The 56,261-nt window shown below is 72.2% G+C and carries 50 protein-coding genes and 1 riboswitch (2 of these 51 only partly in view); of the genes, 25 read left to right on the top strand and 25 right to left on the bottom strand.

Annotated elements, in window-relative coordinates; translation table 11 throughout:
• The 6 genes from ACSHWO_RS24485 to ctaE form a co-directional block, all read right to left on the bottom strand.
• On the bottom strand, positions 1 to 744 hold the 5' portion of the coding sequence (locus ACSHWO_RS24485) for an aminotransferase class V-fold PLP-dependent enzyme (protein ID WP_438314906.1). Its footprint begins 693 nt before the window's first position; only the first 744 of its 1,437 coding nucleotides appear in the window; the start codon lies at positions 742 to 744; its stop codon lies beyond the left edge, outside the window.
• Positions 745 to 990: 246 nt separating this feature from the next.
• Positions 991 to 1,107, bottom strand: a riboswitch (SAM riboswitch).
• Positions 1,108 to 1,197: 90 nt separating this feature from the next.
• Positions 1,198 to 2,262, bottom strand: coding sequence for an anthranilate phosphoribosyltransferase (trpD, locus tag ACSHWO_RS24480; RefSeq protein ID WP_438314903.1), 1,065 nt, complete (start codon positions 2,260 to 2,262; stop codon positions 1,198 to 1,200).
• Positions 2,263 to 2,410: 148 nt separating this feature from the next.
• Positions 2,411 to 4,036 (bottom strand): cytochrome bc1 complex cytochrome b subunit, encoded by a 1,626-nt coding sequence (qcrB, locus tag ACSHWO_RS24475; RefSeq protein ID WP_361088383.1) that lies wholly within the window; start codon positions 4,034 to 4,036, stop codon positions 2,411 to 2,413.
• Positions 4,033 to 5,091 (bottom strand): cytochrome bc1 complex Rieske iron-sulfur subunit, encoded by a 1,059-nt coding sequence (gene qcrA / locus ACSHWO_RS24470; RefSeq protein ID WP_361088385.1) that lies wholly within the window; start codon positions 5,089 to 5,091, stop codon positions 4,033 to 4,035. The genes qcrB and qcrA overlap by 4 nt, the downstream gene beginning before the upstream one ends.
• A complete protein-coding gene (gene qcrC / locus ACSHWO_RS24465) occupies positions 5,088 to 5,897 on the bottom strand; it encodes a cytochrome bc1 complex diheme cytochrome c subunit (RefSeq protein WP_361088388.1) in 810 nt (269 codons plus the stop codon). The genes qcrA and qcrC overlap by 4 nt, the downstream gene beginning before the upstream one ends.
• Before the next feature lie 77 nt (positions 5,898 to 5,974).
• Complete coding sequence (ctaE, locus tag ACSHWO_RS24460) at positions 5,975 to 6,595, bottom strand: aa3-type cytochrome oxidase subunit III (protein WP_361088390.1); 621 nt, start codon at positions 6,593 to 6,595, stop codon at positions 5,975 to 5,977.
• 187 nt (positions 6,596 to 6,782) lie between these two features.
• Here ctaE and ACSHWO_RS24455 point away from each other — a divergent pair, with 187 nt between their 5' ends.
• Positions 6,783 to 7,184 (top strand): hypothetical protein, encoded by a 402-nt coding sequence (locus tag ACSHWO_RS24455; protein ID WP_361088393.1) that lies wholly within the window; start codon positions 6,783 to 6,785, stop codon positions 7,182 to 7,184.
• A 97-nt stretch (positions 7,185 to 7,281) separates the two neighbouring features.
• Here the strand turns inward: ACSHWO_RS24455 and ACSHWO_RS24450 are convergent, their stop codons facing one another.
• The 4 genes from ACSHWO_RS24450 to ctaC form a co-directional block, all read right to left on the bottom strand.
• On the bottom strand, positions 7,282 to 8,526 hold the full coding sequence (locus ACSHWO_RS24450; protein WP_438314897.1) for an Ig-like domain-containing protein: 1,245 nt from the start codon (positions 8,524 to 8,526) through the stop codon (positions 7,282 to 7,284).
• Positions 8,527 to 8,653: 127 nt separating this feature from the next.
• The gene (locus ACSHWO_RS24445) at positions 8,654 to 9,052 is read right to left on the bottom strand and encodes a cytochrome c oxidase subunit 4 (RefSeq protein ID WP_189808830.1); all 399 of its coding nucleotides are present in this window, start codon (positions 9,050 to 9,052) and stop codon (positions 8,654 to 8,656) included.
• Positions 9,049 to 10,773 (bottom strand): aa3-type cytochrome oxidase subunit I, encoded by a 1,725-nt coding sequence (ctaD, locus tag ACSHWO_RS24440; protein WP_438314894.1) that lies wholly within the window; start codon positions 10,771 to 10,773, stop codon positions 9,049 to 9,051. The genes ACSHWO_RS24445 and ctaD overlap by 4 nt, the downstream gene beginning before the upstream one ends.
• Complete coding sequence (gene ctaC / locus ACSHWO_RS24435) at positions 10,770 to 11,741, bottom strand: aa3-type cytochrome oxidase subunit II (protein WP_361088403.1); 972 nt, start codon at positions 11,739 to 11,741, stop codon at positions 10,770 to 10,772. The genes ctaD and ctaC overlap by 4 nt, the downstream gene beginning before the upstream one ends.
• A gap of 283 nt (positions 11,742 to 12,024) precedes the next feature.
• Here ctaC and ACSHWO_RS24430 point away from each other — a divergent pair, with 283 nt between their 5' ends.
• Positions 12,025 to 13,404, top strand: coding sequence for a cysteine desulfurase/sulfurtransferase TusA family protein (locus tag ACSHWO_RS24430; protein WP_438314891.1), 1,380 nt, complete (start codon positions 12,025 to 12,027; stop codon positions 13,402 to 13,404).
• A 73-nt stretch (positions 13,405 to 13,477) separates the two neighbouring features.
• Here the strand turns inward: ACSHWO_RS24430 and ACSHWO_RS24425 are convergent, their stop codons facing one another.
• Complete coding sequence (locus ACSHWO_RS24425; protein ID WP_361088409.1) at positions 13,478 to 14,455, bottom strand: carbohydrate kinase family protein; 978 nt, start codon at positions 14,453 to 14,455, stop codon at positions 13,478 to 13,480.
• 132 nt (positions 14,456 to 14,587) lie between these two features.
• On the opposite strand from ACSHWO_RS24425, the gene ACSHWO_RS24420 reads away from it, so the two are divergent.
• Complete coding sequence (locus tag ACSHWO_RS24420; RefSeq protein WP_361088412.1) at positions 14,588 to 14,803, top strand: hypothetical protein; 216 nt, start codon at positions 14,588 to 14,590, stop codon at positions 14,801 to 14,803.
• Positions 14,804 to 14,882: 79 nt separating this feature from the next.
• Positions 14,883 to 16,352: a hypothetical protein gene (locus tag ACSHWO_RS24415; RefSeq protein WP_438314888.1), complete on the top strand. Its 1,470-nt coding sequence runs from the start codon at positions 14,883 to 14,885 to the stop codon at positions 16,350 to 16,352.
• Positions 16,353 to 16,430: 78 nt separating this feature from the next.
• Here the strand turns inward: ACSHWO_RS24415 and ACSHWO_RS24410 are convergent, their stop codons facing one another.
• Positions 16,431 to 17,009 (bottom strand): HD domain-containing protein, encoded by a 579-nt coding sequence (locus tag ACSHWO_RS24410; protein ID WP_438314885.1) that lies wholly within the window; start codon positions 17,007 to 17,009, stop codon positions 16,431 to 16,433.
• Between the two features lie 180 nt (positions 17,010 to 17,189).
• Between ACSHWO_RS24410 and ACSHWO_RS24405 the strand changes: the two genes are divergently transcribed.
• From ACSHWO_RS24405 to ACSHWO_RS24390, 4 genes are all read left to right on the top strand, one after another.
• Complete coding sequence (locus ACSHWO_RS24405) at positions 17,190 to 18,434, top strand: helix-turn-helix domain-containing protein (RefSeq protein WP_438314882.1); 1,245 nt, start codon at positions 17,190 to 17,192, stop codon at positions 18,432 to 18,434.
• Positions 18,435 to 18,523: 89 nt separating this feature from the next.
• Positions 18,524 to 18,754: a hypothetical protein gene (locus ACSHWO_RS24400; protein WP_385824345.1), complete on the top strand. Its 231-nt coding sequence runs from the start codon at positions 18,524 to 18,526 to the stop codon at positions 18,752 to 18,754.
• Positions 18,751 to 18,960: a hypothetical protein gene (locus ACSHWO_RS24395; RefSeq protein WP_438314879.1), complete on the top strand. Its 210-nt coding sequence runs from the start codon at positions 18,751 to 18,753 to the stop codon at positions 18,958 to 18,960. The genes ACSHWO_RS24400 and ACSHWO_RS24395 overlap by 4 nt, the downstream gene beginning before the upstream one ends.
• Positions 18,961 to 19,271: 311 nt before the next feature.
• Entirely contained in the window at positions 19,272 to 19,490 is a 219-nt protein-coding gene (locus ACSHWO_RS24390) for a hypothetical protein (RefSeq protein ID WP_385824389.1), read from the top strand.
• A 153-nt stretch (positions 19,491 to 19,643) separates the two neighbouring features.
• Here ACSHWO_RS24390 and ACSHWO_RS24385 read toward each other — a convergent pair whose 3' ends face one another.
• The gene (locus tag ACSHWO_RS24385) at positions 19,644 to 20,000 is read right to left on the bottom strand and encodes a HesB/IscA family protein (protein ID WP_114058871.1); all 357 of its coding nucleotides are present in this window, start codon (positions 19,998 to 20,000) and stop codon (positions 19,644 to 19,646) included.
• 311 nt (positions 20,001 to 20,311) lie between these two features.
• On the opposite strand from ACSHWO_RS24385, the gene nadA reads away from it, so the two are divergent.
• Together nadA and ACSHWO_RS24375 are read left to right on the top strand one after the other, a co-directional pair.
• A complete protein-coding gene (nadA, locus tag ACSHWO_RS24380) occupies positions 20,312 to 21,499 on the top strand; it encodes a quinolinate synthase NadA (protein WP_361088432.1) in 1,188 nt (395 codons plus the stop codon).
• Positions 21,500 to 21,618: 119 nt separating this feature from the next.
• Positions 21,619 to 22,329 carry a hypothetical protein gene (locus ACSHWO_RS24375; protein ID WP_361088435.1) on the top strand — a complete coding sequence of 237 codons (711 nt, stop codon included), beginning with the start codon at positions 21,619 to 21,621 and terminating at the stop codon, positions 22,327 to 22,329.
• A gap of 125 nt (positions 22,330 to 22,454) precedes the next feature.
• Here ACSHWO_RS24375 and ACSHWO_RS24370 read toward each other — a convergent pair whose 3' ends face one another.
• The 3 genes from ACSHWO_RS24370 to ACSHWO_RS24360 all read right to left on the bottom strand — a co-directional run bounded on the left by ACSHWO_RS24370 (position 22,455) and on the right by ACSHWO_RS24360 (position 27,367).
• Positions 22,455 to 25,607 carry an efflux RND transporter permease subunit gene (locus tag ACSHWO_RS24370; protein ID WP_438314873.1) on the bottom strand — a complete coding sequence of 1,051 codons (3,153 nt, stop codon included), beginning with the start codon at positions 25,605 to 25,607 and terminating at the stop codon, positions 22,455 to 22,457.
• 182 nt (positions 25,608 to 25,789) lie between these two features.
• Positions 25,790 to 26,485, bottom strand: a complete 696-nt coding sequence (locus ACSHWO_RS24365; protein WP_361088439.1) for a response regulator transcription factor — start codon at positions 26,483 to 26,485, stop codon at positions 25,790 to 25,792.
• Positions 26,486 to 26,533: 48 nt separating this feature from the next.
• Positions 26,534 to 27,367 carry an adenosylcobinamide-GDP ribazoletransferase gene (locus ACSHWO_RS24360; RefSeq protein WP_385824624.1) on the bottom strand — a complete coding sequence of 278 codons (834 nt, stop codon included), beginning with the start codon at positions 27,365 to 27,367 and terminating at the stop codon, positions 26,534 to 26,536.
• An 87-nt stretch (positions 27,368 to 27,454) separates the two neighbouring features.
• Here ACSHWO_RS24360 and ACSHWO_RS24355 point away from each other — a divergent pair, with 87 nt between their 5' ends.
• Positions 27,455 to 28,228, top strand: a complete 774-nt coding sequence (locus ACSHWO_RS24355) for a hypothetical protein (protein ID WP_361088445.1) — start codon at positions 27,455 to 27,457, stop codon at positions 28,226 to 28,228.
• Positions 28,229 to 28,273: 45 nt separating this feature from the next.
• On the opposite strand, the gene pspAA is transcribed toward ACSHWO_RS24355, so the two are convergent.
• Together pspAA and ACSHWO_RS24345 are read right to left on the bottom strand one after the other, a co-directional pair.
• Positions 28,274 to 28,552: a PspA-associated protein PspAA gene (pspAA, locus tag ACSHWO_RS24350; RefSeq protein WP_361088448.1), complete on the bottom strand. Its 279-nt coding sequence runs from the start codon at positions 28,550 to 28,552 to the stop codon at positions 28,274 to 28,276.
• A 13-nt stretch (positions 28,553 to 28,565) separates the two neighbouring features.
• Positions 28,566 to 29,360 (bottom strand): PspA/IM30 family protein, encoded by a 795-nt coding sequence (locus ACSHWO_RS24345; RefSeq protein WP_385824700.1) that lies wholly within the window; start codon positions 29,358 to 29,360, stop codon positions 28,566 to 28,568.
• 258 nt (positions 29,361 to 29,618) lie between these two features.
• Between ACSHWO_RS24345 and ACSHWO_RS24340 the strand changes: the two genes are divergently transcribed.
• Entirely contained in the window at positions 29,619 to 30,227 is a 609-nt protein-coding gene (locus tag ACSHWO_RS24340) for a DUF3043 domain-containing protein (protein WP_361088454.1), read from the top strand.
• A gap of 50 nt (positions 30,228 to 30,277) precedes the next feature.
• The gene (locus tag ACSHWO_RS24335; RefSeq protein WP_385826544.1) at positions 30,278 to 31,036 is read left to right on the top strand and encodes a class I SAM-dependent methyltransferase; all 759 of its coding nucleotides are present in this window, start codon (positions 30,278 to 30,280) and stop codon (positions 31,034 to 31,036) included.
• A gap of 91 nt (positions 31,037 to 31,127) precedes the next feature.
• Here the strand turns inward: ACSHWO_RS24335 and ACSHWO_RS24330 are convergent, their stop codons facing one another.
• On the bottom strand, positions 31,128 to 31,340 hold the full coding sequence (locus ACSHWO_RS24330; RefSeq protein ID WP_179172899.1) for a hypothetical protein: 213 nt from the start codon (positions 31,338 to 31,340) through the stop codon (positions 31,128 to 31,130).
• A 93-nt stretch (positions 31,341 to 31,433) separates the two neighbouring features.
• On the opposite strand from ACSHWO_RS24330, the gene ACSHWO_RS24325 reads away from it, so the two are divergent.
• The 5 genes from ACSHWO_RS24325 to ACSHWO_RS24305 all read left to right on the top strand — a co-directional run bounded on the left by ACSHWO_RS24325 (position 31,434) and on the right by ACSHWO_RS24305 (position 37,954).
• Entirely contained in the window at positions 31,434 to 32,648 is a 1,215-nt protein-coding gene (locus tag ACSHWO_RS24325) for a bifunctional adenosylcobinamide kinase/adenosylcobinamide-phosphate guanylyltransferase (protein ID WP_438314866.1), read from the top strand.
• Positions 32,649 to 32,808: 160 nt separating this feature from the next.
• Positions 32,809 to 33,870 (top strand): nicotinate-nucleotide--dimethylbenzimidazole phosphoribosyltransferase, encoded by a 1,062-nt coding sequence (gene cobT / locus ACSHWO_RS24320; RefSeq protein WP_361088590.1) that lies wholly within the window; start codon positions 32,809 to 32,811, stop codon positions 33,868 to 33,870.
• An 85-nt stretch (positions 33,871 to 33,955) separates the two neighbouring features.
• On the top strand, positions 33,956 to 35,920 hold the full coding sequence (locus tag ACSHWO_RS24315) for a phosphatidylglycerol lysyltransferase domain-containing protein (protein ID WP_438314863.1): 1,965 nt from the start codon (positions 33,956 to 33,958) through the stop codon (positions 35,918 to 35,920).
• Positions 35,917 to 36,654, top strand: coding sequence for a hypothetical protein (locus ACSHWO_RS24310; RefSeq protein ID WP_385824942.1), 738 nt, complete (start codon positions 35,917 to 35,919; stop codon positions 36,652 to 36,654). Before ACSHWO_RS24315 ends, ACSHWO_RS24310 begins: the two co-directional genes overlap by 4 nt.
• A gap of 55 nt (positions 36,655 to 36,709) precedes the next feature.
• On the top strand, positions 36,710 to 37,954 hold the full coding sequence (locus ACSHWO_RS24305; RefSeq protein ID WP_361088470.1) for a sensor histidine kinase: 1,245 nt from the start codon (positions 36,710 to 36,712) through the stop codon (positions 37,952 to 37,954).
• 50 nt (positions 37,955 to 38,004) lie between these two features.
• Here ACSHWO_RS24305 and ACSHWO_RS24300 read toward each other — a convergent pair whose 3' ends face one another.
• The 5 genes from ACSHWO_RS24300 to ACSHWO_RS24280 all read right to left on the bottom strand — a co-directional run bounded on the left by ACSHWO_RS24300 (position 38,005) and on the right by ACSHWO_RS24280 (position 44,828).
• Complete coding sequence (locus tag ACSHWO_RS24300; protein WP_438319262.1) at positions 38,005 to 38,814, bottom strand: endo alpha-1,4 polygalactosaminidase; 810 nt, start codon at positions 38,812 to 38,814, stop codon at positions 38,005 to 38,007.
• 53 nt (positions 38,815 to 38,867) lie between these two features.
• Positions 38,868 to 39,515 carry a spherulation-specific family 4 protein gene (locus ACSHWO_RS24295; RefSeq protein ID WP_438314859.1) on the bottom strand — a complete coding sequence of 216 codons (648 nt, stop codon included), beginning with the start codon at positions 39,513 to 39,515 and terminating at the stop codon, positions 38,868 to 38,870.
• A 72-nt stretch (positions 39,516 to 39,587) separates the two neighbouring features.
• The gene (locus ACSHWO_RS24290) at positions 39,588 to 41,165 is read right to left on the bottom strand and encodes a hypothetical protein (RefSeq protein WP_438314856.1); all 1,578 of its coding nucleotides are present in this window, start codon (positions 41,163 to 41,165) and stop codon (positions 39,588 to 39,590) included.
• On the bottom strand, positions 41,162 to 42,715 hold the full coding sequence (pelF, locus tag ACSHWO_RS24285; RefSeq protein ID WP_438314853.1) for a GT4 family glycosyltransferase PelF: 1,554 nt from the start codon (positions 42,713 to 42,715) through the stop codon (positions 41,162 to 41,164). Before pelF ends, ACSHWO_RS24290 begins: the two co-directional genes overlap by 4 nt.
• Positions 42,716 to 42,815: 100 nt before the next feature.
• The gene (locus ACSHWO_RS24280; protein ID WP_438314850.1) at positions 42,816 to 44,828 is read right to left on the bottom strand and encodes a hypothetical protein; all 2,013 of its coding nucleotides are present in this window, start codon (positions 44,826 to 44,828) and stop codon (positions 42,816 to 42,818) included.
• 364 nt (positions 44,829 to 45,192) lie between these two features.
• Between ACSHWO_RS24280 and ACSHWO_RS24275 the strand changes: the two genes are divergently transcribed.
• The 6 genes from ACSHWO_RS24275 (at position 45,193) to ACSHWO_RS24250 (ending at position 54,766) form a co-directional block, all read left to right on the top strand.
• Positions 45,193 to 46,722, top strand: a complete 1,530-nt coding sequence (locus ACSHWO_RS24275; RefSeq protein WP_438314847.1) for a leucyl aminopeptidase — start codon at positions 45,193 to 45,195, stop codon at positions 46,720 to 46,722.
• A gap of 320 nt (positions 46,723 to 47,042) precedes the next feature.
• On the top strand, positions 47,043 to 48,431 hold the full coding sequence (gene lpdA / locus ACSHWO_RS24270; protein ID WP_361088487.1) for a dihydrolipoyl dehydrogenase: 1,389 nt from the start codon (positions 47,043 to 47,045) through the stop codon (positions 48,429 to 48,431).
• 55 nt (positions 48,432 to 48,486) lie between these two features.
• Positions 48,487 to 50,262: a 2-oxoglutarate dehydrogenase, E2 component, dihydrolipoamide succinyltransferase gene (sucB, locus tag ACSHWO_RS24265; RefSeq protein ID WP_438314844.1), complete on the top strand. Its 1,776-nt coding sequence runs from the start codon at positions 48,487 to 48,489 to the stop codon at positions 50,260 to 50,262.
• 268 nt (positions 50,263 to 50,530) lie between these two features.
• Positions 50,531 to 51,154, top strand: a complete 624-nt coding sequence (locus tag ACSHWO_RS24260; protein WP_361088594.1) for a GntR family transcriptional regulator — start codon at positions 50,531 to 50,533, stop codon at positions 51,152 to 51,154.
• A gap of 233 nt (positions 51,155 to 51,387) precedes the next feature.
• The gene (gene aceE / locus ACSHWO_RS24255) at positions 51,388 to 54,072 is read left to right on the top strand and encodes a pyruvate dehydrogenase (acetyl-transferring), homodimeric type (protein WP_385825344.1); all 2,685 of its coding nucleotides are present in this window, start codon (positions 51,388 to 51,390) and stop codon (positions 54,070 to 54,072) included.
• A gap of 175 nt (positions 54,073 to 54,247) precedes the next feature.
• Positions 54,248 to 54,766, top strand: a complete 519-nt coding sequence (locus ACSHWO_RS24250) for a DUF4240 domain-containing protein (RefSeq protein ID WP_361088596.1) — start codon at positions 54,248 to 54,250, stop codon at positions 54,764 to 54,766.
• Between the two features lie 46 nt (positions 54,767 to 54,812).
• Here ACSHWO_RS24250 and ACSHWO_RS24245 read toward each other — a convergent pair whose 3' ends face one another.
• Positions 54,813 to 55,583, bottom strand: a complete 771-nt coding sequence (locus ACSHWO_RS24245) for an SDR family NAD(P)-dependent oxidoreductase (RefSeq protein ID WP_361088496.1) — start codon at positions 55,581 to 55,583, stop codon at positions 54,813 to 54,815.
• Between the two features lie 85 nt (positions 55,584 to 55,668).
• On the opposite strand from ACSHWO_RS24245, the gene ACSHWO_RS24240 reads away from it, so the two are divergent.
• Positions 55,669 to 56,261: the 5' portion of a TetR/AcrR family transcriptional regulator gene (locus ACSHWO_RS24240; protein ID WP_385825499.1), read on the top strand. The gene runs 109 nt beyond the window's last position; 593 of the gene's 702 nt are visible here — the first part of the coding sequence; it begins with the start codon at positions 55,669 to 55,671; the stop codon falls past the right edge of the window.

The following is a 56,261-nucleotide window of genomic DNA, read 5'->3' as shown; positions in this document are numbered from 1 at the left end:
CACCCAGTCCACGTCGAGGTCCCGTACGGAAACGGGGTGGTGGGGGGCCAGCTGGGCGGCGTCGAGGACGATCCGGGCGCCGTGGGCGTGCGCGGCGGCGGCGAGCTCCCGCACCGGCCACAGCTCTCCGGTGACGTTGGAGGCGCCGGTGACGCAGACGAGGGCCGGGCCGTGGGGGTCGCGGTCGGCGAGGGCCCGCTCCAGGGTGGCGACGGCCTCGTCCGGGGTGCGCGGCGCGTCGAGGTAGGCGACCCGGGCGTCGTCCCACGGCAGCAGCGAGGCGTGGTGCTCGGTCTCGAAGACGAAGACCCGGCAGTCGGCGGGCAGGGCGGAGGCGAGCAGGTTGAGGGAGTCGGTGGTGGAGCGGGTGAAGACCACCTGGTCGGCCGGACGGCAGTCGAGGAACGCGGCGACCGCGGCCCGGCTCTGCTCGAACAGGTCGGTGGAGAGCTGCGAGAGGTAGCCCGCCCCGCGGTGCACGCTGCCGTAGTAGGGGGCGTACGCGGCGACGTCGTCCCAGACGCGCTGCAGGGCGGGGGCGCTGGCGGCGTAGTCGAGGGCCGCGTAGGTGACTTCGCCGCCGGTGACGAGCGGGACGGTGACGTCGCGGCCGAGGACCGGGAGCGGCCCGGCACAGGCGGCGCCGTCGGCGTCGGAGACCGCGGACGCGCTGGTGACGGGGGCGGCGGAAGCGGCGACGACGGTGGCGGCGGTGGCGGTGGCGGCGTTCAGGAATGCGGACATGGCGGAATCTCCCGGCGGGCAGGGCGGAACGGCTTCGGACGTCACCCGTCCGCGGGTACGGCGCAGCGGCCGGCCGGGGGACGGGGAGTGCCTCGGAGCACGGGTCGGGCCGGGGCGTACGCGGCTGCCCGGGTACGCGCGGGGAAGGGACCCTGTCCGAGGGGTGGAGAAGGGGCGGAGCCGCCCTATCGCATTCGCTTGCTCACGGAAAACGCTCCTCGAGGACCAGGACCCCTGGTGTCGAGGGATCCGCGCTTGCCGCGGACCTCGCTGCCCGCGGCCTGGTCATCACCCGGGGCACCCCGCCACGGAAGGAGGGTTGCCGGACAGCAAGCCGGGGCCAAAACGCTGTCACTCGTGACCTGGTCAGTCATCCTGCCACAGGATCCGGCACGCGCAAGACCCCGGTCCGCATGCCGGACCGGGGTCTTGGCTGAAAATGATCTGTCAGGTTCAGGCGTTGCTGGCGGCCACCCAGCGCTCCAGGGCGGCCTGGGCCGCGCCCGAGTCGATGGCCCCCGCGGCCCGCTCGATGCCCGCCCGGATCTGCTCCTCCAGGGACCCGCTGCCCGGGTCCAGGGCCACGAGGGCGGCGGCCGAGTTCAGCAGCACCGCGTCCCGTACGGGGCCGGTCTCGCCGGCCAGCAGCCGCCGGGCGACGTCCGCGTTGTACGAGGCGTCGGCGCCCCGCAGCTCCGCGACGTCCACCAGGCCGATCCCCACGTCGCGCGGGTCGAAGGCCTGCTCCTGCACCCGCCCGTCGCGCACCCACCAGACCCGGGAGGTGGCGGTGGTGGTCAGTTCGTCCAGGCCGTCGTCCCCGCGGAACACCAGGGCCGAGGAGCCCCGCTCCGCGAGCACGCCCGCGACGATGGGCGCCATCCGGGCGTCGGCGACGCCGGTGGCCTGCGCCCGGACCCGCGCCGGGTTCGTCAGCGGGCCGAGGAAGTTGAAGGTGGTGCGGATGCCCAGCTCGCGGCGGGCCGGGGCCACGTGCCGCAGCGCCGGGTGGAACTTCACGGCGAAGCAGAAGGTGATGCCGGCCTCCTCGGCGACCCGGGCCACCCGGGCCGGGGCCAGGTCCAGGTTGACGCCCAGCTTCTCCAGCACGTCGGAGGCCCCGCTCGCCGAGGACGCGGCCCGGTTGCCGTGCTTGACCACCTTGGCGCCGGCTCCGGCCACCACGATGGAGGACATGGTCGAGATGTTCACGGTCTTGGCGCCGTCGCCGCCGGTGCCGACGATGTCCACGGTCCGGCCGGGCACCTCGATCAGGTTGGCGTGCGCGTACATGGTCCGCACCAGGCCGTTGATCTCCTCGACCGTCTCCCCCTTGGCCCGCAGGGCGACCGCGAAGCCCGCGATCTGGGCGTCGGTGGCCTCCCCGCGCATGATCCGGTCCATGGCCCACGCCGTGTCGTCGGCGTGCAGGTCCCGGCCCGAGAGCAGCGCGTCCAGTACGGTCGGCCAGGCACGGGCCGCCACGCTGTCGCCGCCTGCCGGGGTCACAACGTTCATGGTCCGCTCCTGAGGGTCCACAGTCGAATGAGAAGAGGCCTTCAGCCTATCCAGGCCGGGAGACGGCGAAGAGCCCCGTCCGTTCGCTGGACGGGGCTCTTGCCGTGGGCGACACCGGGACTGACCGAAATCAGACCCTCACGCGGGATCAGTGGTGGCCGTGGCCGCTCTGGATCTCCTTGTACTCCTCCACCGTGGGCTTCGGAATCTGGTTGCCTTCGCCGTACATGCCCTGGCTGAGCTTGGCGCGGAGCTTCTCCGACGCCTTGGCCTTCCGCTCGACGCCGTTCTCGTCGACCGTCGGGCCAAGCTCCAGCGGCTTGTACTGCTCGTGCGCCGTGAGCGTGTGCAGCTTGGCCTGGTCCAGGGGCTCGTGGACCTCGATGAACTCACCGTGCGGCAGCCGCTTGATGACACCGGTCTCACGACCGTGCAGCACCTTGTCGTGGTCCCGGCGCTGCAGGCCGAGGCAGATCCGCTTGGTGGCGATGAACGCGACCACCGGGACGACGAAGAAGCCGATGCGGACGAACCAGGTGATGTTGTTGATCGAGAGGTGGAAGTACTGGGCGAACATGTCGTTGCCACCGCCGACCAGGAGCACGATGTACTCCGCGATCCAGGCGACACCGAACGCCGTACGGGTCGGAGCGTTGCGCGGGCGGTCCAGGATGTGGTGCTCGCGCTTGTCGCCGGTGACCCAGGACTCGATGAACGGCCACACCGCGATCGCGCCGAGGACCACCGGGAAGATCACCAGCGGGATGAACACGCCCAGGACGAGCGTGTGGCCCCACAGGTTGATCTCCCAACCGGGCATGGCACGGATCAGGCCTTCCGGCATACCCATGTACCAGTCGGGCTGCGCACCGGTGGACACGTGGTCCGGGCGGTACGGGCCGAGCGCCCAGATCGGGTTGATCGAGGCGATCGCCGCGATGGCCGCGATGACACCGAAGACCAGGAAGAAGAAGCCTCCGGCCTTGGCCATGTAGACCGGCAGCAGCGGCATGCCGACGACGTTGTCGTTGGTCTTGCCGGGGCCCGCGAACTGGGTGTGCTTGTGGTAGAAGACCAGGATCAGGTGGGCCACCAGCAGGCCCATCATGATGCCGGGCAGCAGCAGGATGTGGATCGAGTAGAACCGGGCGACGAAGTCGCCGCCGGGGAACTCGCCGCCGAAGAGGAAGAACGAGATGTACGTGCCGACGACCGGCACGGACAGGATCGCGCCCTCCATGAAGCGGACACCGGTGCCCGAGAGCAGGTCGTCCGGCAGGGAGTAACCGGTGAAGCCGGTGAACATGCCGAGGACCAGCAGCAGGAAGCCGAAGACCCAGTTGACCTCACGCGGCTTGCGGAACGCGCCGGTGAAGAAGACGCGCATCATGTGCACGACCATGCCGGCGACGAAGATCAGCGCGGCCCAGTGGTGGATCTGCCGGATGAGCAGACCACCGCGGACGTCGAAGCTGATGTCCAGCGTCGAGGCGAAGGCCTCGGACATCCGGACGCCCTGCATCGGCACGTACGAGCCGTGGTACACGACCTCGTTCATGCTCGGGTGGAAGAACAGCGTCAGGTACACACCCGTGAGGATGATGATGATGAAGCTGTAGAGGCAGACCTCACCCAGCATGAAGGACCAGTGGTCCGGGAAGATCTTGCGCATGTTCGCCTTGGCGAGGGTGTAGATGCCCAGGCGGCCGTCCGCCCAGTCAGCCACGCGCTCGCCGGCGGGCGCCTTGCGCTTCGTGTCAGTGGCGGTACTCATCCGCGCTCCCAGAATGCAGGACCGACGGGCTCCTCGAAGTCGCCGAGCGCCTCAAGGAAACCTTCGCGGTTCACGCCGATCCGCAGCTGCGGAAGTGCGTGGCCGGCGGGACCGAAGATCACGCGACCGCCGTCGGAGAGGTCGAAGGTGGACTGGTGGCACGGGCAGAGCACGTGGTGCGTCTGCTGCTCGTACAGGCTGATCGGGCAGCCGACGTGGGTGCAGATCTTCGAGTAGGCGACGATGCCGTCGTGGGACCACTCGAGTTCCTGCTTGTCCTTGATGTCCTCCGGCTTGATGCGGACGATCATCAGGGCGGCCTTGGCGATCTCGTTGTTGAAGTCGTGCGCGTCCTCCTCCAGGCCCTCGGGCATGACGAAGGTCAGCGAACCGACCGGGACGTCCTCGGGACGCAGCGGCTCCAGAGTGTTCTGGTTGATGAGCAGCTTGCCCTTGGCCCACAGGGTGTGGCGCAGCTTCTGCTCGGGCAGCGGGCCCAGGTCGCGCATGATCACGACGGCGGACAGCGGCAGCATGGCCAGCGCGCCGAGCATCGTGTTGCGGATCAGCGGACGGCGGGCGATGCCGGACTCGTTCGCACCGTCGGCGAAGTCCTGCATGACCTTCGCCTTGACCTCGGGCGAAGCCGCGACCTCGTGGCGGTCGTCGGCGACCTCGACGTCCGACATCAGGGTGCGGGCCCAGTGGACCGCGCCCGCGCCGATGCAGAAGAGGGCCAGGCCGAGGCTGATGCCCAGGGCGAAGTTGAGCGCGCTGATCTTCCCGAGCGGGAAGAGGAACACGATCTTGTCGACCGGGATGACCACGTAGGACGCGATGAACGCGACCGTGGCCAGCATCGACACCGTGAACAGCATCGCCACGGTGCGCTCGGAGCGCCTCGCGGCCCGCTCGTCGATGTCCTGGATACGCGGCTTGTGGACCGGCAGGCCCGGGTCCGCGAAGGGGTCGTCCGCGACCGCTACACCGGCGTGGTGCTCGTCGCCCTGCTCGCTCGGCAGGTGCTTTTCTTCGGGAATGTCTTGGCTACTCATGACTTCTTGGCCTTAGCGGTGTGGGCCGCGACCCAGACGGCGACAGCGATCAGCGCACCCAGACCGAAGATCCAGCCGAACAGGCCCTCCGAGACGGGGCCGAGGCCGCCGAGCTTCAGACCGCCGGGGCTGACGGACTTCTCGCCGTTCACGTTCTGGAGGTACGCGATGATGTCCTTCTTCTGCTTCTCCGGCATCGTGGTGTCGGGGAAGGAGGGCATGTTCTGCGGGCCGGTGAGCATGGCCTCGTAGATGTGCTTCGGCGAGACGCCCTCGAGGTTCGGGGCGTACTTGCCGTCGGTCAGCGCGCCGCCCTCGCCGGTGAAGTTGTGGCACTGCGCGCAGTTGTTGCGGAACAGCTCGCCACCCTTGGCGACGTCGGCGCCGGCCGGGTTGTACTGCTTCTCGGTGGGCGTGATCGGACCGGCGCCGAGGGAGGCGATGTACGCCGCCAGCTGGTCGATCTGCGCCTGCGAGTAGATGGTGGGCTTCTTCGGCACCTGGGCGCCGGGCTGCTGGGCGGGCATACGGCCCGTGCTCACCTGGAAGTCGACGGCCGCGGAGCCGACGCCGACCAGGCTGGGGCCGTCAGTGGTTCCCTGACCGCCGGTTCCGTGGCAGCTTGCGCAACCCACGGCGTAGAGCTTCTGGCCCTCCTCGATGGCGAGGGACTGGGCGGTTTCATCGGCCTGCGCCTTGCCCGCGGGGGCGAAGGCGGCGTACAGCCCCCCAGTGGCCGCCAGCGCGAGGAGTAGAACGACGACCGCCGCCAGCGGATGGCGTCGTCGTGCGGAGAGCTTTTTCACGGATTACCCCGGTGTCAGGATCTTCTGCGTCGGTGTTTCTGGCTGTCGGTGCCGGGTCTGGCCCGGTGACGTGTTCGCTACTTGATCAGGTAGATCGTCGCGAAGAGGCCGATCCAGACGACATCGACGAAGTGCCAGTAGTAGGACACGACGATGGCCGACGTGGCCTGTTCGTGGGTGAACCTCTTGGCGGCGTACGTCCGGCCGAGGACCAGCAGGAAGGCGATGAGGCCGCCCGTCACGTGCAGGCCGTGGAAGCCGGTGGTCAGGTAGAAGACCGAGCCGTACGGTCCGGACGAGAGCGAGATGCCCTCGTGCTTGACCAGCTCGGTGTACTCGAACACCTGGCCGCCGATGAAGATCGCGCCCATGACGAACGTGATGATGAACCACGTCCGGAGCTTCTTCACGTCACCGCGCTCGGCGGCGAAGACGCCGAGCTGGCAGGTGAGGGAGGAGAGCACCAGGATCGTGGTGTTCGTCGCCGAGAAGGGCAGGTTCAGGGCCGATGCCTGTTCCGTCCAATACTCGGCGCCCGTCACCGATCGCAGGGTGAAGTACATCGCGAAGAGGGCCGCGAAGAACATCAGCTCGGAACTCAACCAGATGATGGTTCCGACGCTGACGAGGTTCGGTCGATTGACCGTCGGGTGCGCGTGCCCGGTATCTACTGTCGTTGCTGTCGCCACGACCGACATTATGTCGGTCGCTTATCCGGCCCTCACGCCGGGGGGTGCCGTTCGGAGTGTCCGGTGCCCGTGCAGGGCCCGAACGGCCCATCGACCAGGCGTGCGCGAGGGTGTGCGAACCGATGTTGACACCGGGTCGGGAGGAGTAGCATCCCGCGCAACACCAACGTGGTTCACGGCAGCGTGGAGGAACGAAATGCGGTCGACTGCACGGGTTCTGGTCTACAGCGACGACGCGAACACCCGGCAGCAGGTGCGCCTGGCGGCCGGCCGCCGGCCCGCCGCGGACCTGCCGCCGGTGGAGTTCACGGAGTGCGCCACGCTGCCCGCCGTCCTGGCCGAGCTGGACGCGGGCGGCATCGACGTGTGCGTCCTGGACGGGGAGGCCGTCCCGGCCGGCGGCATGGGGGTGTGCCGGCAGATCAAGGACGAGGTCTTCCGCTGCCCGCCGGTGCTGTTGCTGATGGGCCGTCCGCAGGACGCATGGCTGGCCACCTGGAGCCGTGCGGACGCGGCGGTGACCCTTCCGGTCGACCCGGTGGAGTTCGCGGACGCCCTGGCGCGCCTGCTGCGCGCGCGGCTGTCCCTGGACGCCTAGCGCTGGCGGGCGGCGGGTGCGCAGGGCCGCGTACGGTCCCCTGCGCACCGGCCGCGGGCCGCTCCTGCCGCGGTGGGCCCCGGCGCCGGTGCGGGGCTCAGACCCGCGGGCGCAGCCGGGCCTGGTCGACGGGGGTGCGGCCGTCCTGGGTGTCCTTGAGCAGGGCGCTGCCCTGGCGCCAGTCCTTCCAGTTCATGTTCCAGTCGCCGTAGCCGTTGCCGAAGGCGGGCATGTCCTCGCCGATGCTGTTGACGACCTGCACGACGTCGCCCTCGGTGATGTTCTCGAAGAACCAGGCCGCGTTGCCCGTGCTCATGCCGGTGCAGCCGTGGCTGACGTTCTCGTAGCCCTGGGAGCCGACGGACCACGGGGCGGCGTGGACGTATTCACCACTCCAGGTGACACGGGTGGCGTAGTAGACGGGCAGGTCGTAGTTCTCGCTGCCGCCGATGCCCACGGTGTCGCCGCGCATCCGGACGAAGTACTGCTTGCCGAGCACCACCTTGACGCCGTTGCGGGTGGAGAAGCCCGGCTTGCCGGTGGTCACCGGAATGGTGTTGATCACTTCTCCGTTGCGTTTGAACGTGAGGCTGTGGGAGGCGGCGTCGGTGAGGACCTCGACGCGGTCCCCGATCTCCAGCCTGACCGGCTTGCTGGCTGCGCCGTGCATGGCCCCGGTGATCCTGACGCCCTCCAGATTGCTCCGTACGGAGACGGTGGAGTGCGCGGGCCAGTACTCCTTGGGCCTGAAATGGAGGTGCTTGTCGTCGACCCAGTGCCAGGCGCCCTCGACGCCGGGCGGGGTGTCGACGACCAGGCCCTTCTCCACGACCGCGCGGGCGGCCCGGTCCGTGACGGGCTCGTCCAGTTCGGCCGTGATGGGCTGTCCGACGCCGTATTTGCCGTCCAACGGGCCGAATTCGACCCTCAGGACCTTCTTGGCCGGAGTGGTGTCGAACGTCAGCGTGCGCTGCCCGGGAGCGCCCCGTTCGTCCTCCGTGCTCACGGTGACCGTGTAACGCGTTCCGGCGGCCATGGGGGCGGTGCTGTGCCAGCGGTCGCCCGTGGCGGTGAGTTCGCCCGCCAGGCGGCGACCGAGGCCGTCCACGGCGGTGACGTCGGTGATGCGGCCGCCGGCCGACCTGGCGGTGACCTCCAGGGGGCGGTTGTGGTCGACCGGGCGGCCGCCCTGGGCCTGGTTGAAAGCGACCTGGTCGCCCGCGTCGTAGGGGCGGGCGGACAGCGGGTTGTCGCCGGGCCCGCATGCGGTGGCGCCGGCACCGAGGGACGCGGCCATCAGGGAGCAACCGACGACCGTCCAGAGACGCGGTGAGTGCTTCATGGGGCCAACGCTATGAAAATCAGACAAAAACGGCGCGTGGTGTCACTCCAAAAGAGGGGCCCGGACTCCTCCCTTGGAGGAGTCCGGGCCCCGGACACCGGCCGTCTGGCCGGGTACTGCCTGACCGCTACTGGTTCTGGTTCTCACCGCGGTAGTACTCGTACACCCAGCCCCACAGGCCGATCAGGATGATCGGGGCCGAGAAGTACATGAGCCACCAGCCGAAGATGACGCCCATGAAGGCGAGCGCACCACCGATGGCCAGCGAGAGCGGCTGCCAGCTGTGCGGGGAGAAGAACCCCAGCTCGCCGGCCTCGTCGGCGACTTCGGCCTCCAGGTTGTCCTGGGCCATCTCGTCGACGCGCTTGGCCGTGAAGGCCAGGTAGTAGCCGATCATCACGCTCAGGCCGAAGGCCAGGAAGAGCGCGGTGGTCCCCACGGGCTCCTTCGACCACACGCCGTACACGACGGCCATGATCAGAATGAAGGCGGAGAGCCAGAGGAACATCTTGCCCTGGATCTTCACTTGCCGGCCTCCTTGGCACCGGTGACGGCCTTGGCGCCGTGGTCCTCGAAGTGGTCGAGAGCCGCGATCTCCGGGTGGTGGAGGTCGAAGGCCGGCGACTCACTGCGAATGCGCGGCAGGGTGAGGAAGTTGTGCCGCGGCGGCGGGCAGGACGTCGCCCACTCGAGCGAACGGCCGTAGCCCCACGGGTCGTCGACCTCGATCTTCTTGCCGTACTTGGCGGTCTTCCAGACGTTGTACATGAACGGCAGCATCGACAGGCCGAGCACGAAGGAGCTGATCGTCGAGATCGTGTTCAGCGTGGTGAAACCGTCGGCGGCGAGGTAGTCCGCGTAACGACGCGGCATGCCCTCGGCGCCCAGCCAGTGCTGCACCAGGAAGGTGCCGTGGAAGCCGATGAACAGCGTCCAGAAGGTGATCTTGCCGAGACGCTCGTCCAGCATCTTGCCGGTGAACTTGGGCCACCAGAAGTGGAAGCCGGCGAACATCGCGAACACCACGGTGCCGAAGACGACGTAGTGGAAGTGCGCGACGACGAAGTACGAGTCGGAGACCTGGAAGTCCATCGGGGGCGAGGCCAGGATGACGCCGGTCAGGCCACCGAAGGTGAAGGTGACCAGGAAGCCGATCGTCCAGAGCATCGGGGTCTCGAAGGACAGCGAGCCCTTCCACATGGTGCCGATCCAGTTGAAGAACTTCACACCGGTCGGGACCGCGATCAGGAAGGTCATGAAGGAGAAGAACGGCAGCAGCACACCGCCGGTGACGTACATGTGGTGCGCCCACACCGTCACCGAGAGACCGGCGATCGCGATCGTCGCGGCGATCAGACCGATGTAACCGAACATCGGCTTACGGCTGAAGACCGGAATGATCTCGGAAACGATACCGAAGAACGGTAGGGCGATGATGTACACCTCTGGGTGTCCGAAGAACCAGAAGAGGTGTTGCCAGAGCAGTGCGCCGCCGTTGGCCGCGTCGAAGACGTGGGCCCCGAACTTGCGGTCGGCCTCCAGCGCGAAGAGCGCGGCGGCCAGCACCGGGAAGGCGAGCAGGACCAGGACACCGGTCAGCAGCACGTTCCAGGTGAAGATCGGCATGCGGAACATCGTCATGCCCGGAGCGCGCATGCAGATGATCGTGGTGATGAAGTTGACCGAGCCGAGGATGGTGCCGAAGCCGGAGAAGGCCAGACCCATGATCCACATGTCGGCGCCGATGCCCGGCGAGCGGACCGCGTCCGACAGCGGGGAGTAGGCGAACCAGCCGAAGTCGGCCGCACCGTTCGGGGTGACGAAGCCGGCCACCGCGATGGTCGAGCCGAAGAGGTACAGCCAGTACGCGAACATGTTCAGCCGCGGGAACGCCACGTCGGGCGCACCGATCTGCAGCGGCATGATCCAGTTCGCGAAGCCGGCGAACAGCGGCGTGGCGAACATCAGCAGCATGATCGTGCCATGCATGGTGAACGCCTGGTTGAACTGCTCGTTCGACATGATCTGCGTGCCCGGACGGGCCAGCTCGGCGCGCATGAAGAGCGCCAGGAGACCGCCGATCAGGAAGAACACGAACGACGTGACCAGGTACAGCGTACCGATGGTCTTGTGGTCGGTCGTGGTCAACCACTTCACGGCCACGCTGCCGGGCTGCCTGCGCCGCACCGGCAGCTCGTTTTCATACGAGTCGGCGGCGGCACCCTGGGATTCGTTGAGGATGCTCACAGTTTGTTCGTCTCCGCATTCCGGGCCGGGTCGGTCTGCTTGATGCCGGCCGGGAGGAAGCCGGTCTGCCCCTTCTCGGCCAGTTCCTTCAGGTGCGCCCGGTATTCCTCGGGCGAGACGACCTTGACGTTGAAGAGCATCCGGGAGTGGTCGACACCGCAGAGCTCGGCGCACTTACCCATGAAGACGCCCTCCTGGGAAGGCGTGACCTCGAAGACGTTGGTGTGGCCCGGGATGACGTCCTGCTTGAAGAGGAACGGAACCACCCAGAACGAGTGGATGACGTCGTTCGAGGACAGGATGAAGCGGACCTTCTCGCCCTTGGGGAGCCAGAGGGTCGGACCCGGGTTACCCGTCTCCGGGTTCCTGTCGCCGGGGATGCCCTTCTCGTAGACGCCTTCGGCGCCCGCCGGGAAGTCCTTGGTGAAGCGGTCCGGAATGGAGGCCAGCTCCTTGGGAGCCTTGCCCCCCTTCGGGGTCGCCCCGTCACCGTCGACGTTCTCGATGTAGTTGAAGCCCCAGCTCCACTGGAACCCGACCACGTTGATGGTGTGCGCCGGCTTCGAGAGGGCGAGGAGCTTGGACTCGTCACGTGCGGTGAAGTAGAACAGCACCGAGACGATGATGAGCGGGACCACGGTGTACAGCGCCTCGATGGGCATGTTGTACCGGGTCTGCGGGGGGACCTCCACCTTCGTCCGGCTGCGCCGGTGGAAGATGACGCTCCACAGGATCAGGCCCCACACCAGGATGCCGGTGACCAGAGCGGCCGCCCAGGACCCCTGCCACAGGGACAGGATGCGGGGCGCCTCCTCCGTGACGGGGTAGGGGAATCCGAGGCGGGGGAAGTCTTCCCAGTTGTACGAGCAACCAGTGGCGGTCGCCAGAACCACGCCCGCAGTCAGCGCCTGCAGCAGCTTCCGCCGCATCGGGCGCCGCGGCGAGCGGTCGGAGCCGTAGGGACTCACGTAGCGCCTTCCCGAGAGTCTCGGCCCGCGCGGCCGGCCGCGGCCGTGTTCGGGTCGGTCGCCGGCCCTGACGCAGGCAGGGGTTTGGATGTTTATGCGGACCAAACCCTACTGGACGCTATTTGGGGTCGCGCGGGGAGGGTGCCCAACGCGCCGCTACTGCCCCCGAAGGGATGGATCCGCCGTACGGGGGACGGGCGGACACCCCCTGAACGGCGGGCTCCGGGGCGTATCTGACGGCCCCTGACCTGCTCTGCACGCCGGCTCCCGTTAGCGTGACCGGATGCCGTACTTCGACACCGCGTCCGCCGCCCCGCTGCACCCCGTGGCCCGGCAGGCCCTCCAGGCCTCGCTGGACGAGGGCTGGGCCGACCCCGCCCGACTGTACCGCGAGGGCCGGCGCGCGCGGCTCCTGCTGGACGCGGCGCGCGAGGCGGCCGCCGAGGCGGTGGGCTGCCGCCCCGACGAGCTCGTGTTCACTCCTTCGGGGACGCATGCCGTTCACTCGGGCATCGCGGGGGCCCTCGCCGGGCGCCGGCGCATCGGCGGCCACCTGCTCGTGTCCGCCGTCGAACACAGTTCCGTGCTCCATGCGGCCGAGGCGCACGAGGCGGCCGGCGGCAGCACCGCCCGGGTCCCGGTGGACCGGACGGGCGCGGCCTCGGCGGCCGGGTACGCCTCCGCCCTCACCCCCTCCACCGCGCTCGCCTGCCTGCAGTCGGCCAACCACGAGGTGGGCACGGTGCAGCCGGTGGCGGAGGTGGCCGAGGTGTGCGCGGCCGCCGGGGTGCCCCTGTTCGTGGACGCAGCGCAGTCGCTGGGCTGGGGTCCGGTCGAGGGCGGCTGGTCGCTGCTGGCCGCGAGCGCCCACAAGTGGGGCGGGCCGGCGGGCGTCGGCCTGCTGGCCGTCCGCAAGGGTGTCCGGTTCCCACCCCAGGGCCCGGCCGACGAGCGGGAGTCGGGCCGCTCCCCCGGCTTCCCCAACCTCCCGGCCGTCGTGGCGGCCGCCGCGTCGCTGCGCGCGGTGCGGGCCGAGGCGGAGGCCGAGGCGGCCCGGCTGCGGGTGCTGGTGGACCGGATCCGGCGGCGGGTGGCCCGGCTGGTGCCGGACGTGGAGGTGGTCGGCGATCCCGTGCGGCGGCTGCCGCACCTCGTCACCTTCTCCTGCCTGTACGTCGACGGCGAGACCCTGCTCCACGAGCTGGACCGCGCCGGCTACTCCGTCTCCTCCGGCTCCTCCTGCACCAGCTCCACCCTGACCCCGAGTCATGTGCTGCGGGCGATGGGCGTGCTGTCCGAGGGCAACGTTCGGGTCTCGCTGCCGCGGGGGACGACCGCGGAGGAGGTCAACGGCTTCCTGGAGGTCCTGCCCGGCGTGGTGGCCGGCGTACGGGCCACGCTCGGCGCGGCCGAGCCGGAGCCGCGGGCCCCCGTCGCCGATTCGCTGGAGGTCGACGCCCTGGGCCTGCGCTGCCCGCAGCCGGTGATCGAGCTGGCCCGGTCCATCGGCAGCGTCCCGGTCGGCGGGACCGTCACCGTCCTGTCGGACGACGAGGTGGCCCGGCTGGACATCCCGGCGTGGTGCTCGATGCGCGGCCACACCTACCTCGGGGAGTCGCCCCGCCCGACGGGGACGGCGTACACCGTCCGCCGCGAGCTCTGACCGGGCGGGGCTGCGCGCCCCGCCCGGTGCCGAGCGGCCGGTCCCGAGAGGCCGGGGTCCAGAGAGGCCGGGTTTACGCGGCCAGGTGCTCGCGGACCTCGGCGGCGGCGTCCTCGCCGTACGCCTTGGTGAAGCGCTCCATGAAGTGGGCGCGGGCCAGGGTGTACTCCTGGGTGCCCAGCGTCTCGATCACGAGGGTGGCCAGCATGCAGCCGACCTGCGCGGCGCGCTCCAGGCCGACGCCCCAGCCGAGGCCGGCCAGGAAGCCGGCGCGGAAGGCGTCGCCGACGCCGGTCGGGTCGACCTTGGCGGTCTCCTCCGGGCAGCCGACCGTGATGGTCTCCTCGCCGTCGCGCTCGATCCGGACGCCGCGCGAGCCGAGGGTGGTGACGCGGGTGCCGACCTTGGCGAGGATCTCCTCGTCGCTCCAGCCGGACTTCGACTCGATGAGGCCCTTCTCGTACTCGTTGGAGAAGAGGTAGGTCGCACCGTCCATCAGGGTGCGGATGTTCTCGCCGTCCATGCGGGCGATCTGCTGGGAGAAGTCCGCGGCGAAGGGGATGCCGCGCGTCCGGCACTCCTCGGTGTGGCGGAGCATCGCCTCGGGGTCGTCGGCGCCGATGAGGACGAGGTCGAGGCCGCCGACGCGGTCCGCGACGGCCTTCAGCTCGATCAGGCGGGCCTCGCTCATCGCGCCCGTGTAGAAGGAGCCGATCTGGTTGTGGTCGGCGTCCGTGGTGCAGACGAAGCGGGCGGTGTGCAGCACCTCGGAGATACGCACGGAGGCGGTGTCGACGCCGTGCCGGTCCAGCCAGGCGCGGTACTCGTCGAAGTCCGAGCCGGCCGCGCCGACCAGGACCGGGCGCAGGCCGAGCTGGCCCATGCCGAAGCAGATGTTCGGGCCGACCCCGCCCCGCCGCACGTCGAGGTTGTCGACGAGGAAGGAGAGGGAGACCGTGTGCAGCTGCTCCGCGACGAACTGGTCGGCGAAGCGGCCGGGGAAGGTCATGAGGTGGTCGGTGGCGATGGAGCCGGTGACTGCGATACGCACGGCGTGGATGCTCCTGCGAGGACGGCGAGGTTGACATTCAACGCTACCCGGTAACGGCCCCGCCGCCGACCGCCCGAAACTACCCCGTAGTAGGCCTTTCTTCGCCCGACGTGACGCGCCTACCGTGCCCCCATGACCTATACCGATGGATTCGGCTACGGAGAGTACGCTTCCGACACGCGGCCGGGTTTTGCGCGGCTGCTCGGCGACTGCGCCAGGATGGCCCCGCACTGGGGGGTCCCGGCGGACCCGCGGCCGACCAGGGTGGCGCCCTCGCAGATCCACGGGATCAGCGTTCCGCCCGCCTCGGCCCGGCTGATCGCCTCCACCGCCCAGTACGGCGATTAGGGCGCGCGGAACCGGTTTCGCCCCTGTTCCGTCACACCCGCATCAGCCAGCCACGGCGGTACGGGCGAAGGAGCATGCGGTGACCACCGAACAACCCGACACATCACGCGGCACACGGCGGCGGCCGGCCTGGGCCATCGGCTCGATCGCGGCGGCCGTCCTGCTCGCGGGCGGCGGCACGGCCTACTGGGCGTCGACGGCGCACGGCGACGGCCGACCGGGCGGCCGTACGGGGGACAGCGCGGCCGCGGCGCCCCGCGTCGCGCCGAGCCCCTCCGGGCCGGGCATCGCCCCCGGGGAACCGGACCCGCGGGGCAGCGGGGTGACCTACCGGGCGGAGGGCCAGCTCCCGTCGGCCCCGGCGGCCGCGCCCTCGTACGCCGCGACGGGCGAGGTCACCGCCGAGGAGGCGGCCCGGCTCGCGGCGGCCCTCGGCATCGCGGGCGCCCCGCGGCAGAGTGGCGACGACTGGCAGGTCGGGGAGGGCGCCGACGGCTTCGGGCCGCGGCTCACGGTGAGCCGGAACGCGCCGGGCAGCTGGACCTTCACCCGCTTCCACTCGGGCGGCGGCGCGGGCGACGACTGCAAGCGCGGCAAGGACACCTGCGGGCCGGCCACCCTCCCCCAGGGCGCGGACGGCGGCGGCAGCGGCAAGCCCGCCGCAGGTGGGGGCGGCAGCCCGGTGGGCGAGGAGGCCGCCAGGGCGGCGGCCGCCCCGGTGCTCGCGGCGGTCGGCCAGGCCGGGGCCCGGCTGGACGCCCGCCTCACGCAGGGCTCCGTACGCGTGGTGACGGCCGACCCGGTGATCGGCGGAATGCCCACCCAGGGCTGGGCCACCAGGATCAGCGTGGGTGCGGACGGCCAGGTGGTGGCGGGCAGCGGCGAGCTGAAGGAACCGGCCCGGGCGGGCGAGCAGCCGGTGGTGGGGGCCGCGGAGGCCCTGGAACGGCTGAACCGGGCGTCGGGCGGGGGCGGCGGCGCGGACCGCGGGCCGAGCGGCTGCGCGACCTCCGTCCCGCTGACCCCGGAGGTCCCCGGGCCCTCGGACCCGCTGCCCTGCAACCCGGAGCCGCGGCCGATCAAGCCGCCGCGGACCGAGACCGTGAAGGGCGCGGTGCTGGGGCTGGCCCCCGGGACCGTGAACGGGGCGCGGGGCCTGGTACCCGCCTGGCACTTCGAGGTGGCGGGCAAGGACGGCGCGGCCGGGCACACGGTGGTCCAGCCGGCCGCGGCGGACGGCTCCGGCAGCGGCGACTCCGCCCGCCCGGCCCCGACGGGCGCCGGCCGGACGGTGCCCGGGTTCTCGTACACGGAGGCCGACCGGAAGCTGACGGTGAACTTCTGGGGCGGGGTGTGCAGCACCTACGCGCTGGAGGCCCGCGAGGAGGCCGGCTCGGTGATGGTGCGGATCACCGACACCCCGAACGAGCCGGGCCGGGCCTGCATCCTGATCGCCCAGGAGATGACCGCCACGGCGACCCTGAAGCAGCCGCTGGGCGACCGCAAGGTCATCGACGCCACCACGGGCAAGCCCCTCCCCCACCAGTAGCGGGGGCCGGCGCCCCGGGCCGAACCCGGCACCGAACGCGGCGAAGCCCCCTCCCGGGAGCTTCGCCGCATTCCGGACTCAGCCCTTCTCGCCCATGGCCGCCCGCAGCCAGTCGAGCGCGCCCTGGCCGAGCAGTTCGTCGGCCAGCCGCTTGCCGGTCTCGGTCGCCATCCTGGCTCGGCTGTTATCGATCCACCGTTGCGCGGCCCCGTATCCCTGGGCCTTGTACTCGATTCCCTGGAGCAGGCACTCCAGTTTGTCGGCGTCGCGCGCGCAGACCGCCTCGGGCGAGTCCTGGGCCTCGTACTCGGCGACCAGTTCCCGGATCGCCGACGCCAGCACCTCGGGCATGCCCGCGGTCTGGTCGGCCGTGACGGCCTGCGGGTCGGCACCGGCCGCGTACTTCTTCCCCAGGTGGTTGACGTCCCCGGTACGGGTCTCCTGCGTGTCGTGCCAGACCGCGAGGAACGCCGCCCGCCCCGGGTCGGCACCCTCCAGCCCGGCGATGACGGACGCCATGAGCGAGGTGCGCCACGAGTGCTCTGCGACGCTCTCGGGGTCGTTGACGCCCGCCATCCACCAGCCGGTGCGGCGGGTGTGCTTGAGCGTGCCGGCTTCGTAGAGGAAGCGGGCCACCGCGGACAGGTCGTCAGCCACTGGTTCTCCTTCTCACGCCTCGGCGAGGCGCATCGCGTACCGGATGCCCTCCGGCCTTCGGATCCACCCTCTCGCCCTTCGGATCCGGGCAGGCGTCTTCGTGCGATCTGGATCACACGGACGGGGCCCTGCCCCCCTACCCTGTGGGTGACGAGCTGCTAGGAGAGGGGCAAGGCCGCTATGTCCACCGACACCACCCCGGACCCTTACGCCGAACCGCTGGTGTTCGGTCAGAGAATGCAGATCCTCCGCCAACGGCGCGGGCTCACCCGCGAACAGCTCGGCGGCCTCGTGGCCCGCTCCGGGTCGTGGGTGAAGGCGGTCGAGTCCGGCCGGCTGAAGACACCTGCCCTGCCGGTCATCCTGAGGATCGCCGAAGTGCTGCGCGTACGGGACCTGTCCGACCTCACCGGGAACCAGTCCATGCGCGCCGACCTCTTCACCGGCCCCGGGCACCCGCGGTTCGCGGCCGTCCGCGAGGCCCTGAACGCCTTCCCGATCGCCGGTGACCGGGAGGCTCCCCCCACCGCGCACCTGAAGGCACGCCTCGCCCGTGCGTGGTCGGCGCGGCATTCGGCGCCGAACCACCGCGAGGTGGTGGGCGCGCTGTTGCCCGATCTGATCCGGGACGCGCAGGCGTCCGTCCGGCAGGCCGAAACGATCGCCGACCGCAAAGCCGCCCAGGCCCGGCTGGCCGAGGTGTACGCCCTCGCCCAGTTCTTCTGTGCCTACCAGCCCGACGCGCCGCTCCTGTGGCGGGTGGCCGAGAGGGGCATGACGGCGGCCCAGGACTCCGAGGACCCGCATGCGCTGGGCCTTGCCGCCTGGCTCACCACCCACGCCCACCGTGACAGCGGGGCGTACGACGCCGCGGACGCCATCACGGTGGAGACCCTCCGGTACCTGGAGCCGCTGCTCCCGGACGCCGGCACGGACGTACGGGCCGTGGCCGGCGCGTTGACCGTCGAGGCCGGCCTGACGGCTGCGAAGCGCGGGGAGACCGGGACGGCACGGCGGTACTGGGACGAGGCCCGCACGCTCGCGGAGTCACTGCCGGCCGCCTACTTCCACCCGGTCACGTCGTTCTCGCGAGCGGTCATCGGCGCGCACGCGGTCACGGTGGCGGTCGAGCTGCGGGCGGGCCGGGAGTCGGCGCGGCAGGCCGCCCGCGCGGAGGCGGAGACGATTCCGTCCCGGCCGCGGCGGGCCCGGCACCGGATCGAGCAGGCACGCGGCTACCACCTCGACGCGCAACCCGATGTGGCGCTGGCTACCCTCGCGCAGGCCCACGAGACCGCACCGGAGACCGTGCAGTACAACGGCTATGCCCGCCGCATCATCCTGGAAGAGGCCGAGTCGAAGAGCCCGGCCCGACGCCGCCGGGCGTCCGAACTGGCGCAGCGCCTCGGCCTTCTGAGGGCCTGAAACAAAGGGGCACGATCCGTGCCCCTGCCGCCACGCCCCGCGCCCTACCGTCGTCGCACCACTCGCTGACGACGGTAGGGAGCAGGGCCATGGACGTACGCGAGAGCCCCGGGACGGAGCGCTTGGGATCCTCGGTACCGCACGCCTGGATCGGACGGCACGTCAGGGACGCGAACACCGGTCGGTCCGGCCGCTTGATGGACGTCACGGTCGAGCGCGAGCCCGGCACCGCCAACGGGCGCCACGACGTCGCCTGGATCCGCGGCCGGGACGCGCGGGAGTTCACCATCCCCGCCGCACGGATGCGGCGGCCGTCGTGACTGCACGGACCACGGCCTGCCCCGAGGTGCCGCTCCCCCACTCCTTCCGGGACCTCAGCATCGAGCAGGCGCGCGGCTACGCGTGCGTCGCCTGCGGCAAGCTGCTGGAAGGCCCCCGGGTCTACCGCGGCGTCGTCATGGGCCACGACGGCGGCTACCTCCTCGACGCCGACGTGTGGGCCTGCGCGCCGGGAGGCTCGCCGTGACGGACCCGGCCACCTACCCGACCGGCAGGTACATCTGCCGGCCGTCGCCCTGCCCCGGCTGCGGGGCGGAGCCGCTGCCGCTCGGAGGCCCCGAGGGCGGCGCCGTACTGCACGAGGCCGGTTGCCGTCGCGCCGGACCGCGGGACCCCGTCGGCGTCCGGCCGCGACGGGAGGCCCCGTAACCGGTTCCGCCGCCGGACGACCGCACCGCGAACCGGACGCGTACCTGCCGGGCCTGTCGGTGGGCGTCGCCCGGCCGGACCGTTCTCCTCTAAGGTCGATCGGTTACGTTCTGCACGTGAGGAGTTGCGGTGAGTGAAGATCCTCGAGAGGTGCCGCGCGGGGTGTGGGTCGACCCCCGGTTCCGCGAGCTGGTGGCGGGCTGGGACAGGTCGCGGGTCGAGCACCGGCCCGGGGGGTGGCCCCGCCGGGTCTGCCCCCACGGGTTCGGGATGACCGTCATGGTCGATCCGGAATCCCACGCACCGCGGAACGTCCAGTGCGGAGCCTGCTACGCGCCCGGGGCCTGAGGCAGGCCCGGGGACCCCGCCGGTCAGACGGCCTCCGCCCCGCGGGCGCGCCAGGACGCCGGAAAGGCCCCCGGTGCCGTGCAGGCGCCGGGGGCCCTCCGTGGGCGTGGCGCGGTTCCCCGGTGGACGGGGTTCCGCAGCTCTGGCCGGGGTTTAGCTGAACGAGTCGCCGCAGGCGCAGGAGCCGGTGGCGTTCGGGTTGTCGATCGTGAAGCCCTGCTTCTCGATGGTGTCGACGAAGTCGATCGAGGCGCCCTGGAGGTAGGGGGAGCTCATCCGGTCCGTGACGACCTTCACGCCGCCGAAGTCCTTGACGACGTCCCCGTCGAGGGAGCGCTCGTCGAAGAAGAGCTGGTAGCGCAGGCCGGAGCAGCCGCCGGGCTGGACGGCGACGCGGAGCGCCAGGTCATCGCGGCCCTCCTGCTCCAGAAGGGTCCTGACCTTCTCGGCGGCGGCGTCGGACAGGAGGATGCCGTCGCTCACAGTGGTCTTGTCGTCCTGTACGGACATCTGCATTCACTCCCGAAGTGGGGCGGCTCCCCGCCTCAGGCAGGGAAACGTCGGACTCTTGCCGTCGATGGCAACGAGCGGGGCCGCGGATTCATTCCGGACCCGACGCGTGTTTCAGTCATTCATGCTCGCACACCGGGGCGGACCGGAGGGCCGGGCGCAGCGACGGGTTCGTCACGCGGGTTGGCCGCGGGCGAATGCGTCACATCGACACAATGGCCATCGTCAAAGTGACGTGAACCGGCTATCATAGATAGCGTCAAATAGACGAGAAGTCGAAACTGAAGTCTCGTAGTCGCAGAACAGAAAGGGTGCGTGTCGTGACCACCGCCCAGCCTTTGGACGTCCAGCCGACGCCCCTTGCCCTGCTGCTGCTCGGCCGCGAAGCCGACCCCAAGAGCGAGCGCGGGGTGGAGTGCCCCGGCGACCTGCCCTCGCCGTCGGACCCGGACCTGGTGGCACGCGCCCGCGCGGCCAAGGAGAAGCTCGGCGACAAGGTCTTCATCCTCGGCCACCACTACCAGCGGGACGAGGTCATCGAGTTCGCCGACGTCACCGGCGACTCCTTCAAGCTCGCCCGTGACGCGGCCGCCAAGCCGGAGGCCGAGTACATCGTCTTCTGCGGCGTCCACTTCATGGCCGAGTCCGCGGACATCCTGACCGGCGACGACCAGAAGGTCGTCCTGCCGGACCTGGCCGCCGGCTGCTCGATGGCCGACATGGCCACCGCCGAGCAGGTCGCCGAGTGCTGGGACGTGCTGACGGAGGCGGGCATAGCCGACGTGACGGTCCCCGTCTCGTACATGAACTCCTCCGCCGACATCAAGGCCTTCACCGGCAAGCACGGCGGCCTGATCTGCACGTCCTCCAACGCGAAGCGGGCCCTGGACTGGGCCTTCGAGCAGGGGGAGAAGGTGCTCTTCCTGCCGGACCAGCACCTGGGCCGCAACACCGCCGTCCGCGACATGGGCATGTCCCTCGACGACTGCGTCGTCTACAACCCGCACAAGCCGAACGGCGGGCTGACCGCCGAGCAGCTGCGCGGCGCGAAGATGATCCTGTGGCGCGGTCACTGCTCGGTCCACGGCCGCTTCTCGCTGGACTCGGTCAACGACGTCCGCGAGCGCATCCCCGGCGTGAACGTGCTGGTCCACCCGGAGTGCAAGCACGAGGTCGTGGCGGCCGCGGACTACGTCGGCTCGACGGAGTACATCATCAACACGCTGGAGGCGGCCCCGGCCGGCTCCAAGTGGGCCATCGGCACCGAGCTGAACCTGGTCAAGCGCCTGGCGAACCGTTTCGGCCCGGAGGGCAAGGAGGTCGTCTTCCTCGACCGGACGGTCTGCTTCTGCTCGACGATGAACCGCATCGACCTGCCGCACCTGGTGTGGGCCCTGGAGTCCCTCGCCGAGGGCACCCTGGTGAACCAGATCCAGGTCGACAAGGAGACCGAGAGCTTCGCCAAGCTCGCCCTGGAGCGCATGCTCGCCCTCCCGTAACCGCCTGCAGCTGAAGGGGCGCCCGCCGCACGGCCCGGGCGCCCCTTCGCCGTGTCGGCGCGCAGCCGACCGGACCACTACCGCAGGCGCCCGCTCGGCGTGCGCACCAGCCTGGGGGCATGGCCTGTTCCCCGAAGGGGCTCTTCCAGGCGGGGCACACCTGGGTCGCCACGATCGCCGGTCTCGGCGCGCTGGTGCTCTCGGTGTACAACTTCCTGGAGGCCCAGAAGGACCCGACCACCGAGGTCATGCTGCCGCACTCCTTGAAGGTGGAGGCCGAGACGGCCGGCATCTCGGTGTTCCTCCAGCCGACCGTCTTCACGCGCTTCGGCACCGAGGACACGGAGTTGGTGAAAGACGTCCGGCTGCGCCTGCGCCTGCGCTCCCCGGGTCCCGCAGTCAACGACAGACCGGACTTCTATTGGGGGCAGGTGGTGAAGTGGACGGCACGGTACGAGCCGACCGACGCCGCCTGCGCCAAGACCGGCACCAGCCCTCAGGCGGACGCCGCCTGCGAGAAGGCCCTCAGCGCGCCGCCGGACATCTGGTGGGAGTTCGAATCGGAACCCGCGCCGTTCATCGTCACCCAGAGCGCCCCGCAGAGACCGTCGATCCAGTTCAGGACGCACAACTGGAAACTCACCCCGGGGCGGTACGACGGGAGCCTGACCCTGGTGAGGGCGAGCACCCGGTCACCGCTCGAGCGGACGTTCTGTCTCGTCCTCGGGGCGGGCGACGCCAAGCGGATCAAGCAGCAGAAGACGACCTGGTGGGAGTTCCGCAACGACGTTCGCCGTTCCACGGACCACTGCTACCGCTGGTACGAGTGAAGGCAGCCCGGAAACGTCCGGAGGGCCGCCCCTCGATCAAGGGGCGGCCCTTCGGCTCCGGCGCGATCCGGTTGTGCTCCGACGTGCCGGTGCGCCCGGCCCGCGCACGCGGGCCGGGCGGCGGATCAGACCCCGGCCGGGGTCTGCTCGTCGGCCTCGGTCTCGGCGTGCTGCGGGGCCGGGGCCGGGACGGCCGCACGGCGGGCCGTGCGCTTGGCCCGGCGGCGCTCCTTGCGGAGCTCGACCATCGTGTAGAGGGTCGGCACGAGCAGCAGCGTCAGCAGGGTCGAGGAGACCAGGCCGCCGATCACGACGACCGCCAGCGGCTGCGAGATGAACCCGCCCTCGCCGGTGACGCCGAGCGCCATCGGGAGCAGCGCGAAGATCGTCGCCAGGGCCGTCATGAGGATCGGCCGCAGACGGTGCCGGCCGCCCTCGATGACCGCTTCGACGACGCCCAGGCCCTGGGCCCGGTACTGGTTGACCAGGTCGATCAGGACGATCGCGTTGGTCACGACGATGCCGATGAGCATCAGCATGCCGATCATGGCCGGTACGCCCATGGGGGTGCCGGTGACCAGCAGCAGGCCCAGGGCGCCGGTCGCCGCGAACGGGATCGAGACCAGCAGGATCAGCGGCTGCACCAGCGACCGGAACGTGGCCACCAGCAGCATGAACACGATCGCGATGGCCGCGAGCATGGCCAGGCCCAGCTGAGCGAAGGCCTCGCCCTGGTCCTCGGAGACGCCGCCGATGGTGGCGGTGGCGCCCTCGGGCAGCTTCAGCGCGCTGATCTTCGTCTGGAGCTCGGCGCCGATGGCGCCGGTGTTGTCGCCGACCGGCTTGGCGGTGACGGTCGCGGCGCGGGCGCCGTCGATGCGGGTCATCGACACCGGGCCGGGCACGACCTTGACCTCGGCGATGTCGCCGAGCTTGGCCGGGCCGACGGGGAGCGCCTGCAGCTGGGCCAGGGTGGTGGCGGGCTGCGCGGACTTGATGACGATGTCCCGCTCGGTGTTGTCCAGGACGGCCTTGCCCGCCGGGGTGCCGCGTACGGCCTGGGCGACGAGCGCGCCGAGCGCGGCCTGGTTCAGGCCGGCGTCGGCGGTCTTCGGGGTGGCGGTCACCGAGATGCGGGGCAGGGACTGGGAGAGGTCGCTCTGTACGTCGGTGACGTCCTTGAGGGTGGCCATCTCGGCCCGGACCTGCTCGGCGGCCTTGGCGAGGACGCCGGCGTCGCCCGCCTTGACGACGACGCTGAGGTTCTGGCTGCCGAAGCCGCCGCCCGCGGAGATGCTGGTGTCGCCGATGCCGTCGAGCTTGCCGAGGGTCTCCTCCAGCCGCTTCTTGACGGCCTCGCTGTCGCCGGCGTCGTCCAGCACGACCTGGTAGGTGGCCTGGTTGGAGCCGGTGCCGCCGCCGAAGGCGGCCATGAAGCCGGAGGAGCCGACGGTGACCTGGTAGTCCTTGACGCCCTTGACCCCGGTGAGGGCCTTCTCCACCTTACGGCTCGCCTCGTCGGCGGCGGCCAGCGAGGCGCCGGCCGGGAGCTGCTGCTTGACGGTGAGGACGGCCTGCTCGCCCTGGTCGAAGAAGTTCGTCTTCAGCAGGGGGGTCATGCCGAGGGTGCCGACGAAGACCACGGCGGCCAGTACGAGGGTGCTCGCCCGGCGGCGGGTGACCAGGCCGAGGGCCCGGGCGTAGCCGCGCTGCATGCGGCTCTTCGCCTCCTTCTCCTCGGCCTCGCGGCGCGCCTTCTCCGCGCTCTCGGCGTCGCCGGCGGTCACGCCCTTCGGGGCGCGCAGGAACCAGTACGAGAGCACCGGGACGACCGTCAGGGACACCAGCAGCGAGGCCAGCAGGGACGCGGCGACGGTGAGGGAGAACGGTCCGAAGAACTCGCCGACCATGCCGCCGACGAAGCCGATGGGCAGGAAGACGGCGACGGTGGTGAGCGTCGAGGAGGTGACCGCGCCGGCGACCTCCTTGACGGCGGTGAGGATGGCGTCCTCGCGCTCCTCGCCGTAGCCGAGGTGGCGCTTGATGTTCTCCAGGACCACGATCGAGTCGTCGACGACGCGGCCGATCGCGATGGTGAGGGCGCCCAGGGTCAGCATGTTGAGCGACAGGTCCTCGGCCCACAGCACGATCAGCGCGAGGACGACGGACAGCGGGATGGAGACCGCGGTGACCAGCGTCGAGCGCAGCGAGGCGAGGAAGACCAGGATCACGATCACCGCGAAGAGCAGGCCGAGCATGCCCTCGGTGGTGAGGCTGGAGATGGACTTGGCGACCGGCGGGCCCTGGTCGGCGACGACGGTGAGCTCGGCGCCGGAGCCGAGCGCGGTGCGCAGCTCGGGCAGCTTCTCCTTGACGGCGTCCGAGATGGCGACGGCGCTGCCGTCCTTGTCCATGGTCAGGACGACGGCGAGGCTGGGCTTGCCGTTGGTGCGGGTGATCGAGACCGGCTTGGCGGGCTCCTGCTTGACGGAGGCCACGTCGCCGAGGCGGACGGCCGACCTGGCGGAGCCGGGGCCGGGGCTCAGGCGGAGGTCCTCCAGCTGGGCGAGGGAGGTGTAGCCGCCGCCGACGCGGACGGTCCGGTTCTTGCCCTCCTCGTCGAAGGAGCCGGCGGGCACGGCCGCGCCGCCCGCCTGGAGGCCCTGGGCGAGGGCGGCGCCGTCGAGGCCGGCCGCCGCGAGCTTGGCGTTGTCCGGGGTGACGGTGACCTGGAGCTCCTGGGCGCCGTCGACGGTGACCTGGCCGACGCCCTTGATGTCCTCCAGGACGGGGACGACGCTGCGGCCGAGCTGGTCGGCGAGGGCCTGCTGGTCCTTGTCGGAGGTGACGGCGAGGACGACGGTGGGCATGTCGTCGGTGGAGCCGGCGATGACCTGGGGGTCGACGTCGGCGGGCAGCCGGACGCGGGCCCGGTTCACGGCCTGCTGGACGTCGGCGACGAGCTGCTTGGTGCTGCTGTCGCCGTAGTCGAACGTGGCCATGATCAGGGCATTGCCCTCGCTGGCGGTGGACGTGATGCCGGTGATGCCGTCCACGCCCTTGAGGTTGGCCTCGATCGGCTCGATGACCTGCTTCTCCACCACGTCGGGGGAAGCGCCCTGGTACGGGGCGAGCACGGAGACCATCGGCAGTTCGATGGAGGGCAGCAGCTGCTGCTTGAGCTGCGGGATGGCTATGGCGCCGAAGAGCAGCGCGGTGATCGACACGAGGCCGATGAGCGCTCTTTGGGCCAGGCTGAATCGGGACAGCCAGGACATGGGCGTGGGTTTCTCTCTGCAGTCGGTCTGGGCAGGGCCGGCCGAGAGGGCCGCGAAAGCCGCGGCCGGCACTCAAGCCTCGCCCATGCCGGGAGGCCGCTGCGTCGCCCCCAGGTCCTGTCCTCACCCGCGGCATACCGCGCCTGTAGTACACGCACGAGTACGAAGGTGTACGGCGGACGCTACTCGGAGCGCGGCCGGACCAGCCCCGATTCGTAGGCGATGACGACGAGCCCGGCCCGGTCGCGGGCGCCGAGCTTGGCCATGGCCCGGTTCACGTGGGTCTTGACGGTGAGCGGGCTGACCTGGAGCCGCCCGGCGATCTCGTCGTTGGACAGGCCGCCGGCCACCTGGACGAGGACCTCGCGCTCCCGGCCGGTCAGCGGGGCGAGCCGCTCGGCGTCCTCGGCGGCCGGCGCGCCGGAGCCGCCGCCCTGTGCGAGGAAGGTGGCGATGAGCCCCTTGGTGGCGGCCGGGGAGAGCAGGGCCTCGCCGGCGGCGGCGACCCGGATGGCGTTGAGCAGTTCCTCCGGTTCGGCGCCCTTGCCGAGGAAGCCGGAGGCGCCGGCCCGCAGGGCCGAGGCGACGTACTCGTCGACCTCGAAGGTCGTCAGCATGACCACCCGGACCGTGGCGAGCCCCGGGTCCTGGCTGATCGTGCGGGTGGCGGCGAGGCCGTCGGTGCCGGGCATCCGGATGTCCATGAGGACCACGTCGGGCAGGGTGCGGCGGGCGAGCTCGACGGCCTGGGCCCCGTCGCAGGCCTCGCCCACGACCTCCATGTCGGGCTCGGAGTCGACGAGCACCTTGAAGGCGCTGCGGAGCAGGGCCTGGTCGTCGGCGAGCAGCACCTTGATGGGCGTCGGCGTCTCTTCCACGGCCCCGACCCTACGTGCCGCGGGAGGGCCGCCGGGCACGCGGGGCGGTCAGCCCAGGGCGAGGACGATCAGGGCGGCCGCCGCGGAGGCCTCGGCCAGGGCGCCGAAGACGTCCCCGGTGACCCCGCCGAAGCGGTGCACGCAGCGGCGCAGCAGCAACTCGGCCGCCGTCAGGGCCACCAGGACCGCGGCCGCCTGCCGGACGGCGGCGAGCGGGCCCAGCGGCAGGGCGGCGGCCGCGGCCAGGACCGTGACGGCGGCGGCGGCCAGCGCGGCCGCGGCCCGCGGGACCACCCCGGCGACGGCCGCGCCCAGCCCTTCGAGGCGGGCGGGGGGGACGCCGTCCCGGGAGGCCAGGGTCATGGCGAGGCGGGCGGTGACGGCCGCGACGACGGCCGCGGAGGCGCCGCGGACCCAGCCCTCGGCGTAGGCGTCGGTGAGCGCCCCGACCTGGATCAGCAGCAGGAGGAGCAGGGCGACCACCCCGAAGGGGCCGATGTCGGACCGCTTCATGACGCGCAGGGCCTCGGCGGCCGGTTTGGCGCAGCCCAGCCCGTCGGCGGTGTCGGCGAGGCCGTCGAGGTGCAGTCCCCGGGTCAGGGCGGCGGGTACGGCAACGGTGACGGCGGCGGCGAGCAGCGGGCCCCCGCCGAGCAGCAGCAGGAGGGTGCCGGCGGCGGCGGCGAGTACGCCGACGACGAGTCCGGCGAGCGGCGCGCAGGCCATGCCGGTGCGGGCCGCGGGCCGGTCCCAGCGGGTGATGCGGGCGGGCAGCACGGTGAGCGTGCCGAACGCGAAGCGGATCCCGTCGGGGAGCGAGGCGCGTTCTGCGGGCGGGACCAGGCGCGAGGGCGGGGGCTGGTCGTCGAACGTATCTGTCATCGGCGCGAACGCTACCCGCTCATCCCTCCCGGTAAATTGCCCAATGCGGGATAAAAGGGGAAGCTGCCACAACAAGGAGCTGGCGGTATGGGTCACTGGTGGTACCGGAACATCGTCGAGCCGGGAAAGCTCCCGCTGCTCCTCGCGCTGCTGTCGTTCGTGACGTCGTTCCTGGTCACCCGTGTCATCACCCGTCTGATCCGGGCCGGCCGGGGGCCGTTCAGGAACGTCACGCCGGGCGGCCTGCACGTCCACCACGTGGTACCGGGGGTGGTCCTCGTGATCATCGGCGGCTTCGGTTCCGTCGCCAGCGGCGGGCGCGGCCCCGGTTCGCTGGTCTCGGCGGTGCTCTTCGGGCTGGGCGCGGGCCTGGTCCTGGACGAGTTCGCGCTGATCCTGCACCTCGACGACGTCTACTGGAGCGAGCAGGGCCGCAAGAGCGTCGAGATCGTGGTGCTCACGGCCGCGCTGGTGGCGCTGGTGCTGAGCGGGTTCCTGCCGTTCGGGGTCAACGACCTGACGGCGGACGAGCGGCAGAACCGCGGTCTGGTGGCGATGAACACCGCCCTGAACTTCTTCCTGGCCCTGGTCGCCCTGTGGAAGGGCAAGGCGCGGACCGCGCTGTTCGGGGTCGTGATCCCGTTCGTGGCGCTGATCGGCGCGGTCCGGCTGGCCCGGCCCGGCTCCCCGTACGCGAAGCGGTTCTACGCGAACCGGCCGCGGGCCCGCGCCAAGGCGGGCCTGCGGGCCTTCCACCACGACCGGCGCTGGGCGGCCAAGCGCCGCCGCTTCGAGAACTTCATCGGGGGGACCCCCGACCCGGAGCGGGCGGCGGCCCCGAAGGAACCGCCGCCGCCGTGACCTGGTGCCGCCGCCACCGTCACCCCGTACCGCCGGGGCCGGCGGTCAGCCCGGGATGAGCCCGCCGTCGTCGAGCATCTCCCGGACCTCGGCGAGCGAGGCGTCGGGCGCGGGCAGGATCAACTCGGACGGTTCCAGCGCGTCGTCGGGCAGTGGCGCGCCGAGCTGCCGCACGGCGTCGAGCAGCGCGTGCAGCGTGCGCCGGAAGCCCGCCTCGTCGCCGCCCTCCATCTCCGCGAGCAGCTCGTCGTCCAGCCTGTTGAGCTCGGCGAAGTGGCTGTCCGCCACCGTCACCTGACCTTCCCCCATGATCCGGACAATCATGACGGGCCCCGTCCTACTGCTTGTCGAACCGGTGCTGGGTCTGCGACTGCTGGGCGGTACCGGGGGCGCCGCCCTCGATGGCCTGCTGCTGCGCGGACGGGCCGCCGGCCAGCTCCGCCTTCATCCGCTGGAGCTCCAGCTCCACGTCCGTGCCGCCCGAGAGGCGGTCCAGCTCGGCCTGGATGTCGTCCTTGGCGCCGAGCCCGCTCTGGTCGTCGAGGGCGCCGGAGGCCAGCAGCTCGTCGATCGCGCCGGCGCGGGCCTGCAGCTGGGCGGTCTTGTCCTCGGCCCGCTGGATGGCCAGGCCGACGTCGCTCATCTCCTCGGAGATGCCGGAGAAGGACTCGGCGATCCGGGTCTGGGCCTGGGCCGCGGTGTAGGTGGCCTTGATGGTCTCCTTCTTCGTACGGAAGGCGTCCACCTTGGCCTGGAGGCGCTGCGCGGCCAGGGTCAGCTTCTCCTCCTCGCCCTGCAGGGTCTCGTGCTGCACCTGGAGGTCGCTGACCTGCTGCTGGAGGGAGGCGCGGCGGGACAGCGCCTCGCGGGCCAGGTCCTCGCGGCCGAGCGCCAGCGCCTTGCGGCCCTGGTCCTCCAGCTTGGCGGACTGGGTCTGGAGCTGGTTGAGCTGCAGTTCCAGGCGCTTGCGGGAGGTGGCGACGTCCGCGACGCCGCGGCGCACCTTCTGCAGCAGCTCCAGCTGCTTCTGGTACGAGTAGTCGAGGGTCTCGCGCGGGTCCTCGGCCCGGTCAAGGGCCTTGTTCGCCTTCGCGCGGAAGATCATCCCCATACGCTTCATGACACCGCTCATGGGCTTCGCGCGCCCCCTTCTGACGGACTTCGCTCCAGGTCACCAACAGAACCCACAGTACGGGCCCTGTCTCCATTACCGCACTGTTCGTGAGCGGATGCGCTCCTCCTCCAGGACGACTGTGCCGTCGCCCTTGTCAGGCGGAAGGAGGAGGGGATCCCCCGACGCGCCCCGCACGAACCCTGCACCGCTCCAGACGCCCGCCGTTGCCGGATCGTTCCCGAGCGGGGTGGGGTACCGGTGCGCAACCACGTAGGCTTGGGTTTTGTGTTTGGTAGCCGTTCCTCCAAGGAAGAGAAGGCCGCCGCCACCGACAAGGTGAGCGCAGACCTCTCGAAGTCCCGTGACCCGCAGGCCCCCAAGGGCCGCCCGACGCCGAAGCGCGCCGTGGCCCAGTCGCAGCGCAAGGCTGCGGTGGTCTCCACCGGCGACCGCAAGGAGGACGCCCGCCGTGCCCGTGAGCGGCGCCGGGTCGAGCTGGCCAAGCAGCGCGAGGCGCTGGCCAGCGGCGACGAGCGCTACCTGCCGGCCCGCGACAAGGGTCCCGTGCGCCGCTTCGTCCGCGACTTCGTCGACTCCCGCTTCTGCGTCGCCGAGATGTTCCTGCCGCTGGCCGTGATCATCCTGGTGCTCAGCATGATCCGGCAGCCGCAGATCCAGAACGTGGCCCTGCTGCTCTGGCTCGCCGTGATCGCCCTGATCATCCTCGACTCGATCGGTCTGGCGTTCCGCCTGCGCAAGGCCCTGAACGAGCGCTTCGCCGACCAGCCGCGCCGCGGCGCCGTCGCGTACGGCCTGATGCGTACCCTCCAGATGCGCCGCCTGCGCCTGCCGAAGCCGCAGGTCAAGCGCGGGGAACGGCCCTGAGCGCAGACAGGCCCGGGGGGGCGGGGGACGGATTCGCGCAGGGCGCCAGGCTGTGGCTCGAAGGCCTGGGCGGCCTGCGCAACGCCGTCCGCCAAGAACTCGTGGGCCGGCAGGTCGATGAGCAGATCGCGCAGCGCTTCCCGGTCGGACAGCGGCTGCGCGTCCTGGACGTGGGCATGGGCCAGGGCACCCAGGCGCTGCGGCTCGCCCGCGCCGGGCACCGGGTGACCGGCCTGGAGCAGGACCCTGGGATGCTGGCCGTGGCCCGCGCGGCGCTGGAGGCCGAGCCCGCCGGCATCCAGGACCGGGTCGAGCTGCTGGAGGGGGACGGGCGCGAGACCGGCGCCCACTTCACCCCGGGCAGCTTCGACATCGTGCTGTGCCACGGCGTACTGATGTACGTGGCCGAGCCGGACGGCATGCTGGCCGGGCTGGCCCGGATGCTCGCCCCCGGCGGGCTGCTGTCCCTGCTGGTGCGCAACGGCGACGCGCTCGCGATGCGGCCCGGGCTGGACGGCGACTGGTCGGCCGCCCTGTCCGCCTTCGACAGCGTCGACTACACCAACCGGCTGGGCCTGGAGGTACGGGCCGACCGGCTCGCCGATCTCACGTCCACGCTGTCCGGGATCGGCGCCCCCCTGCACACCTGGTACGGGGTGCGCGTCTTCACCGACGGCACCGAGGCCGGCGGGACGCTCCCCCCGGACGAGGACCTGGAGCGGCTCCTGGCCGCCGAGGACCGCGCCGGGCGGACCGACCCCTACCGCGGGGTGGCGGCGCTGCTGCACCTGTGCGGCGTCCGCGGCTGACCACCGCTCCACCGCACCACCTCCCGTACGGCCCCCGGCACGCGGCGGCCCCGGGCCCCTGCCGGGACCCGGGGCGCGCACTCCGCCCGGATCAGGCGTCCAGCGCCTCGCGCAGGCTCATCGCGTACAGCTCGGTCCCGCTGTCGTCGGACAGCTTCACCCGCTCGGTACCGCCCTCAAGCAGTTCCTTCCAGTACTCCCCGATCCAGGACTCCGCGTCGCCCTGCGTGGTGAACTCCTCCGGGGTGACCGCAGGGGTCGTCTCGCTGCCGTCGGCCGTCTCGAAACGCCACGTCCACGCCATGTCCGCCTCCGTTGCTCGTCCGCTGCTCGCCTTGAGTCTGCCCGCAGAGTAGCCGGGCGCGCACCAGTCCCGGGGACGCGGGAGGATCTTCTCGTGGAACTCACTCTGCTCGGCACCGGTACCCCCGCAGGACTGCCCCGCCCCGGCTGTCCCTGCGCCGCCTGCGCGGTCTCCGTCGGCCCCCGGGCGCGCGCCGCGACGTCCGTGCTCGTGGACGGGGCCCTGCTGCTCGACCTGACCCCCGGGGCGGTCCTGGCCGGGGCCCGGGCCGGGCACTCGCTGGCCGGCGTGCGGCAGGTCCTGCTGACCCATCCGCACGACGGGCCCGCCGTGGAGCTGCCGCCCGGGCTGCCCGCGGCCGTGCGGGTGCCCGACGGGCGGGAGCTCGCGGTGATCAGCGGCCACCGGGTGCGGGCGGTGCCGATGGACGCGCCGGGCACCGGGTACGAGGTGACCGGCCCGGACGGCAGCAGGCTGCTCTACCTGCCCCCGGGGGCGGCGCCGGCCGGGCAGCAGCGCGGCGGGCTCGGCTTCCCGCAGCGCCCGTACGACATGGTCCTCGCGGACGTGCTGGGCCGGCCGGAGGCGCTGGCCCGGCTCCGGGCGGAGGGCGCCGCCGGGCCCACCACGGACGTGATCGCGGTGCACCTGGACCACGACACCCCGCCGGGGCGCGAGCTGGAGCGGCGGTGCGCGGCGGCCGGGGCGCGCGCGGTGCCGGACGGGACGACGGTGACCGTGGGCGAGTACCACGCGGTGCCGGACCTGCCGCGCCGGACGCTGGTGCTGGGCGGCGCCCGCTCGGGGAAGTCCGTGGAGGCGGAGCGGCGGCTGGCGGGCTTCCCGGAGGTGCTCTACGCGGCCACCTCCGGAACCCGCGAGGGCGACCCGGAGTGGGCGGCACGGGTCGGACTGCACCGGGACCGGCGGCCCGGGAACTGGCGGACGGTGGAGACCTGCGAGCTGGCGCCGCTGCTGAGGGAGGGCGGGCCGCCGCTGCTGATCGACTGCCTGGCGCTGTGGCTGACGGACGCCATGGACCGGGCGGGCGCCTGGGACGACGCCGTGTGGGCGGGCCGCGGCCGCAAGGAGCTGCAGGGGCGGGTGGCGGAGCTGGTGGCGGCCCTGCGGGCGACGCGCCGCACGGTGGTGGCCGTCAGCAACGAGGTCGGCTCGGGGGTCGTGCCCGCGACCGCCTCGGGCCGCCGCTTCCGGGACGAGCTCGGGCGGCTGAACAACGCGGTGGCGGGCGAGTGCGAGCACGTCCTGCTGGTGGTCGCCGGGCAGGCGCTGGTCCTGAAGGACTGATCCCGGCCGTCCGGCGGCCGGGGCGTTCCGGAGCCCGGAGAGGGCCCCGGTCGGGCCGGGCGCGGGGCTGCCGGACCGCCCGGAAACGGGGTGCGGGGCGGGGCCCGCAGAGGGGCTTGGGCAGGGCCTTACCGGCTGTACGCTCTGGCAGATGACCACCCTGAATCTCGACGACTTCTCCGATCTGATCGAGCGCCCCGACGGCGGCGTCCGCCGCGACGCCGAGGAGCGCCGTGCTCGGCTGGCCGTGCCGGCCGGGGCGCTGGGGCGGCTCGACGAGCTCGCCGAGTGGCTGGCCGCCGCGCAGGGGCGGGTTCCGGTCGAGCCGATCGAGCGGCCCCGGGTCGTCCTGTTCGCCGCCGACCACGGGATCGCCTCCGCCGGGGTGTCCGCCCGGGCCGCCGGCAGCGCCCACGAACTGGTGCGCTCCGTGCTCGACGGGGCGGGGCCCGTCGCGATCCTCGCCGGGCGGTTCGGGGCCTCGGTGCGGGTCGTGGACGCCGGCCTGGACTGCGAGCCCGGCCTGCTGCCCGAGGACGTGGTCCGGCACCGCGTGCGCCGCGGCAGCGGCCGGATCGACGTCGAGGACGCCCTCACCCGCGAGGAGGCCGAGGAGGCGATCCGGCTCGGCATGCGCATCGCCGACGAGGAGGCCGATTCCGGCACCGACCTGGTCGTCCTCGGGGACCTGAGCGTCGGCGGCACCACCATCGCCGCGGTGCTCGTCGCCGCGCTGTGCGGCACCGACGCCTCGGTGGTCACCGGGCGCGGCGGGCAGCCCATCGACGACCTGACCTGGATGCGCAAGTGCGCGGCGATCCGGGACGCGCTGCGCCGGGCCCGGCCGGTCCTCGGCGACCAGGTGGCGCTGCTCGCGGCGGTCGGCGGGGCGGACGTCGCCGCGATCACCGGCTTCCTGCTCCAGTGCGCGGTGCGCCGTACGCCGGTGATCCTCGACGGGGTCGTCTCGGCGGCCTGCGGACTGGTGGCCCAGCGGGCCGCGTTCCGCTCCCCGGACTGGTGGCTGGCCGGCCAGGCGAGCGGCGAACCCGGCCAGGCGAAGGCACTTGACCGGATGGCGCTCAACCCCGTGCTCTCGCACGGCGTCACCGTAGGGGAGGGAACCGGGGCCTTGCTGGCGCTCCCCCTGGTCCAGGCGGCTGCCGCACTCGCGGCGGAGCTGCCGGAGCGGGCCGCGCCGGAGCCGGAGCAGGAGGACTGAACCGGCGGGGAGCCGGGGCCGCGACCGGCCGTGGCTCCCCGATCCGGCCAGCCGTGGTCGGTGGCGCCCCATATGATCGCGTTTCATGGGAGAGGCCCGCTTGACCAGCGCAGATATTGACCGGAATGCCGCAAAGACGGCACAGGCCCCGCGTGCCCGACAGGCGCCGCAGGACCGACAGGACCGACAGCCCGCCAAAGCCGACGCCACCGCCAAGGACGGGGCGAAGGGCGCCGCGAAGGACACCGCGAGGGACGCCGACGGGAAGAAGGACGAGGGCGGCGGCCGCGGATCCGTCCGCTCCCGCCGCAGCGCCGCCTTCGCGGTGTGGTACCTGCGCGCCGTCACCTTCGTGAACTTCCTCAGCGCGGTGTGGGTGTCCCTCGGCCAGGACCTGCGCCGCCACAACACCGAGGACTTCTACACCCCGTACCTGCTCACGGCGGGCTTCGCGTCCGGCCTGTTCTCGCTGCTGCTCGCCGTCACCATGGGCCGGCGCAAGCGGGCCGCGTGGATCCTGAACCTGGTACTGGCCGGACTGCTCCTGATGGCCTTCGCCGTCGCCGCCTTCGCCCCGTGCACCGGCGGCGAGTTGGACGTCTGCTACCCGGAGTTCCGCGACCACACCCAGAACTGGGTGTCGCTCGTCCTGACCGCGTCGTTCGTCGGCGCCCTGCTGCTGGGCCGCAAGGAGTTCTACGCCAAGGGCGACCGCTCCAACCCCAAGCTGGCCACCGCCGTCGCCGCCGTCGGCCTGCTCGTCACCTCGCTGCTCGCCGCGCTGATCGTCGGCGCCGCCAACACCGACCCGGACGCCTCGAAGGCCACGTTCCTCGCCCGCTGGCGCTACGGCGCGATGCGCCTGATCACCCTGGACCCCGACGCCCGCGACTACGCGGCCATCACCACCCCCGCCTGGGTGGACGTCGTCATCAACGTCATGTCGATGGTGCTGCTGCTCGCGGTGCTGCTCGCCGCGTTCCGCTCCCGCCGGGCCGTGGACCCGATCACCGAGGAGGACGAGGAGAAGCTGCGGGCGCTGCTGGCCAGGCAGGGCGACCGCGACTCCCTCGGCTACTTCGCGCTGCGCCGCGAGAAGTCCGTCATCTGGTCCCCCACCGGGAAGGCGGCCGTCACCTACCGCGTCGTCGGCGGTGTCTCCCTTGCCTCCGGCGACCCGATCGGCGACCCCGAGGCCTGGCCCGGCGCCATCGACCCGTGGCTGGCCGAGGCCCGCGAGCACGGCTGGGTGCCCGCCGTGATGGGCGCGAGCGAGGAGGCGGGGCAGATCTACGCCCGGCACGGCCTGGACGCGCTGGAGCTGGGCGACGAGGCGATCGTCGAGACCGCCGAGTTCACCCTGGAGGGCCGTGCGATGCGGACCGTCCGGCAGGCCTTCAACCGGGTCAAGCGGGCCGGCTACGGCGTCCGCATCCGCCGGCACGCCGACATCCCCGCCGAGGAGATGGCCGAGCTGGTGCGCCGCGCCGACGACTGGCGCGACGGCGCCACCGAGCGCGGCTTCTCCATGGCGCTGGGCCGCCTCGGCGACCCGGCCGACGGCCAGTGCGTGATGCTGGAGTGCACCGACGGCAACGGCGACCTGCGGGCGCTGCTGTCCTTCGTGCCCTGGGGCCCCAAGGGCCTGTCGCTGGACCTGATGCGCCGTGACCGCGACTCCGAGAACGGTCTGATGGAGTTCATGGTCATCGAACTCCTCGAACGCTCGAAGGAGATCGGCGTCACACAGGTCTCGCTCAACTTCGCGATGTTCCGCTCGGTCTTCGAACGGGGGTCCAAGCTGGGCGCGGGTCCGGTGCTGCGCATGTGGCGCTCGCTGCTGAGCTTCTTCTCCCGCTGGTGGCAGATCGAGTCCCTCTACCGGGCCAACGCCAAATACCGGCCGATCTGGGAGCCGCGGTTCATGCTCTTCGAGAAGAGCTCCGACCTGCTGCGGATCGGCATCGCCGCGGGCCGGGCCGAGGGCTTCCTGGAGGCTCCCGGGCTGCCCAAGTGGCTCAACCGCAGACATCTGGAGACCAATCGTTGACAGCGTGGACGACGACCCCACTGCGGCGTTTCGCCCGCCGTGAGTGGGGGCCCCTGTGCGGGACCGTCCGGGAGGCCCTCGTCCGCGACCGCTGGCGGGCCCTCCCGATGACCCTGGGGGCCGTCTGCCTGACCTTCGTCTTCCAGATCGTCCAGAACACGTCCTGGGGGTTCCGGCCCGTCCAGAACCTCGGGTCGGTCAAGGCCACCGACCCGTTCTGGCTGGCCCTGCTGCGGACCCCGCTGTCGCTGTTCGTCCCCGCGCTTGACCTGCCGGTGTGGGGGGCCCTCGTCCAGATCCTGCTGGTGTTCGGGATCGCGGAGATCTGCATCGGCTGGTGGCGCACGCTGGCCTTCGGCTACGTCGCCACCCTCGCCGGGACCACGTACGCCCGGCTCGGGCTCGCGCTGGGGCCCGACCACCCCCTCGGCCTGCCGCTGTCCGACCGGGTCGTCAACGACACCGGCCCGTCGGCGGCGGTCGTCGGCCTCGCCCTCTACCTGTGCTGGCGCCACCGCGCGCACCTGACCGGCGCCCTGGTGGTCATCGCCATGATCGGCGAGGTCCTGGTCAAGGACAACCTGGCCGGCAAGGAGCACCTCGCCGCCATCGCCGCCGTCCTCGGCCTGTGCCTGGCCCTCGCCGCGCGGGGCCCGCAGCGCGCCGCCACCCCGCTGCGGCGGCGCCCGCTGCCGCCCGCGGCCGCGCCCCCACGGCCCCGCCCGCACCGCTGACCCCGTTCTCCGGCGGCCGGACCACCCGGGCCGGAGCAGGCCGTACCGTATCGGGGTGACGACAGACCTCGGGCCGTTCCCCGCCACCCGGAGGTGGCTGCGGGCCCATCCGCTGGCCATCGACGCCGTCCTCGCGCTCGGGGCGCTCGTAGCGATGGTCCTCGGCTCGTTCGTCGACCCGCGCGGCCCGCACGGGCCCACCTTCGGCACCCGCACCCCCGATCCGCTGTCGCTGGTGCTGATGCTGCTGGCCGCGGCGGCCCTCGTCTTCCGGCGGCTGCGCACCCGCGCCGTGCTCGCCGCCACCATCGGGCTGTCCGTGGTGGAACTCGCCTCCGGCGAACCCCGGGCGCCCGTCGCCATGGCCGCCGTGATCGCCCTGTACACGCTGGCCTCCCGCACCGACCGGCCCACCACCTGGCGCCTCGGCCTGCTGACCATGGCCGGCCTGACGGGGGTGGCCATGCTGGCCTCCGGCCCGCTGCCCTGGTACTCGCAGGAGAACGTCGGCGTGTTCGCCTGGACCGGCATGGCCGCGGCCGCTGGCGACGCGGTCCGCAGCCGGCGGGCCTTCGTCGACGCCATCCGGGAGCGGGCCGAGCGGGCGGAGCGGACCCGCGAGGAGGAGGCCCGGCGTCGGGTCGCCGAGGAGCGGCTGCGGATCGCCCGCGACCTGCACGACGTGGTCGCCCACCACATCGCCCTGGTCAACGTGCAGGCCGGGGTGGCCGCGCACGTCATGGACAAGCGCCCCGACCAGGCCAAGGAGGCCCTGGCCCACGTACGGGACGCCAGCCGCTCGGCGCTGAACGAGCTGCGCGCCACGGTCGGACTGCTGCGCCAGTCCGGCGATCCGGAGGCGCCGACCGAGCCGGCCCCGGGGCTGGCCCGGCTCGACGAGCTGGTGGACACCTTCCGGCACGCCGGGCTGCCGGTGAAGGTGATGGTGGACCTGGACCCGGAGCCGAGCCGGGACGGCGGTCCGCTGCCGGCGGCCGTGGACCTGGCGGCGTACCGGGTCATCCAGGAGGCGCTGACCAACGTGCGCAAGCACGCGGGCCCGGGCGCCAGCGCCGAGGTCAGCGTGGTCCGGGTGGGCGCCTCCACCGAGGTCACCGTCCTCGACGACGGCGGCGGCAGCGGCAGCGACGCGGCCCCCTCCGCGGCGGCCGCCGCGGAGGGCGGCGGGCACGGGCTCCTCGGGATGCGGGAGCGGGCCGGCGCCCTGGGCGGCTCCTGCTTCGCCGGGCCCCGCTACGGCGGCGGCTACCGGGTGCACGTCGTCCTGCCCGTCACGTGAGGTGGGGTGGGGTGGGGCGGAGTGCGGCGGCGCGGGACGGGCGCGGGATCTCAGCAGGTCTTGCGCCAGGCCCCCAGCTCGTACTCCTTCTGCAGGGAGCTGAACTTCAGCTTCCGCGTGAGGCCGCAGAACCGGCTCGTCGGAAGCTCGTACTCGACGTGGAAGACGGCCTTCCCCGCCTTGACGAACGGGACCAGCTCCTGGCACTCCTCGTACTGGACGCACTGCTCGTTGACCGCGAAGTCGAAGTCGCCCACCAGCTGGGGGATCTGGTCCAGGTCGTTCTTCAGCCCGACCGCGAGCCCCCGGTCGTGGGCGAGCCGTGCGACCAGCCGGTTGTAGAGCAGTTGGTCCTCGGCGGTCAGCGGGAACCCGGTGTCGTTGGCGTAGCCGTCCATGTTGTCCGGTTCCACCGCGTCGAAGCCCTTGTCCCGGCACATGTCGATGCGCTTGGCCATCAGCGGCTCCAGCTCGGCGCGGCGCCGGACGTCCAGCCAGCGCTCGCCCTCCCAGCCGTTGCCCTTGCCGAGGAGCTCCGCGGGGAAGGCCGCCGCGTCGGGCCGGAAGTCCTCCCAGGCCCCCGTGGACAGGTAGCAGATGGTCCGGCGCCCGGCCCTCTTCAGCGTCTCGACCTGCTCCGCGGTCGTGGTGAAGCCGTCGACGTCGTACACGGACGCCTCCACGGAGGTGTCGAGCTTCCCCGTGAGCTGCCACTGCCATCCGGTGCCGGGCCGCGGCTGCCAGCGCCCCTCCGGCGCGGGGGCCAGGCCCGGGTCCGGTTCCCCGCCGTCCGGCTCGGCGGTGCAGGCCGCCAGGAGCAGCAGCGGTACGAGCAGCAGCGCCGCCCCGAGCCGCCGCAGCGGACGCCTGCGCCGCGGGTGCCGGGGCGCCGGACCGGACGCCGCCGGGCCCCTCACGGCGCGTCCCGGAGCGCGTTCGGGAGGGTGCCCCAGGGGTGCGCGCCGGTCCCGGGGACCGCGCAGTGCACGGCGGCCCGCCGCTGCCGGGCGAGTTCGGCGGCGGGCGCGCCCGGCGGGACGGCGTACACGAGGTGGCAGAACCGGTCGGCGGGGTGGTCGGCGGTCCAGGAGGGCACGGCCGCGTTCCGGTAGGCGTCCCAGGGCCCTTCGAAGGTGACGAGGAGGTCGGCGAGTTCGGCGTAGCCGGGGTCCGGGTGGACGCCGTGGTTGAGGACGAGGGTGCGGGCGCCGGCGGCCCGGGCGGCGACGGCGAGCCGGCCGTAGTGGCCGAGCAGCGCCGGGTCGGGGGCGGCCTGGTCGAGGAAGGCCCCGTCGGCGCCGTACCAGTCGCGGTGGCGCAGCAGGTCCCGGACGACGTCGGCGTGGGGACGGCGCCCGTAGTCGGTGTCGGCGTAGCCGAGGACGGGCACTCCGGCGTCGCGCAGCCGCTCGGCGACGACGGCGAACCGTGCGTCGCGGGCCTCGCCCGGCCCGCTGGCCGGGTTGAGGACCACCGAGTGGAGCCGGCCCGCGGAGCGGATCAGCAGCTCCCAGTCGTCGGGCCGGTCGTCGGGGTGCTCGTAGAGCGGCACCAGCAGCATGGGGTCCTTCTTCTCAGACGGGTCAGGTCGGGTCGTACGGGGCACGGAGGGCGTACGGGGGCGCGGGCGCGGTCAGCGGTGTGCCGTCGCCCTGCCGAGGAACAGGCAGACCAGCGCGGCGAGGGCGGCCGCGGCCGTGCCCGCCACGACCAGCTGCACCAGCCGGGGCTGCCCGACCCCCAGCAGCAGGGCCAGGCTCTGCGCGAGGGCCGCGGAGGCGCAGACGGCGGCGGCGGCCCGGACCGCGCCGAAGGACTGCAGCAGCAGCCCCGTCCACATCACACCGCCGAGCAGCAGCAGCGTCGCGACGCGGACCCCGGTCATGCCCGGCGCGCCGGGCCAGAACAGGGTTCCCACCACGCCGAGGACGAGGAGCACCGCCAGGTACACGGCCATGCAGCGGGCCAGCGTGCCGAGCATCCGCAGCCGGAACTGCCGGGGCGAGCGGGCCGCCCGCAGCCCGGCGAGGCTCCTGCTGCGGAACCGGTGGAGCAGCCACTCGGCGGGCCCCATGCTCAGCGTGAGCGCCACCGCGGAGGGCGCGGCGACGGCTTCGGCCGGGCCGCCGGCGAGGACCTCGCCCAGCGCGGCGTACAGCACCAGCAGGCCGGTGCCGAGGCCGAACACCCCGTACGGGACGGACTCGCCGAGCCGGGGCCCGCGCGGGCCGTACTCCTCCTCGGCGCCGCGCAGCATCCGCCAGCGCACCGGACCGCCCGGCCCGCCCGGCCCGCCCGGGAGCCGGCCGCGGCCCCGGCCGGGGCGCCGGTCCGACCGGTCGCGGACCCGCCGCGCGAGGGCCCGTACGCCGGGGGCAAGCGGCAGTTCGCGCAGCGCCAGCGTGCAGGCGGCCAGCAGGGACACGAGGAGCAGGGCCACGCGCAGGGGCACGGGCAGGTCGGTGAAGAGCGCGAGGACGGCCCCCGCGGTCATGGGCGCGAGCGCGGCGACGAGCAGCCGCTCCCGGCCGAGGACCAGCAGGACGGTGGCGGCCCCGACGTACACGGCCTGCCCGGCGGCGAAGGCGTGGCTGAACGGCGGCCCGCCGGGGACGGTGAGCGCGGCGGCGATGCCGAGCAGGGCGCCGGTGGGGGCGCCGACGAGCAGGGTCCGCCCGGCGGCGGCCCGGTCGCCCAGGCCCAGCCAGGAGTAGGCGCGGTGGGACAGGGTCTGGTCCCACACCCAGCCGACGAGGGCCCCGGCGAGCAGGGTGAGGGTTCCGGCGGGCAGTCCGAGCCGGTCCGGCGGGCCCTCCAGCAGCGGTGCGCCGAGGACGTAGGCGAGGCCGGGCAGGGCGAAGATCACCCCGCGGAGCAGGCAGGCGGCGAGGGACACCTTCCAGGGGTCGGTGCGCTCCTCCGGCTCGGGGAAGGCCCGCGGCACCCGGGTGTACAGCTGCTCGGCGAGGTCGAAGGAGTCGCGGCGGCCGTAGGTGAGCCGGATGTGCTCGTCGGTCATCCCGTCGGACTCCAGGATGGCGGCGATCTCGTCGGGGTGGACGGCGGCCGCGATGAACCCGTCCAGGCGCCCGGCGAGTTCGTCCATCGGGTCGGCCGCGGTGTCCCCGGCCCCCGCCGCGGTGCGGCGGGGGCGCGGGAGGGCGGGCAGGGTGTCGCCGCCGGGGACGCGCAGCCAGAGGGATCCGCTCACCACGGGCTCCCGTCGGCCGCGAGTTCCCGGTACCAGGGGTCGGCGAGCCGCTGGGTCCAGTGGTCACCCTCGTGGACGGGCAGGACGGGTTGGCCGGCGAGTTCGCGGTAGATGTGCCGGAAGCCGTCCACGGACTGGTGGAGGGTGAACTTCTCGACGACCCGTTTGCGGGAGAGCCGGCCCAGCTCGGCGCGGCGCCGGTCGTCGCGGAGCAGGGCGAGCGCGGCGCGGGCCATGGTCTCGGGTTCGCGCGGCGGGACGACGAGGCCGGTGTCGCCGACGGCCTCGCGGACCCCGCCGACGTCGGTGGAGACGGTGGTCCGCCCGCAGGACATGGCCTCGATGATGCTGAACGGGAAGCCCTCGCTGATGCTGGAGAGCATCACGATGCTGCCGGCGGCGTAGGCCTTGGCGACCTCCGCGATCCGGCCCTCGTAGGTGATCCCGTCCCCGACCCCGAGTTCGGCGGCGAGCTTCTCCAGGCGGAGCCTGTAGTCCTCGCAGCCGGCCGGGACGGGGCCGAACAGGCGCAGCCGCAGGGCGGGCAGCTCGGCGCGCATGAACGCGTAGGCGCGGATGAGGGTTTCGAGGTCCTTGATCGGGTCGATGCGCCCGCACCAGCTGAGGGTGGGCACCTCGGGTTCGGGGCCGGCCTCGGGGAAGGCGTACGGGTCGACGCCGTTGTAGACGGTGCGGATCCGGTCGGCGTCCGCTCCGCCCCGCTCCTCCCAGCGGCGGTTGTACTGGTTGCAGGGGGTGATCAGGTCGGCCTGCCGGTAGCCCTCGGAGTTGAGCTCGCGGTAGAAGCCGAGGACGAGGGCCTTGACGGGCCAGCGCTCGGCGGCCCGGCGGTAGCCGAGGTAGCGCTCGCGCAGGTAGATGCCGTGCTCGGTGAGCAGGAACGGCACCCCGTCGAGGTGTTTGGCGGCGAGCGCGGGCAGGGTGGCGAGGCCGCTGCTGACGGCGTGGGCGACGCTGTCGGGCGGGATCCGTACGGCCAGCGGGCGCAGCGCGTGTTCCAGCAGGTCGGTGGCGGTGAGCGCGTCGTGGACGGTGGGTGCGGCGGCGGCCGTGGGCAGGCCCGGGCGGGTCCACACGGCCATCATCAGGCGCAGGACCGTTTCGGAACGCAGGGCGTGGGCGAGCCGGCCGGAGCGGGCGAGCACGGCGAGTTCGCGCAGCGCCTCGGAGAACCCGCCGTGCCCGGGGGCGGGGGTCCGCCCGGCGGTGGCCGGCGGGGGGCCGAGTAAGGAGAGGAGGAAGGCCTCGTAGGTCTCGGCGAACCGGCGGTGCTCCTTGCCGCGCAGGGCCGTGCCGCGGCCGCGGCTGCGGCCGGGGGCGGGTCCCCACAGGGGGAAGGCGGTGTGCCGGTAGACGTTGCGCGGCAGTTCCCAGGTGACCGGCTCGCGGCCGGTGCCGGTCAGGGCTATGACGTTGAAGTCGACCTCCGGCATGCCCCGCACCAGCTGGTCGCACCAGGTGCTGACTCCCCCGTGGACGTGCGGATAGGTTCCTTCGGTGAGCATGGTGACGTGACGCCCATGGCTCATTGCGGTATGTCCCCCCGGACTGTGATGTTGTGAGGCTCGCAGGGCTGCGGCCGAGCGGGGATGGGACCCGCTCGGCCGGTGGGATCGGGTGCGGCCGCGGTCAGCCGGGCAGGCGGAGCGTGACCGAGCTCTGCAGTGGCTCCGGGCCGGTCCAGGCCGAGCGGTTGCCGGCGTAGGCCGTGCCGAAGTCGGCCGTGCCCAGCAGGAGCTGCTTCTTGGTGCCGTTCGGCGCGGTGATCGGGGCGAGGACCCCGGAGGGGGCCTTGACGGTGACGGCGGTGCCGATCCGGTACGCGGTGACCCGGCCCGCGGCGAGCGCCTTGTCCCAGGCGGCGCGGCGGCCGAGTTCGGTGCCGATCTCCTTCATGCTCTGGTTCACGATCGGCGTGTTGGGCGCGTACAGGGTGCGGTAGGTGTCGAGGACCCGGTCCAGGACGGGGTAGAGGGTGCGGTCCTCGGCGAGGTTGGACTGGTGGACGTAGTGCGGGCGCGGGTCGTTGGCCAGGACGTGGCGCAGGGCGGTGCGGGCCTCGGCGGGCACGATGTGTTCGAGGTACCCGGTGGCGGTGTCGAGGGGGGCGGGCAGGCAGGTGGAGGTCGCCGGGTTGTCCTCGCAGATGCCGCTGCCGCCCTGGGCGCGGCTGGTGTAGAGCCAGTTGTACTCGTCGGCCATCTCCGCGTTGGTGCCCGTGTTGTAGTACACGTTCATCGGGTGGCGGGGGACGGTCTGGGCGGCGCCGACGGGCCGCTGCGCCGGCTCGCGCGAGTTGTCGCTGCCGACCCACCTGACCCCGTTGTCGGCGAGCGCGCCCGCGAGGTTGGGGTTGTCCTGGCCCTGCTGCGGGAGGGTCTTCAGGCCGGAGTGCTCGCCGGTGACGAGCTCGGTGCGGTCGACGCTGATGCCCTTGGACGTCGCCCAGTTGACGTTGTCGCGGATCTGGGCGGAGATCTCGGCGCGACTCATCCAGGTGACGGTGCCGCTCGCGTCCTTGACGCAGGTCCAGGGGACGGTGGTGGTGTCCTGGATGCAGCCGAGGAACGGGTGGGTGTAGGTGTGGTTGAGCCAGCGGTACTTGGCCCGGTCCGCGACGAGTTGTGCGGTGAGGGCGTCGGTCCCGCCGTTCTCGGCTTTCCACTCCTCGCCGGCGCCGCCGTTGAAGAGCATGTCGAGCTTGAAGTCCTTGGCCTGCTGCCACTGCGCCGCGTACTGGGCGTCGGCGGCGGACATCCGGATGGTGCTCTCCTTGCCCTCGCCGCCCGCGCAGGCGTAGTCGCCGGGGGTGCAGTCGAGCTCCTTGTTCCAGCGGGCGTCCGGGGCGAAGACGTCGTCGACGTGGACCGCGAACCAGCTGCGGCTCTGGCCGAGGTGGACGCCCTGGGTCAGCCAGTCGACGATGCCGCGGGCGAGCAGCCGGAACTGCTGCTGGTACTGGTTGTAGCCGAAGGTGACGACCAGTTCGCTGCGGCCGTCGTGGGTGTACTCGCCGACCAGCGAGGCGCGGCCGGAGCCGACGGGCGCGTCCACGTAGCTGGTGTAGCCGGCCCGGGGCCTGCCCATGAAGCCGTAGCTCTCGGGGACCAGGGCGGAGTTGTCCTCGAAGGCGACCTGGCCGCCGAGGTAGCCGAAGGGGCCCGCCTTGCCGGCCGCGGTGACGGCCGCCTGCGTGCCGTCGAGCTGGCCGCTGTAGCCGCCGTTGTCGGTGTACTCCAGGCCCACGCCCGGGTGGGCCCAGGTGTAGGCGTCGACCTGGCGGATCCCGTACGCGGTCTCGTACGCGACGAGCGCCGCCATCTCGGCCGAGCCCTCCCCGAACGGGTTCTCGTTCGGCAGCACGACGCCCTGGTACTTCGCGCGCGGCCGTCCGTCGACGACGTCGCTGAGGAACGCCGCGTCGATCACCGGGCGACCGCTGCCGCCCAGCTGGACGCGCGTGTAGGGCACCCCCGTGTCGCGGAGCTCGGCGGTGATCGCCTCCACCGAACTGCCGCCGTCGTCGACGACGAGGACTCTCAGGTCGATGCGCGGTGTGGTGGCGGCCGCCTGGGCGGACGCGCCGGGCAATGCCACGGATACCAGCGCTGCGACGGCCATTGCGGCCGCAACCCTGTTCATCCGGCTTTTGTTGACCATTTCGGCCTTTCCCCCCGCAGGCACTCTCGACTACGGCCCTTGGCGGTAGGCCGGGCCGAGGAGGCTCTGTGGAAATCATGCAAAGGGACCCCGCGTCCCCTTGCGAGAGTGGCTCGAGTCTCGCGGCTCCGTTCAGGTCTAACGGGCAAACCTGGAACAGAGACCACAGACGGGTGAACCCGCGAGCGGCCAAGTCGAACAACTTGCCAAACCCCGGAATGGCGTACGGTCGAGCCGCTGAGCGTAGGCTCATTTCTGGCGGCCGTTCGGGCCGGAATACGATCGCTCCGGATGGCCGTTCCACCCACTCGGCCCACAACACAAACGGAAGCGAGACTTCACCACCGTGACTGCTCTGACTCTCAGCACTGCCGGCGCGGCGACGCTGCGCGCCGACGCCCTCGTGGTCGGCGTCGCGAAGGGCCCGAAGGGCCCCGTCGTGGCACCGGGCGCCGAGGCCGTGGACAACGCGTACGACGGGAAGCTCGCCGCCGTGCTCGACGCCATGGGCGCCTCGGGCGCCGAAGGCGAGACCACCAAGCTGCCGGCCCCGGACGGCCTCAAGGTCCCGGTCGTGCTGGCGGTCGGCCTCGGCCCGGTGCCGGGCGACGAGGAGTCCTACGACGAGGAGGCGCTGCGCCGCGCCGCCGGCGCCGCCGCCCGCGCGCTGCACGGCAGCAAGAAGGCCGCCTTCGCGCTCCCCCTCGAGGACGCCTCCGCCGTCACCGCCGTCGCCGAGGGCGCACTGCTCGGTGCCTACGCCTTCACCACCTACCAGGGCGGCGAGAAGAAGGCCGCCAAGAACGGCGGCCCGAAGCTCCCGCTCGCCGAGGTGGCCCTGCTCGGCGCCAAGCCGCGCGACAAGGAGCACAAGGCCGCGGCCGAGCGCGCCGTCGTCGTCGCGTCCGAGGTCAACACCGCCCGCGACCTGATCAACACCCCGCCGAACGACCTCACCCCGGCCTCCTTCGCCGCCATCGCGTCGGCGACCGGCAAGGAGCACGGCCTCAAGGTCCAGGTCCTGGACGAGAAGGCGCTGGTCAAGGGCGGCTACGGCGGCATCATGGGCGTCGGCAAGGGCTCCGAGAACCCGCCGCGCCTGGTGAAGATCGCCTACACCCACCCGGACGCCGGGAAGCACCTCGCGTTCGTCGGCAAGGGCATCACCTACGACTCGGGCGGCATCTCCCTGAAGCCGGCCGGCCACAACGAGACCATGAAGTGCGACATGTCCGGCGCCGCCGCCGTCTTCGCCGCCGTGGTCGCCGTGGCCCGCCTGGGCCTGGCCGTCAACGTCACCGGCTGGCTCGCGCTCGCCGAGAACATGCCCTCCGGCTCCGCGACCCGCCCCGGCGACGTGCTGCGCATGTACAGCGGCAAGACCGTCGAGGTCCTCAACACCGACGCCGAGGGCCGCCTCGTCCTGGCAGACGCCCTGACCAAGGCCTCGGAGGAGAACCCGGACGCGATCGTCGACGTCGCGACCCTGACCGGCGCGATGGTGCTGGCGCTGGGCCACCGCACCTTCGGCATCATGGCCAACGACGACGCCTTCCGTACGTCGGTCCACGAGATCGCCGAGGAGGTCGGCGAGGCCTCCTGGCCGATGCCGCTCCCCGCCGACCTGCGCAAGGGCATGGACTCCCCCACCGCCGACATCGCCAACATGGGCGAGCGCATGGGCGGCGGCCTGGTGGCCGGCCTCTTCCTCCAGGAGTTCATCGGCGACGGCATCACCTGGGCGCACCTGGACATCGCGGGCCCGGCCTTCCACGAGGGCGCCCCGTACGGCTACACCCCCAAGGGCGGCACCGGCTCCTCCGTGCGCACCCTGGTGCGGCTGGCCGAGCGCACCGCCACCGGCGACCTGGGCTGAGGCCGCCGCCGCGCCCGGCGCGGTACGACGCTTGACATGTGACGCACAACGCACCCCGGCCCCCTGAGCACTCACCGACAAGGGGCCGGGTGTTCACCCACAACGAAATCCGTAGGTTTCTACGCTTCGGTAACCCCTGCTTCCGGCAGAACGACCCGTCGCAGTCCGGGCCCGGCGTCCCGTGTTCCCGCGACAAATGCGAAGATGGGTTCTCGGCAGGACAGGGCCCACCACAGGGCCGAAGAAACAAGCGGCCGAACACCAGCCGCCGCCCGGTCACAGAGGACCGGTGCCCGGCGCACATGCATGGAGGACGTGACGTGGCGAACGACGCCAGCACCGTTTTCGACCTAGTGATCCTCGGCGGTGGCAGTGGCGGCTACGCCGCGGCCCTGCGCGCTGCCCAGCTGGGTCTGGACGTTGCCCTGATCGAGAAGAACAAGCTCGGCGGCACCTGCCTGCACAACGGCTGCATCCCCACCAAGGCTCTGCTGCACGCGGGCGAGATCGCGGACCAGGCGCGCGAGGCCGCGCAGTTCGGCGTGAAGACCTCCTTCGAGGGCATCGACATCGCCGGTGTGCACAAGTACAAGGACGACGTGATCGCCGGCCTGTACAAGGGCCTGCAGGGCCTGGTCGCCTCCCGCAAGGTGACCTACATCGAGGGTGAGGGCCGCCTGTCCTCCCCGACCTCGGTCGACGTGAACGGGCAGCGCATCCAGGGCCGCCACGTCCTGCTGGCGACCGGCTCCGTGCCGAAGTCGCTCCCGGGCCTGACCATCGACGGCAACCGGATCATCTCCTCCGACCACGCGCTGGTCCTGGACCGCGTCCCGCAGTCGGCGATCATCCTCGGCGGCGGCGTGATCGGCGTCGAGTTCGCCTCGGCGTGGAAGTCCTTCGGCACGGACGTCACCATCATCGAGGGCCTGAAGCACCTCGTCCCGGTCGAGGACGAGAACAGCTCCAAGATCCTTGAGCGCTCCTTCCGCAAGCGCGGCATCAAGTTCAACCTCGGCACCTTCTTCGACAAGGCCGAGTACACCGAGAACGGCGTCCGGGTCACCCTGGCCGACGGCAAGACCTTCGAGGCCGAGGTGCTGCTGGTCGCCATCGGCCGCGGTCCGGTCTCCCAGGGCCTGGGCTACGAGGAGCAGGGCGTCGCGATGGACCGCGGCTACGTCCTGGTCGACGAGTACATGCAGACCAACGTGCCGACCATCTCGGCCGTCGGTGACCTCGTCCCGACCCTGCAGCTCGCGCACGTCGGTTTCGCCGAGGGCATCCTGGTCGCGGAGCGCCTGGCCGGCCTGAAGGTCGTCCCGATCGACTACGACGGCGTGCCGCGCGTGACCTACTGCCACCCCGAGGTCGCCTCCGTCGGCATCACCGAGGCCAAGGCCAAGGAGATCTACGGTGCGGACAAGGTCGTGGCCCTGAAGTACAACCTGGCGGGCAACGGCAAGAGCAAGATCCTGAAGACCGCGGGCGAGATCAAGCTCGTCCAGGTCAAGGACGGTGCCGTGGTCGGCGTCCACATGGTCGGTGACCGGATGGGCGAGCAGGTCGGCGAGGCCCAGCTGATCTACAACTGGGAAGCCCTGCCGGCCGAGGTCGCGCAGCTCATCCACGCGCACCCGACCCAGAACGAGGCGCTCGGCGAGGCCCACCTGGCCCTGGCCGGCAAGCCGCTGCACGCACACGACTAATCAGTCACGGGCGCGACGACCACAACCGCACCATTCGTAAGGAGCAACTGAAACCATGGCGGTTTCTGTAACCCTTCCGGCGCTCGGCGAGAGCGTCACCGAGGGCACTGTCACCCGCTGGCTGAAGGCCGAGGGCGAGCGCGTCGAGGCCGACGAGCCGCTGCTCGAGGTCTCGACCGACAAGGTCGACACCGAGATCCCCTCCCCCGTGTCCGGCATCCTGGCCTCCATCAAGGTCGCTGAGGACGAGACCGTCGAGGTCGGCGCCGAGCTGGCCGTCATCGACGACGGCTCCGGCGCCCCGGCCGCCGCCCCGGCACCGGCCGTCGAGACGGTCGCCGCTCCGGATGCCGTCCCGGCCCCGGTCGCCGAGGCGCCTGCCGCTGCCCCGGCCCCCGTCGCCGAGGCCCCCGCGGCCGCCGCCCCGGCCGCGTCCGGCACCGACGTCGTGCTGCCCGCCCTGGGCGAGTCCGTCACCGAGGGCACCGTCACCCGCTGGCTGAAGGCCGTCGGCGAGACGGTCGAGGCCGACGAGCCGCTGCTCGAGGTCTCCACCGACAAGGTCGACACCGAGATCCCCGCGCCGGTCTCCGGCACGCTGCTGGAGATCCTGGTCGGCGAGGACGAGACCGCCGAGGTCGGCGCCCGTCTGGCCGTCATCGGCGTCGCGGGCGCTGCCCCGGCCGCCGCCGCGGCTCCGGCCGCTCCGGCCCCGGCCGCCGCTCCGGCTCCGGCTCCGGCTCCGGCTGCCGCTCCGGCTGCTCCGGCTCCGGCTGCCCCGGCGCCCGCCCCGGTGGCTCCGGCCGCTCCGGTCGCCGCCCCGGCGCCGGTCCAGGCCGCCGCTCCGGTCGCCGCCCCGGCTCCGGTCGCCCCGGCCGCTCCCGTCGCGCCGGCGGCTCCCGCCGGTGACGAGGGCGCGTACGTGACCCCGCTGGTCCGCAAGCTGGCCTCCGAGGCCGGCGTCAACCTGAACACGGTCACGGGCACCGGCGTCGGTGGCCGTATCCGCAAGCAGGACGTCCTGGCCGCCGCCGAGGCCGCCAAGGCCGCTGCCGCCGCCCCGGCCCCGGCCGCCGCTGCTGCTCCGGCCGCTGCCGCCGCGGTGTCCGAGCTGCGCGGTCAGACGGTCAAGATGACCCGCATGCGCAAGGTCATCGGCGACAACATGATGAAGGCCCTGCACTCGCAGGCGCAGCTGTCGTCCGTGGTCGAGGTGGACGTCACCAAGATCATGAAGCTGCGCGAGAAGGCCAAGGCCGGCTTCCTCGCCCGCGAGGGCGTCAAGCTGTCCCCGATGCCGTTCTTCGTCAAGGCCGCGGCCCAGGCGCTGAAGGCCCACGCGGTCGTCAACGCCCGGATCAACGACGACGAGGGCACCATCACCTACTTCGACTCGGAGAACATCGGCATCGCCGTGGACTCCGAGAAGGGCCTGATGACCCCGGTCATCAAGGGTGCCGGTGACCTCAACCTGGCCGGTATCGCCAAGGCGACCGCCGAGCTGGCCGGCAAGGTCCGCAGCAACAAGATCACCCCGGACGAGCTGTCCGGCGCGACCTTCACCATCAGCAACACCGGCTCCCGCGGCGCCCTGTTCGACACGGTCATCGTGCCGCCGAACCAGGTCGCGATCCTGGGCATCGGTGCCACGGTGAAGCGCCCGGTGGTCATGGAGACCGCCGAGGGCACCGTGATCGGCGCCCGCGACATGACGTACCTGACCCTGTCCTACGACCACCGTCTGGTGGACGGCGCGGACGCGGCCCGGTACCTCTCGGCCGTGAAGGCGATCCTGGAGGCCGGCGAGTTCGAGGTCGAGCTCGGCCTGTAAGGCCCCCGCTGTCGATCGACGGCAGCACATACGGCGCCCCTGTCCGGATTCCACTCCGGGCGGGGGCGCCGTCGTCGTACCCTGCGGTCCGGAAGATCCGGATCCGCAAGCACGGGAGCCACGGTTGTAACCAGCCTCACCCCGGCCTCCCCGACCGCGGACGCTCGCCGTGGGCCTACTGCGCCGTATTGTCTACGCATCAGACCGCGCACGATCAGACCCGCACGTTCAGACTCCGCACGCCGCTCCAGGAGATGAAGCCCCGATGATCACCCCACCCGTCGTGCACTCGCTGCGCGAGCAGATCCGCGAGCACATCGTGGAGGGGATCGTCAGCGGGCGCTGGAAGCCCGGCGAGCGGATCGTCGAGCGGCGGATCGCGGTCGAGCTGGAGGTCAGCCAGACGCCGGTGCGCGAGGCGCTGCGCGAGCTGGAGACGCTGCGGCTGATCGAGTCGGCGCCGAACAAGGGCGTCCGTGTGCGGAACCTCACGGCGGCGGACCTGGAGGAGATCTACCCGGTCCGGGCCGGTCTGGAGCAGATCGCGGCGGAGCTGGCCGCTCCGCGGCTGGCGGCGGACTGTTCGGCGTTGGAGCCGCACGTGGCGGCCCTGTGGGACGCCGACCGGGCGTCGGACGGCACGGCGCAGGTGCGGCACACGGTCGGGTTCCACCGGGAGATGGTGCGGGCGGCCGGGAACAGCGTGCTGCTGCACACCTGGGAGGGCCTGGGCATCGAGGTGTTCACGGCGCTGTCGATCCGCTGGCTGGGGACCGTGCAGAAGTCGTACGCGGAGGAGCACGCGGCGCTCGTCGAGGCCTTCCGGAACCAGGATCCGGACATCGGGGTGCTGGTGAAGCGGCATGTGCTCGGGTGCGCGCCCCGCGCCTGACGTCCTCGACCTGGGCCCTCTTTGTCCCGATTCGCCCGGCACGCGGTGTCTGAATCGCTGGCACCGCGTGCCGACTTTTCGTTGATGCCCCTTAACTTCACCGCAATCGTTTGATCGATCATCGATCAGGGATTTACAGTCTTGACGGGCCCCAACCGGGTCCGCCCACCCTGTCCTGCCCGTCAGGGATTTTCTTCACCACCTCTCCTTTGTCCGGAAGGCGGCGCACACCGATGTCCGACCCCGTAGGAAAGCTTCCGAGCGAGCTCGACCAGCTCCCGGACCGCGACACCGAAGAGACCGCCGAATGGGCGGCCTCGCTCGACGCCGTCGCCCAGGCCGCCGGTACGCGCCGCGCCGAATACCTGCTCCGCCGCACCCTCCAGCACGCCGAGGCCGCCGGCCTGGCCCTGCCGAAGCTGCTGGAGACGGACTACGTCAACACCATCCCCACCTCCGCCGAGCCGGCCTTCCCCGGTGACGAGGAGATGGAGGCCCGCATCACCGCGTGGAACCGCTGGAACGCGGCCGCCATGGTGACCCGCGGCTCGAAGTACGGCGTCGGCGGCCACATCGCCACCTTCGCCTCGGCGGCCTGGCTCTACGAGACCGGCTTCCAGCACTTCTTCCGCGGCAAGGAGAGCGACGGCTCGGGCGACCAGATCTACGTCCAGGGTCACGCCTCCCCGGGCATCTACGCCCGCGCCTTCCTCGACGGGCGCATCTCCGAGCAGCAGCTCGACAACTTCCGCCAGGAGGCCGGCGGCAACGGCCTGCCCTCCTACCCGCACCCGCGGCGCCTGCCCTGGCTGTGGGAGTTCCCCACGGTCTCCATGGGCCTCGGCCCGCTGTCCGCGATCTACCAGGCGCGGTTCAACCGCTACCTGGAGAACCGCGGCATCAAGGACACCTCCAACTCCCACGTCTGGGCCTTCCTGGGCGACGGCGAGATGGACGAGCCCGAGTCGACCGCGGCCCTCGCGCTCGCGGCCCGCGAAGGCCTGGACAACCTGACCTTCGTCATCAACTGCAACCTGCAGCGCCTCGACGGCCCGGTGCGCGCGAACTTCCGCGTCGTGCAGGAGCTGGAGGGCGCCTTCCGCGGCGCCGGCTGGAACGTCGTCAAGACGCTGTGGGGCAACGCCTGGGACGAGCTGTTCGCGCTCGACACCACCGGCGCCCTGGTCCGCCGCCTGCGCGAGACCCCGGACGCGCAGTTCCAGACGTACGCCACCCGTGACGCGGCCTACATCCGCGAGCGCTTCTTCGGCGGCGACCCGGCCCTGGTGGCCATGGGGCAGCTGCTGAGCGACGCGAAGATCGCCGAGTGCTTCCACACCTCGCGCGGCGGCCACGAGCCCCGCAAGGTCTACGCCGCGTACAAGGCCGCCCTGGCGCACAAGGGCGCGCCGACGGTGATCCTGGCGCAGACCGTCAAGGGCTACACCCTGGGCACCGGGTTCGAGTCGAAGAACGCGAACCACCAGATGAAGAAGCTGACGATCGACGAGTTCAAGGGCATGCGCGACCTGCTCGGGCTCCCGATCCCGGACAGCGCCTTCGCGGACGGCGTGGTTCCGTACGGCCACCCGGGCGCCGACTCCCCCGAGGTCCGCTACCTGCACGAGCGCCGTGCGGCCCTCGGCGGCCTCGCCCCGGCCCGCAAGGTCCACCACGTGGCCCTGCCGCAGCCGGCCGACAAGTCCTACGCGCCGCTGCTCAAGGGCTCCGGCAAGCAGGAGATGGCCACCACCATGGCGTTCGTCCGCCTGGTGAAGGACCTGATGCGGGACAAGGAGACCGGCCGCCGCTGGGTGCCGATCGTCCCCGACGAGGCCCGTACCTTCGGCATGGAGTCCCTCTTCCCGTCGGCCGGCATCTACTCGCCGCTGGGCCAGACGTACGAGCCGGTCGACCGCGACCAGCTGATGTACTACAAGGAGGCCAAGGACGGCCAGATCCTCAACGAGGGGATCACCGAGGCCGGCGCCATGGCCGACTTCATCGCAGCCGCCACGTCGTACGCGACGCACGGCGAGACGATGATCCCGTTCTACATCTTCTACTCGATGTTCGGCTGGCAGCGCACGGGCGACCAGATGTGGCAGCTCGCCGACCAGCTCGGCAAGGGCTTCATCGTGGGCGCCACCGCCGGCCGCACCACGCTGACCGGTGAGGGCCTCCAGCACGCCGACGGCCACTCGCACCTGATCGCGGCCACCAACCCGGCCTCGCTCAACTACGACCCGGCCTTCGCGTACGAGATCGCGGTGATCGTCAAGGACGGTCTGGAGCGGATGTACGGGGAGAACCCCGAGGACGTCTTCTACTACCTGACGGTCTACAACGAGCCGAAGCCGCAGCCGGCCATGCCCGCGGGCGTGGAAGAGGGCATCGTCAAGGGCCTGTACCGGTTCAACACCTCCGCCGACCTGGGCGGGGACGCGCCGGCCGCGGACGCCCCGAAGATCCAGCTGATGGCCTCGGGTACGGCGATCCACTGGATCCTGGAGGCCCAGAAGCTGCTGGCCGCCGAGTGGAACGTGGCCGCCGACGTGTGGTCCGCCACCTCCTGGGGCGAGCTGCGCCGCGAGGCGCTGGAGTGCGACGAGGCGCTGCTGCGCGGCGAGGAGCGCACCCCGTACGTCACCCGCGTGCTGGAGGGTGCCCCGGGCCCGGTACTGGCCGTCTCCGACTGGATGCGCCAGGTCCCGGACCAGATCAGCCAGTGGGTCCCGCAGGACTACACCTCGCTGGGCACGGACGGCTTCGGCCTCTCCGACACCCGTGACGGGGCCCGCCGCCACTTCGGCGTCGACGCCCAGTCCATCGTGGTCGCGGCCCTGGCCCAGCTCGCCCGCCGCGGCGAGGTGCCGGCGTCCTCCGTCAAGGAGGCCCGCGAGCGCTACGGCCTGTAGGCCGTACCGTCTGCCGTGACCGGAGGCGGCCCTTCCCTGCGGGGGAGGGCCGCCTCCGGCGTTCCACGGCGCTCCCCGGCGTTCCAGGGTCCCGGCGGTGTTCGGGCAGCGGCGGGCGCACTGTCGGATTCTCGCGGTGGCGGGCTCACGGCGGACCCGTGATGCTGGTCCCGTGATGGACGAGACGGAGTTCTGGGAGATCGTCGACAGCACCCGCGAGGCCGCCGAGGGCGACCCCGAGGAACACGCCGAGCTGCTCGTGGAGCGGCTGGCGCAGCTCGATCCGGACTCCGTCCTGGATTTCGCCCGGCACTTCGAGTCCCGGTACAACCGGGCGTACACCTGGGACCTGTGGGGCGCGGCCTGGGTGCTGCTGGACGGGGCGAGCGACGACGCGTTCGACTACTTCCGGTGCTGGCTGATCGGCCAGGGGCGGGAGGTGTTCGAGGGCGCGGTGCACGACCCCGACCAGCTGGCCGAGCTCCTCGACGAGTTCGACGAGGAGCTCGACGGGGACGGCGAGGAGCTCGGGTACGCGGCGGACGAGGCGTACGAGCAGCTGACCGGAACGGTCGCGCCGGACCTCGGTGTCCCGCTCCAGCCGGCGGAGCCGGAGGGCACCGCGCTGGACTTCGAGAACGAAGCGGTGCTGGCGGAGCGCTTCCCCCGGTTGTGGGAGCGCTTCAGGTCCTGATGCGCCGGCGAGGGGGGGCGGGGTGGGGTCCGGCTCCGGGTCCGGGTCAGTAGTGCGTGCCGCCGTCGATGCGGATCTCCGTGCCGGTGATGAAGGCACCGTCGTCCGAGGCCAGCATGGCGACGACGCCGGCGACGGTCTCCGGGCCGGCGAAGCCCTGGCCGAGGGCCGGGGCGAGCTTCGCGAACAGGCTCCAGTCGGTGTCCTCGGGCAGGCCGGGGCCGGTGCCGGTCGTCATGCCGCTCTCGATGGAGCCGGGGGCGACGGCGACGAAGCGCAGGCCCTGCTTGCTGTACTCGGCGGCCAGGGCGTGGGTCATGGACTGGATGCCGCCCTTGCTGGCCGCGTACGCGGACATGTAGGGGTGGGCGAACGAGGCCGAGGTGGAGCTGAAGTTCACGACGACCGGCTTGTCGCCCTCCAGCAGCGCCGGCAGGGCTTCGCGGATCATCAGGAAGGTGCCGGTGAGGTTGACCGTGATGATCTTGTTCCACAGGTCCAGGCTGGTCTGGTGGGTGTGCGCGGAACGCAGGATGCCCGCGGCGTTGACCAGCGCGTCGAGCCCGCCGAGGAGCCCGACGGCGGCGGCGACGCCGGCCTGCACCGAGGCCTCGTCGGATATGTCGAGGACGGCGGTGGTGAGCCGGTCCTCGTGGCCGGCGGCGCGGGCCTGGTCGGCGGTCTCCTTGAGGCCGGCCTCGTTGACGTCCACGGTGTGGACGCGGCCGCCCTCGGCGAGGATGCGGTGGACGGTGGCGCGGCCGATGCCGGAGCCGCCGCCGGTGATGAGGACACGGCGTCCTTCGAAACGGTTCATGGGGCGAGCGTACCGCCGCGATGACACGCTTTGCCAGTATGTCAAAATGCGCATCGCGGGCAGGGTCGAGTTGTAGGCTTCAGGCGTGAGATCCCCTCGTCCGTACTCCCCCCAGACCGGCCCCGGAGCGCAGTCGCTGACCGAGCGCCGCAAGGCCGCCACCCAGCTCGACATCGCCCGCGCCGCCTGCGCCCTGTTCGCCGAGCGCGGCCCCGACGGCACCACCGCCGAGGACATCGCGCACCGCGCGGGCGTCGCCCTGCGCACGTTCTACCGCTACTTCCGCAACAAGCAGGAGGCCGTCGGCCCGCTGCTCGCGACCGGCGGCGAGCGGTGGCGCGGCGTGCTCGCGGAGGAGGCCCCCGGCACCCCGCTCGGCGAGGCCCTCGAACGCGCCGTCACCCGCTCCCTCACCGACCCCCAGACCGTCGAGGAGGGGCTGGAGGTGACCCGCGGCCTGCTCCGCGCGGCGGCCGACGACCCGGCGCTGCGCGCCGTCTGGTACCGCGTGAACCAGGACTCCGAGGAGCAGCTCGTCCCGGTGATCGCCCGGCTGGCCGGCGAGGGCGCCGACCCGCTCGGGGTCCGCCTGGTCGCCGCGGCGGCGACGGACGCGATCCGCATCGCCCTGGAACTGTGGGCGACGACGGACGCCCCGCGGACCGGCCCGGCCTCCCC

Source organism: Streptomyces pallidus (ex Mingjun et al. 2026), assembly GCF_051550185.1.
In the GTDB taxonomy this organism is placed as follows: domain Bacteria; phylum Actinomycetota; class Actinomycetes; order Streptomycetales; family Streptomycetaceae; genus Streptomyces.
This window is presented reverse-complemented; position numbering and strand designations above follow the sequence as displayed.

Excerpts from the sequence above, each read along its gene's own strand:
- trpD (WP_438314903.1), bottom strand. The coding sequence starts at position 2,262 with ATGAACGTTGTGACCCCGGCAGGCGGCGACAGCGTGGCGGCCCGTGCC.
- qcrB (WP_361088383.1), bottom strand. The coding sequence starts at position 4,036 with ATGAGTACCGCCACTGACACGAAGCGCAAGGCGCCCGCCGGCGAGCGC.
- qcrA (WP_361088385.1), bottom strand. The coding sequence starts at position 5,091 with ATGAGTAGCCAAGACATTCCCGAAGAAAAGCACCTGCCGAGCGAGCAG.
- ctaE (WP_361088390.1), bottom strand. The coding sequence starts at position 6,595 with ATGTCGGTCGTGGCGACAGCAACGACAGTAGATACCGGGCACGCGCAC.
- ACSHWO_RS24455 (WP_361088393.1), top strand. The coding sequence starts at position 6,783 with ATGCGGTCGACTGCACGGGTTCTGGTCTACAGCGACGACGCGAACACC.
- ACSHWO_RS24450 (WP_438314897.1), bottom strand. The coding sequence starts at position 8,526 with ATGAAGCACTCACCGCGTCTCTGGACGGTCGTCGGTTGCTCCCTGATG.
- ACSHWO_RS24430 (WP_438314891.1), top strand. The coding sequence starts at position 12,025 with ATGCCGTACTTCGACACCGCGTCCGCCGCCCCGCTGCACCCCGTGGCC.
- ACSHWO_RS24420 (WP_361088412.1), top strand. The coding sequence starts at position 14,588 with ATGACCTATACCGATGGATTCGGCTACGGAGAGTACGCTTCCGACACG.
- ACSHWO_RS24405 (WP_438314882.1), top strand. The coding sequence starts at position 17,190 with ATGTCCACCGACACCACCCCGGACCCTTACGCCGAACCGCTGGTGTTC.
- ACSHWO_RS24400 (WP_385824345.1), top strand. The coding sequence starts at position 18,524 with ATGGACGTACGCGAGAGCCCCGGGACGGAGCGCTTGGGATCCTCGGTA.
- ACSHWO_RS24385 (WP_114058871.1), bottom strand. The coding sequence starts at position 20,000 with ATGTCCGTACAGGACGACAAGACCACTGTGAGCGACGGCATCCTCCTG.
- ACSHWO_RS24375 (WP_361088435.1), top strand. The coding sequence starts at position 21,619 with ATGGCCTGTTCCCCGAAGGGGCTCTTCCAGGCGGGGCACACCTGGGTC.
- ACSHWO_RS24370 (WP_438314873.1), bottom strand. The coding sequence starts at position 25,607 with ATGTCCTGGCTGTCCCGATTCAGCCTGGCCCAAAGAGCGCTCATCGGC.
- ACSHWO_RS24360 (WP_385824624.1), bottom strand. The coding sequence starts at position 27,367 with ATGACAGATACGTTCGACGACCAGCCCCCGCCCTCGCGCCTGGTCCCG.
- ACSHWO_RS24355 (WP_361088445.1), top strand. The coding sequence starts at position 27,455 with ATGGGTCACTGGTGGTACCGGAACATCGTCGAGCCGGGAAAGCTCCCG.
- pspAA (WP_361088448.1), bottom strand. The coding sequence starts at position 28,552 with ATGATTGTCCGGATCATGGGGGAAGGTCAGGTGACGGTGGCGGACAGC.
- ACSHWO_RS24345 (WP_385824700.1), bottom strand. The coding sequence starts at position 29,360 with ATGAGCGGTGTCATGAAGCGTATGGGGATGATCTTCCGCGCGAAGGCG.
- ACSHWO_RS24330 (WP_179172899.1), bottom strand. The coding sequence starts at position 31,340 with ATGGCGTGGACGTGGCGTTTCGAGACGGCCGACGGCAGCGAGACGACC.
- ACSHWO_RS24315 (WP_438314863.1), top strand. The coding sequence starts at position 33,956 with ATGGGAGAGGCCCGCTTGACCAGCGCAGATATTGACCGGAATGCCGCA.
- ACSHWO_RS24295 (WP_438314859.1), bottom strand. The coding sequence starts at position 39,515 with ATGCTGCTGGTGCCGCTCTACGAGCACCCCGACGACCGGCCCGACGAC.
- pelF (WP_438314853.1), bottom strand. The coding sequence starts at position 42,715 with ATGAGCCATGGGCGTCACGTCACCATGCTCACCGAAGGAACCTATCCG.
- ACSHWO_RS24280 (WP_438314850.1), bottom strand. The coding sequence starts at position 44,828 with ATGAACAGGGTTGCGGCCGCAATGGCCGTCGCAGCGCTGGTATCCGTG.
- sucB (WP_438314844.1), top strand. The coding sequence starts at position 48,487 with ATGGCGGTTTCTGTAACCCTTCCGGCGCTCGGCGAGAGCGTCACCGAG.
- aceE (WP_385825344.1), top strand. The coding sequence starts at position 51,388 with ATGTCCGACCCCGTAGGAAAGCTTCCGAGCGAGCTCGACCAGCTCCCG.
- ACSHWO_RS24250 (WP_361088596.1), top strand. The coding sequence starts at position 54,248 with ATGGACGAGACGGAGTTCTGGGAGATCGTCGACAGCACCCGCGAGGCC.
- ACSHWO_RS24245 (WP_361088496.1), bottom strand. The coding sequence starts at position 55,583 with ATGAACCGTTTCGAAGGACGCCGTGTCCTCATCACCGGCGGCGGCTCC.